Raw genomic sequence first — 55069 nt, forward strand, 5'->3', positions numbered from 1 at the left:
ATGAGGCTCACCGTGGGGATGGACTCCGAGCCGTCACTGGCCTCGCTGCTCAGCAGCACGGCGGAGTCGCCGGAGCTCAGCGGCTCCAGGCTCACCGGGTCCTCCGCCGAGACCTCACCCTGCGTGCGGACCTCCTCGAGGGCCGTCGCCAGATCGGTCTCGGAGGTCGGGACGCTCACCACCGACAGCGCCATCCGGCTCGGTTCCTCGCCGAACGCCTGGGTGGCGAGCAGACCGTTGTCCTCCGGCTGCTCCTGCACCTCCCATCCCTGCGGGACGGAGATGAGCACGGTGCCGATCTCGACGTCGACGTCGTCGGCGGAGGGTTCGGTCGCCTCCAGGGCGCTGGGCGCCGCCTCCGACGACGACGCGGCGGGCGGGTCCTGCTGCGACGAACCGCCGTCGGTCGAGCACCCCGAGAGCGCCAGGGGCAGCAGGAGCAGGCTGGAGAGCACGATGCGACGCATGGCCGTCACTCTACGGCGTCCCTGGTGGCGGACCGGTCGTGACGGCGGCGTCGTCCGCGGACCCCTCGTCCGGCAGCACCGTCAGCTCGACGCGGCGGTTCCGGGCGCGCGCCGCCTCGACCTCTGCGCGGGTGCCCCTCTCCGGTGCCGCCATCTCCGACTCGCCGAGACCGCGCGTCTCGAAGACCCAGTCGTCGTCGAGGCGGGACCGCAGGCCCTCCTCGACGGCCCGCGCTCTCGCCCGCGACAGGGTGAGGTTGTCCTCCTCGTCGCCGCGTCCGTCGGTATGCCCGGTGATGAGCAGTCGGCGGCCCGCCTGGGCCTCCAGCTGGGCGGCCGCGAGGTCCAGCGCCTCGCGCGCCTCGGGACGGATCTTCGCCTCGTCGGTGTCGAAGACGACGGCGGTGTCCAGGGTCACCTGCACCCGGCTGAGCTCGGCACCCGCGTCCTGCGAGCGGGCCAGGAACTGTCGCTCCGCCCCGGCCTGCGGCGCCCCCTGGACCGGCATACGCATCGGCCACCCGTTCCACGGCAGCAGGACGAGGTCGGTGCCTCCGGGGTCGTCCAGCTCGGTATGCAGCCGGACGGCGTCACCCTCGATGCTGGGGAAGGTGCCGCGGGTGCACGACGTGGTGCTGGCGGTGCCCACGAACTCGCCGCTGACGGTGGTGACCGCGCCGAAGCACAGCGGGTCGACGGTGAACTGGTAGGAGCCGTACGGCGCGGCGCCGCCGCCGACCCGGGCGGTGACCTCCACCTCCACCGAGACCGTGCCGCCGGAGCGGCTGACCCCCAGCACGGACAGCCAGTGCCGCGTCCCGAGAGGGCTGCTGTCCGCCGCCGGCACCGGCACGACCGGAACGCTCTGCGCCGTCCCGAAGTCGGGCATCGTGATGGTGACGGTGTCGGCGTCCTCAGGGGCGCTGAGGACGGTCATCACGCTCAGCGGAGGCTGACCGCCGAAGTCGCTCCGCACGACCGAGCACAGACACTTGTCGGCCGCGTCACGGACGGGGAGGTAGGTCGCGGGGTCACCGGCCACGGACAGCGTGAACGGGGCGAACTCGTGTCCCCAGGCCTGGGGCGGGGTGTGTCCCGGCTCCTGCCACTGGCGCGAGTCGGGGGTGCCCTCCAGGCCCGACAGGTCGAGCCGGCCGAGGACCACCACCCGGTCCGCCGCGAGCCGCTGGACACCGTGCAGCTCGAAGGTCACGCCCGAGGACGTCCAGCTCGCGATCGGGGCGGAGAGGTCGGGCAGCTCCCGGGGCGGTGCGGCGGTGGTGGTCGCCACCGGTCGCGGGAGGTCCTCCGACTCCGGCGGGGCCTCGGGCGGGGGGTTGCACCCCGCCAGCAGCACCGACCCCGCGGTCAGCGCCACCACCCGTCGTCTCGGAGACATCCCCGCTCCTTCATGGACCTCGTCGTCCGCTCCGGGATCACTCTACGAAACAGCTGCCCGGCGACTCAGCCGGTGGGTGCCCCGTCCCACCAGCTCGTAGAGCACCGGCACCAGGATCAGCGTCAGCAGGGTCGAGCTGATCAGGCCGCCGATGACGACGATGGCCAGGGGCTGGGAGATGAAGGCGCCCCCACCGGTGATCGCGAAGGCCATCGGCGTCAGCGCCAGGATGGTGGCGAGAGCCGTCATGACGATGGGTCGGAACCGGTGTCGTGCGCCCTCGAGGACGGCCTGGGTGCGCTCGAGCCCGGAGGAGCGGTACTGGTTCACCAGGTCGATGAGCACGATCGCGTTGGTGACGACGATGCCGATGAGCATGAGCAGACCGACCATCGAGGCGATGTCGAGCGGGGTGTCGGTGAGCAGCAGCAGGCCGATCGAGCCGGTCGCCGCGAAGGGCACCGAGACGAGCAGGATGAGTGGCTGCACCAGGGAGTTGAAGGTCGCCACCATGACGAGGTAGACGATCGCGATGGCGGCCACGAGGGCCAGGCCGAGCGCGGCGAAGGCCTCCTCCTGGTCGGCACTCACCCCGCCGAGCGACACCTGGACGCCCTCCGGGGTGTCCAGGTCGTCGATCCGCTGCTGGAGGTCGGCCGTGAGGGCGCCGAGGTCGTCGGCGGTGGACCGCCCGGTGACGGTCGCGGCCCGCAGCCCGTCGACGCGGGTGATGCTCACCGCCTCCTCGACCGCCTCCAATTCGGCGACGTCGCCCAGCACGACGGGGTCGCCGGCGGTGTCGGTGGCGACCTCGAGCTCGCGCAACGCGTCCAGGTCGCCCGCCTCGCCGTCGCGCACGACGACGTCGACCTGGGTGGCGTCGATCTCGACCTGACCGACGGTCGCGCCGTCGGTCGCCGCCTGGACGACCTGACCGAGCTGGGCCTCGGCCAGACCCACCTCCGCGGCCGCGGCCCGGTCCACCTGGACCTGCAGCGCGGGCACCGTCTCGGTGAGGTTGTTGGTGACGTCCAGCGCGCCGGCGTCGGACATCAGCTCGGTCACCTCGTCCGCGGTCGTGCGGAGCTCGTCGATGTCCTGGCCCTGCACCCGCACCTCGAGCCCGGCGGCGGACGGGCCGCCCTGCTGACCGGCCTGCGCGGTGAACGTGGCTCCCTCCGGCAGCTCGACGGCGCTCGTCAGGTCGTCACCGAAGGCCTCGCCGTCCGCGCCCTCCTCGAGCGTCACGGCGAAGGTCGCCGTGTTGGCACCGCTGCCGAGGAAGACCGCCTCGATGCCACCGGGGCTGCCCGCCGTCACCTGGTAGGTCGCGACCCCCTCCTGCTCCGAGAGCCACTGCTCGACCTCGGCGGTCTGCGCGTCGGTGTCGTCCAGGGAGGTGCCGGTCGGCATGGTGAGGGTCGCCTGGAGTGTGTTCTCCCCCGTGCTCCCGATGAAGTCGGTCTTGAGCAGGGTCGCGGCATACCCCGTCCCGCCGAGCAGGAGCACGGCCAGCCCGGCCGTGAGCCACGGGCGGGCGAGCGCGGTCCGCAGCACCGGCAGGTAGGCCCGCTGCAGCCGGTCGGGGGAGTCGTCCTCCTCCGTGGTCGGCGCCTCGGGCTCGTGCCGGCCGCCGCGGGGCCGGCGGCCGAGGAACCAGAAGCCCAGGACCGGGATGATCGTCAGGGCGACGAGGAGCGAGGCGAGCATCGCCAGGGTGACGGTGACCGCGAACGGCCGGAACAGCTCGCCGACCTGGCCGCCGACGAAGCCGAGCGGCAGGAAGACGGCCACCGTGGCGACGGTCGCCGAGGTGATGGCGCCCGCGACCTCCCGCGTGGCGTCGACGACAGCGGTCCGCCGGTCGTCGCCACGGCCGACGTGCCGTTTGATGTTCTCGATGACGACGATGGAGTCGTCGACGACGCGTCCGACCGAGATGGTGAGCGCACCGAGGGTGAGGATGTTGAGGCTGTAGCCCGCCGCCTGCAGGCCGACGAGCGCGATGAGCAGGGACAGCGGGATCGACACCGCGGTGACGAGGGTGAGCCGCACGGACAGCAGGAAGACGAGCACGACGAGGATCGCGAAGCCCAGGCCCAGCAGCCCCTCGGTCGCGAGATCGGCGATCGACTCCTCGATGAAGGGGGCGCCGTCGTAGATGGTGACCAGCTCGCCCCCGGCGAGCGCCGTGCTGATCTCGTCCTGCAGGGCCTCCAGCTCGTGGCTGATCTCGACGGCGTTGCCGTCCGGGGTCTTGGTGATCGCCAGCCCGACGCTGGGCTCGCCGTTGGTCCGGGTGTATGCCGTCGCCGGCTGCTCCTCCAGGCTCACCGAGGCGACGTCCCCGAGTCGGGGGATCTCCACCTCTCCGGCCTGCTCGACGGCCGCCGCCGCCTGCTCCGCGGCCGCGGCGGAGGCTGCGGCCTGGGCCGCGAGCTCGGGGTCCTGGGGTGCGGCAGCCGCGGCGTCGGCGGCCTCGTCCGCCGCCTGCTGTGCCTCGTCCGCCTGGGTCCGGGTCTGCGCCGCGGCCTGCTGCGCCGCGAGGGCCTGCTGGCCGAGCAGCGGCAGGTCCGCGATCTGCTCGGCCGAGGTGAGCCGGGAGCCGACCTGGACCGGCAGCTCGGTCTGGCCGTCGAGCACCGCGCCGCCGGGCAGCACGACCCCGTTGGCCTGCAGGACCTGGGTGACGGTGGACAGGGTCACCCCCTGCTCGTCGGCAGCCTCCTCGTCCAGGTCGACGCTCACGGCGCGGTCGGCGACGCCGGACAGGGTGACCGACCGGACGCCGTCGATGTCCTCGATGTCGGGGATGACGACGCGCTCCAGCCGGTCGACGAGGTCGCGGGCGTCGTCGCCGCCGCTGGCGGCCAGCTGGATGATCGGGAAGTCGTCGATGTTGCCGGCGAAGATCTGCGGCGTCGCGGACTCGGGCAGGTCCGGGAGGCTGAGGACCGCGCGCTGCAGGTCCGTCTGGGCCGTGCCGATCTCGGTGCCGTAGTCCAGCTCGACCAGCACCGTGGAGAACCCGTCGGTGCTGGTCGAGGTCACCTCCACCACGTTGTTCAGCCCCTGGGCCGCGGTCTCCACCTGCTCGGTCACCTGCTCCTCGATGACCGAGGTGCTGGAGCCGGGGGTGGAGGTGGCGACGACGAGGACGGGGAACTGCAGCGACGGGAAGAGCTCGCGGGGCAGCGACCCCGCGGACCACAGGCCGGCCAGGATGCTGAAGACGGTGGCCAGGGCCACGAGCGCCCGGTTGCGGACGCTGAAGAGGGTGAGGCGCGACATAGGATGTCTAGCCTAGGGCGAACCATTACCCTGGGCCGAATCGACGAAGGAGCAGGACCACCCATGACGGCTGTGCACGACGCGGCGCAACGGGACGCCGCCCTGGCGCGCCTCGCGGCGACCGAGGCCGAGCTGCACGCCGTGGCGATCCGCTTCCTCGAGCCGCTCCCGATGCCCGCCGACCTCACCCTGCGCCAGCTGCAGGTGCTGACCCTGGTCCGGCATACCCCCGGCGTGAGCGGTCAGGACCTGGCGACCCTGCTCGGCGTCTCCACCCCCACCACGAGCGGCATCGTCGACCGCGTGGTCGGCAAGGGGTGGGTCGAGCGGGAGCAGGATCCGCTGGACCGGCGGCGCGTCATGCTGCGGCTCACGCCGGACGGGGACCAGCTGCTCGCCGACCTCGAGCGGCCCACCAGGCTGGGCAAGGACCTCGTCCTGGAGCGGCTGTCGGACGGCGAGATCGAGGACCTGGCGAGGCTGATGGAGCGGATGCGCGACGTGGCGCTCGAGATCGCCGCGGAGCTGGACAAGGACTGATCCATCGACTATCGTCGATCATCGATGAATGATGTCGTGATGCTCGACCGCGAGGCCGCGGAGAGGTATGCCGAGTGGTTCCGGACGCTGTCCGACGCCACCAGGGTGCAGCTGCTCGCCTACCTGGCGCAGCAGGTGCAGCCGCTGGCGGTGCGCGACATCGTCGCGGCTTTCCCGGTCGCCCAGTCGACCGTCAGCCACCACCTGGCTGCCCTGGCGGCCGCCGGCTTCCTGCTCGTGACCCGGGCCGGGACGAGCAACAGGTATGCCCTCGATGCCGCCTGCCTGCGGGAGTTCCCCGACGTGGCCGCGCTGGTCGTCCGGGGTGGCGCGTGCTGCCTCGAGGACCTGCCGCCGCACCTGCGCACCCCCTCGGCAGAAGGAGCTGTCTCATGACCGACCACACCGTCCGGGACGCCGTCCGGCGTCGCTACGCCGAGGCCGCGCGCGCGATCGACTCCGGCACCGCGCCGCGTCCGGCCCCCGCGGCGCCCGACCAGGACCCAGCCGGGTGCTGCGGTCCGTCGCCCGACCTGGGCGTGCTGACGCCGCCCGGGGTCTTCGGCACCTCGCTCTACGACGGCGACCCCGACGCCTCCCGCGCAGGCCTCGCCCTGGAGGGCTCGCTGGGCTGCGGCGTGCCCACCGCGGTCGCCGAGCTGCACGAGGGTGAGACAGTGCTGGACCTCGGCTCCGGAGCGGGGGCAGATGTGCTCATCTCGGCCGGTCGCGTCGGGTCGACGGGACGCGCGATCGGGTTGGACATGACTCCGGAGATGGTCGAGCTCGCCCGACGCAACGCCGCCGAGGCCGGGGTGACCAACGTCGAGTTCCACGAGGGATACCTGGAGGACGTCCCGCTGCCGGACGCCAGTGTCGATGTCGTCATCTCCAACTGCGTGATCAACCTGGCGGCCGACAAGGCCGTGGTGCTGCGCGAGGCATACCGCGTCCTGCGGCCCGGCGGCAGGCTCGCGATCAGTGACGTCGTCGCCCACCACCCCTGGCCCGAGGAGCTGCGCGCGGAGGTCGAGCAGTGGACCGGGTGCATCTCCGGGGCGCTCGTCGAGGAGGACTACCGGCGGCTGCTGCGTGAGGCCGGCTTCGAGGACGTCCGGATCGAGACCACCCACGAGGTGCACGCCCTCGCCAGCGCCGCGGTGGTGCGGGCGACGCGACCGACCGGGGACTGAACGGCCGTGTCCAGCGGAGCGCTGCTCGCGATCACGCTGCTGCCGCTCGCCTGGGCGCTCGTGGCGCGCCGGCTCCGCGCCAGCCCGGTGACCGGCCCGCTCGTCATGGCAGCGGCCGGGGTCGCGCTGGGACCGATGGGCCTCGGCGTGCTCGCCCTGGACGTCGGGGCGGGTGAGGTGACGGGGCCGCTGACCGTGGCACTCGTCGTCGTCCTGTTCTCCGACGCCGCCCGGCTGGACGTCTCCACGCTGAGGAGGAGCGGCCGGCTGGCGGCCCGGCTCCTCGTCGTCGGCCTGCCGCTCGGGATCCTGGCCGGGACCCTCGCGGCCCTCGGCGTCATGCCCTCGCTGACCCTGGCCGGTGCACTCGTCCTCGCCGTGGCCGTCGTCCCCACCGATGCCGCCCTCGGGCTGGCGGTGGTGGAGAACGAGCGGGTGCCGGCCGCCATCAGGCAGGGGCTCAACGTCGAGAGCGGGCTCAACGACGGCATCGCCGTGCCGCTCTTCGTCCTCGCCGTCGCCGGCGCGGCGGGCGAGATGTCCACGGCGCCCGAGGCGATCACGACCTTCCTCACGGTCATCGTGGTGGCGGTGGTGGCCGGCGCGGCGGTGGGGACGATCGGCATCCGGCTGATCGAGCTCAGCGACCGTGCGGGGTGGTCCAGCGCGAGCTGGCGGTCGGTCGCGACCGTGCTCCTCGCGCTCAGCGCCTACGCCCTGGCCGACGTGCTCGGGGGCAGCGGCTTCGTCGCAGCCTTCGTCGCCGGGATGGCGCTCGCCGCGACCTGCCGAGGACCGGTGGAGGAGCTGACCCGGGGAAGCGAGGCGGTGGGCCACCTGCTCACCCTGCTCGCCTTCCTCCTCTTCGGGGCAGCGGTGCTCAGCCCTGCACTAGGGCGGATCACCTGGCCGATGCTCGGCTTCGCCGTCCTGGCGCTGACGCTGGCGCGGCTGCTCCCGGTCGCGGTGGCGCTGTCCGGTGCCCGCTACTCGGCTCCGACGGTCCTCTTCGTGGGATGGTTCGGTCCGCGGGGACTGGCCTCGGTCATCTTCGCCGCCGAGCTGGTCGACGGGGCGGACTTCGCGGACGCCGAGATCGTCGCGACGGCGATCATCACGACGGTGGCGCTGAGCATCCTGGCCCACGGGGTCACCGCCGCTCCCTGGGCGGAGCGCTACGCCGACGTCGTCCGCCGCCATCCTCAGGGCGCCCCGGAGCACGAGGAGGTCACCGTGGTGCGGTCCGGGCGCCAGCTCCCCCACCAGAGCTGATCGTGCCGGGAGGGCGAGGCAGCGCTCAGATGCCGTGCGGGCGCTCCGGCGGCGTCGGGAAGGTCGCGCGCACGTGGCCCTCGGCCTCGTCCTGCGCCGTGCCGACCGATCCTGGGGCACTGGTGATCTTGATGACGTGGATCGCAGCCACCACGAAGAGAGCCAGCATCACGCCGGCCGCGATCCAGGACTCGGTCACGGCCCACCAGACCACGACGGCCAGACCGGCCAGGGCGTAGGGAAGAACGGGGAAGGACTTCATCGGCCACCTCCTAGGTTGACCAGCAAGGATACCAAGGCTCGGGCCCGCGCGCAGGGCGAGGACGGCCCGCGCGGCGGCTAACTCGCGTCCGCCCCGAGCCCCAGCCGCGCGAGCAGGTGGCTCACGTCCGGGTCCGCCCCACGGAACTCCCGGTAGGTCTGGAGCGCCTCGCGGGATCCGCCGCGGCCCAGGAGCTCGCGCCGGAAGAGATCCCCGGCGTCCCTCGTCATCCCTCCGGGGTGGTCGTCGTCCCCCTGCTCGCGGAACCACGCCACGGTGTCGGCGTCCATGACCTCGGACCACAGGTAGGAGTAGTAGCCCGCGGAGTAGCCGCCGCCGAAGATGTGGTGGAAGTAGGCGCTGCGGTAGCGCGGCGGGACCAGCGGGAAGGCGACGCCCGCGCGCTCCAGGGCGGCCGCCTCGAAGTCCTCGACCCCGGAGCCGTCCTCCGGCAGCTGCGCCAGCGGGGTCTGGTGCCAGGCCTGGTCCAGGATCATCGCCTTGAGCAGCTCGATCGTGTGGTAGCCGGTCTCGGTGCGGCTCGCGACGAGCTGCTCGATCCACTCGCCCGGGATCGGCTCACCGGTCTGGTGGTGCCGGGCATACCGCTCCAGCAACGCCGGCTCCCAGGCCCAGATCTCGTTGACCTGGCTGGGGAACTCGACGAAGTCGCGCGGCACCGACGTGCCCGAGCGCGAGGGGTAGCGGACGTCGGAGAGCAGCCCGTGCAGGTCGTGCCCGAACTCGTGGAAGAGCGTGATGACGTTGGTCCAGGTCATCAGGCTGGGTGAGCCGGGGGCGGGCGGCGGGACGTTGCAGGTGTTGGTCACGACCGGCAGGTCGCCGAGCAGGTGCGACTGGTCGACGATGCTCGTCATCCACGCCCCGCCCTTCTTCGTCGGACGCGTGTAGGGGTCGATGATGACCACCCCGAGCGCGGAGCCGTCCTCCTCGTGCACCTCGAACACCCGGGCGGCCTCGGTGTAGCCGACCAGGTCGGCACGCTCGTGGAAGGTGATGCCGTAGAGCGCGGTGGCGGCGGCGAAGACACCGTTGTGCAGCACCTGCTCGAACTCGAGGTAGGGCGTGAGCCGGGCGGTGTCGAAGGCGTCGCCGGAGTCCTGAGCGGCGAGGTGCTGCCAGTCCCACCCCGCCAGGGTCGCGTCCGGGTCGAGCGCGTGCAGCCGCTGCGCCAGGGCGTCGGCCTCGCGCTGCGCGAGCTTCACGACGCCAGGGGCCAGGCGGGCGAGCAGGTCGTTGACCGCCGACGTGGTGCGGGCGCACCCGACCTGGTGGACGTAGGACGCGTGGTGCTCGTAGCCGAGCAGGGTGGCGCGCTCGGCGCGGAGGCGGGCGATGCGCACGAGGATGTCGCGGGTGTCGTGCTCTTCCGCGGCGTCGCCGCTGCCGCCGAGACCGCGGTCGACGGAGGCGCGGAAGACCCGCTCGCGCAGACCACGGTGCTCGAGGGAGTCCAGGATCGGCTGGCCGGTCGTGTTGGTCAGGGTGATGAGCCACCCGTCCAGGCCCTTGGCCTGGGCGGCCTCGCGCAGCCCGGCCCGGTCGTCCTCGCCGAGCCCTGCGAGCTCGGCCTCGTCGGTGACGTGCACCGCTGCCGCAGCACGGCCGGTCACCAGCAGCCGGTCGAACTCGGTGGAGAGCGTCGCCAGCTCGGCGTTCAGCTCGCGCAGCCGAGCCTGGCCGGGAGCATCCAGGGTGATCCCGCCGCGCTCGTAGTCGCGCAGCCGCTCGTCGAGCACGAACTCGTCCTGCTCGTCGAGCTCGACCTCCCCGGCGTCGGCGCGGTCCCGCAGCTGCCGGAGCCGGGCATACAGGCTCGGGTCCAGCATGATCGTGTCGCCGTGCGCCGCCAACCGGGGCGCGAACTCGGCCATGATCGCGTCCCGCTCGTCGTTGGTGTCCGCCGACTTGGCCACCCAGAAGGCCGACAGCGTGCGGTTCAGGGTCGCGCCGCTGGTCTCCCAGGCGTGCAGCACGTTCTCCACGGTGGCGGGCTCCGGGTCGTCGGCGAGCGCCCGCAGCGCCTCCAGCTGCTCGGTCATCCCGGCCTCGGCGGCCTCGCGCACGTGCGCGTCCGTGAGGTTCGCGTAGTCCGGGAGGGAGAAGGGCAGCGTGGACGGGGCGAGGAGCGGGTTCGTCATGGCCCTCATCACAGCACAGCGCCGGTATGCCTCCGTGCCCGGCTCACGTCGGTGCCCGTCGCCGGCTCCTCCTGCGGTCCCCGCCGCCCGCTTCCCCGCAGAAGATGTACCTCTGCGGTGATGCATCACGACATCGGTACCACGTCTGCGTAGGAGTCGAGTTCTCAGGCTGTCACCACTCCCGGCAGGACCGTGACCCAACGATCCGTCACACGTGGGGGACGACCGTCCGACGGCGACGCAGGTGCCCCTAGGGTGGCGGGCATGAGCGACGAGGCCACGAAGGACAGCGCAGCGACCGGCGACACGACCGAGGACGGCACGGACCGGCCGGAGCCGCGCGACCAGCTGGTGGAGAGCCGGCACACGATCAGCACGGTCGACGGCGAGCTGAGCTACACGGCTCGCACGGGGCGCATCGTCATCCGCGAGGAGGAGGTCAAGGACGACGTCTTCCAGGGGTGGACCGCACGGGGCGAGCTCGCGGTCACGGCATACACGCTGGACGACGCCGACCCGGCCGTGCGGCCCATCACCTTCGTCTTCAACGGTGGCCCGGGGTCCAGCTCGGTGTGGCTGCACCTGGGCGTCCTCGGCCCGCGGATCGCCGACGCCGGGGACCCCAACGAGCCCACGCCGCCGCCGTACGCGCTGAAGGACAACCCGGAGACGCTGCTGCGGGCCTCGGACCTGGTCTTCATCGACCCGATGTCGACCGGCTGGTCGAGGGCCGTCGAGGGCGGCAAGGCCAAGGACTACCACGGGTGGAAGAAGGACGTGGAGCAGGTCGCCGAGCTGATCCGGCTGTGGTGCACCCGCGAGGACCGCTGGATGAGCCCGAAGTTCCTGGCGGGCGAGTCCTACGGCACCACGCGGGCGGTGTCGGTGGCCGAGCACCTGTTCACGAACTTCGGTATGCAGCTCAACGGGCTGGTGCTCATCTCCAGCGTGCTCGACTTCGGCACCCAGGACTTCCGGTACCTGCGCTTCGACGAGGCGTGCCTGTCCTACGTCCCGACCTACGCGGCGATCGCGCACTACCACGGCAAGCACGAGGGCCGTGAGCTGGCCGAGGTGCTCGGTGAGGCCGAGGAGTTCGCGGCAGGGGCATACCGCTGGGCGCTGGCGCGGGGCAACCGGCTCACCGACGACGAGCGCGCCGACGTCGTGGAGCGGCTGGCGGGGCTCACCGGGCTGTCCGAGGACTACGTCGACCGGTGCGACCTGCGCCCCGAGCACTGGCGCTTCTGCACCGAGCTGCTGCGCGACCGGGGCGAGACCGTGGGGCGGATCGACGGCCGGATCCGCGGGGTGCTGCACTCCGGGATCGCCGAGGGCATGGACGCCGACCCGAGCATCGACGCGATCATGGGTCCCTACGCCGCCGCGATCCACCACTACCTGCGGGCCGAGCTCAACTCCGAGCTGGACCTGCCGTATGCCGTCTTCTCGGACGCGATCGAGCACTGGTCCTACAAGGAGTTCGAGGGCAAGCCGATCAACGTGGTCGACAAGCTGGAGCGGGTGATGCGCGCCAACCCGCACCTGCGGGTCCGGTTCGAGTACGGCTACTACGACCTGGCCACCCCGTATGCCGCGGCCGAGGACACGGTGGCGCACCTGCGGCTGCCGGACGGGGCCATGGACCGGATCGAGCACGCGTGGTTCGAGACCGGGCACATGCCCTACGTCGGCGACTCCTCCCGGGTCGAGGAGGCCGAGGGCATCACCGACTTCGTGCGGCGGGCCGGCTCGGCGCCCTGACCTCCAGCCGGTTCGTCGTCCCTACGATGACCCCCATGCGCGATCCGGACACCGACGTGAGCTCCTTCACGCACCGGCGCGGGGTACACGGCCGGATGGACTGGTGGGCGAAGCCGGTCGGCATGCTCCTCCTGGCCGGTCTGCTCCTCGTGCTGGGCTACGTCCTGTGGACCATCTCCTCCTCCGACGGCTACGCACGCGAGCTCATCTCCGCCGGGGTCGGTGCGGTGATCACCCTCATCACGGCTGCCCTGGTCGCCATGATCGCGCTCCGTGACAGGATCCGCACGCTCCTCGACAAGCAGACCCTTCGACGGTTCGCGGGAGAGACCTGGGACGAGCGCGCGATCCACGTCGGCCAGATGCACATCCCCCAGGTCTGCATCGTGGCGTCGTGCTCGCAGGGGGAGGAGTGGACCGAGAGGACGACCGTCTCCTACGTGCAGACGGAGGCGGTCGCGCCCGACGACCTGGTCAGGGTCGCCAGGGAGGCTCGGCTGCCGGCGCTGCTAGAACAGCGCGAGACCGAGGGATTCGTGCTCACCAACGGCAGTCAGGCGGCGCTGACCCGGGCCACGCTCTCTCTGGTGGGTCAGGGGAGGAACAGGCGCCCGCACTACACCCTCGGGATCGGGACGTCCGAGTACTTCGACTTCGCGACCGTCAACGTCCAGCTGGACGAGCCCTTGCCCACGCCGGATGGCTCGAGCGAGAGCCTGCGGCGCCGATGGGGCCGCTACCCCGGCTCGGTCCTCGACGTCAACGGTCTGCCCGCCGCGGCCACGATCGGCAGCGGGACGGCCGTGGTGACCAAGGACGAGAGACTGATCCTCGGCATCCGCGCCTCGACCTTCGTGGCGCGGAGCAGCCCTGTCGCAGGGCGACGGGGCGTGCACGTCGTCGCCGAGGGCCTGCTGCCCGACGACGTGGATGACACAGGTGCCTTCTGCCCTCGGGTGGGGGCGCTCCGGGGCGTGCGGGAGGAGCTCCACATCGGGCCGCGGGCCGACAACATCGCCGCGGTGACGCGGCTGATCGAGACGGGCTTCTGCTTCGACCAGCTGCGCTGGCAGCCGTACTTCACCTTCGTGGCACGGATCGACCGGACCTGGGACGAGATCCACACCGCCATGTCCAGCGCACGCGACGCGTGGGAGGTGGAGACGCTCATCTCGCTGCCGTTCGACATCGAGCACGCAGGTGTGCGCAGACTGCTGCGCGGCGACCATCCGGACCTGGCGCTGGTCTCCAACCACGCCGGCGCGGCTCTCTGGTTCGCGCTCCTGCACAAGCACGGGTACTCACAGATGCGTGACGAGCTGAGCTGAGGCCGGGACGTCGTCCCGTGGGAGTCGGGACCGTGCCCGAGTCCCACGGGACCGTGTCAGGTGGTGGGGCGGGGGTCGGGGAGCGGCTCGACCTCGTAGGAGGCCTCCGGCAGCTCATCGTCACGCTCGTCCGCCTTGACGGCGGCGACCCCGGCGACGATGAGGGCGCCTCCGAGCAGCTGCACCGGGGCAGGCATCTCACCGAGCAGCAGCCAGGCGAAGAGCACGGCGAACATGACCTCGGCCAGCCCCACGAAGGACGCGACCTTGGCACCCAGCATGCGGGCCGCCATGATCCCGGTGAGGTATGCCCCGGCCGCCGCGATCAGGCCGAGCCAGAGCACCGGCACCCACCACGGCGCGTCGGTGCCGGCGAGCACGACGTCGTCGGTGCTCACCCGCATCGGGAGCAGGCCGACGACCCCGGCGAGCGCCAGGATCCCGGCGCCGAACGCCATACCGATCGAGGCGAAGGCGGTGGGAGGCAGGCCGCTGGAGTCGTTCGAGCCCAGGATGAAGAAGCCGGCGAGGCCTACCGCCGCGACCAGGCCCCAGACGACACCCAACGGGCTCAGCTGCACGTCCCCGAGGACGTCGAGCACGAGCAGCAGGCCGACCAGGGCGAGCGCCACGCCGCCGACCGTGAGGGCGCGAGGGCGCTGGCCGTGACGGGCCCAGAGCCAGCCGACGACCAGGATGGGGCCGAGGTACTCCAGCATGAGCGCGACACCGACCGACAGCCGCTCCACCGCCAGGAAGTAGAAGAGCTGCGCCGTGGCGACCGCCAGCACGCCGAACAGCCCGGTGTGGATCCAGGTCACGGGTCGGCGCAGCAGGTGCCACCGGCCGCGCATCGCGACCGCGGCCGGCCCGGCGAGGATGAGGGCGCCCAGCCCGACGCGGACGGCGACCGCCGCGCCCGAGGACCAGCCGGTCAGCAGCAGGCTCTTGCCGACCGTGCCGGAGGTGCCGAACATCGCTGCCGAGACCATCGCGACGGCCAGCCCGAGCAGCAGGGTGCGCACCCTCGCCGACGGGCGTCGCGTCGGTCGCGGGTCGAGGGTCGTGTGGGTGGTGGTCATGGGCTGGCCCCCTCTCTCGGTTGGCGTCATGGGTGTCATTCGTCGACACTGATGACGATAGGTCCGTCAGCAATCAGGAGTCAAGTTGCTTTTCACTCATGACACCGAGGTGGCGCTGCAGAGTGCGGCCGGACTGGTCAACACCCGCACCGGCGCAGGCAGCGGCAGCGACCACCTGTCGTCCGACCGGGCCGCCCGCGCCCGTGCCGGGGGGGTCGACACGCTGGCCGCCGCAGGTGACCTGGCGGACTTCGCCGCCACCTGGGGCTGGTCCGGCCGGACGCCCCGGGACCGCGCTGCGGTCGAGGCGGTGCGCCAGCTCCGGCCCCGGCTGGCCCAGCTCTGGGACCTCGACGAGGCGGGTGTGGTCACCCTGGTCAACACCATGCTGGCGGAGGAGCGGGCCACGCCGCAGCTGGTGGACCACGACGACTGGGGGTGGCACCTGCACGCGGTGCCGGACGACGCGCCCTACGCCACGCGGATGGCTGTCGAGGCGGCGATGGCCATGGTCGACGTCGTCCGCGCCGACGAGCTGCGCCGGCTCCGACGCTGCGGTGCCGGAGACTGCGACGGCGTCTTCGTCGACCTCTCGCGCAACCGGTCCAAGCGCTTCTGCAGCACGACCTGCGGCAACCGGGTCGCCGCAGCCGCCTATCGTGGACGCCAGACCGGCGGCGACGACTGAAGCCGGGGCCACGGCATACCGGAGGACGACCATGACTCACCACGACGACCTCGCACCCGGGACCCGCGCCGTCGCCCTCGGGCGTCCTGCCCGCGAGCCGGGCGCCCCGGTGAACGTGCCGGTGACCTTCACCTCGACCTACGCCGCCGACGGCGCGGTCGACTACGCCCGCGACGGCAACCCGACGTGGACCGCCCTGGAAGAGGTGCTCGGCTCGCTCGAGGGGGGCGCGGCGCTCGTCTTCGCCTCCGGGATGGGGGCGATCGCGGCGACCATGTCGCTGGTCCCGGTCGGCGGCGTCGTCGTCGCGCCGACGCACGTCTACAACGGCACGACCGGCCAGCTGGCCGACCGCGAGGCCGCCGCTGCGCTCACCCAGCGCCGGGTCGACCCCGAGGACGTCGAGGCGATCGTCGACGCCTGCGAGGGTGCTGACGTGCTGCACCTGGAGTCACCCTCCAACCCGATGATGGAGGTCACCGATGTCGCGGCCGTGGTGCGCGGGCTGGTCGAACGGTATGGCGACGCGCGCCCGGTCGTGGTGTGCGACAACACCTTCGCCACGCCGCTGGCGCAGCAGCCGCTGACCTGGGGGGCGGACGTGGTGGTGCACTCCGCGACGAAGTACCTCGCCGGGCACTCGGACGCACTCTTCGGCGCGCTGGTCGTCTCTGGAGAGCGGCCGGACCTGCTGGAGCGGCTGCACACGCACCGCACGCTCTACGGCGCGATCCCGGGACCCATGGAGACCTTCCTCGTGCTGCGCGGGGTGCGCACGCTGCACCTGCGGCTGGAGCGGGCCGAGGCCAACGCGCGCGAGCTCGTGACGCGGCTGGAGGGGCACGCGGTGGTGGAGCGCGTCCGCTACCCCGGCTTCGGCGGCATGGTGTCGATCGAGGTGGCCGGTGGCGTCGAGGGTGCCGAGGCGGTCTGCGCCGCGACCCGGCTGTGGGTGCACTCGACCAGCCTCGGTGGCGTCGAGAGCCAGATCGAGCGCCGACGCCGGCACGCGCTGGAGGTCGAGACCGTCCCCGAGACGCTGCTGCGCCTGTCGGTCGGCGTCGAGGACGTCGACGACCTCTGGTCCGACCTGTCCCAGGCCCTGGACGCCGCCACCCGCTGACCGCGCGCCCTCAACCCACCGCGCGCCCTCAACCCACCGAGCGTCGCGTGTGGTTGCCCTCAGCCCCACCGAGCGTCGCGTGTGGTTGCCCTCGGTGCCACCGGGCGTCGCGTGTGGTTGCCCTCAGGCGCGGGTGTAGCCGTAGAGGTCGGTCTGCCGCTCGTTGATCCAGATCTCCTTGCCGCCGTCCGGGTCGGCGACCTGGACGGTGCGGCTGTAGGTCTCGTCGATGAGCACGGCCTGGACGCCTGCGTCGGTGAGCAGGTCCAGTGCCTCCTCGACGTCGCCGTCCCACTCGAAGGCGAGCTCCACCCCGGGATCCTCGGCGCGGTGCACGGCCGCCAGGCCGCCACCGTCGCAGCGCAGGTCGGTCCACATGCCGTCGTCCGCCACCATCCGCGGGCGAGCGCCGAGCCCTTCGAGCACTGCGCGGATCATCGACGTGTCCGGGCCGTACCAGATCGGGAGGGTCACCAGTCTGCGATCTGCGACCCCACCCTCGCGCTCCACCGCAGTGGGTGAGTCGAGGGTGAAGATCGTCCCGTCGGGGGCCTCGACCACCCCCGCCTCGCCGTGGTCCGGACGGCCGAGCGTGATGGGCACGCCCGCGGACGACGCGGCGGTCACCGCCTCCGGGATCGGTGTGGTCGTCGAGAAGGCCAGGGTGCTCACCCCGGCGGGCTGGTGCTCGCTCGCGGCGTGGAGCGCGACGCGGCCCGAGCCGAGGGCATACACCAGCCAGCCCGGTCGCTCGTAGATCAGGTGCGCCCCCAGGGTCTGCAGCAGGTGCTGCCAGGCCGGGATGTCGGCGGTGAACCGGATGGGCTGGGTGGTGAGGTCGGTGATCACTTCTGCTCTCCTTCGCTCGAGGTGAGGTATGCCCGCAGCGCCTTCTCCACGAGCGCGGACAGGCTGATCGCCTCGTCGATGCCGCGATGCTTGATCTCGGTGATGAGGTCCTTGGGGAGGTACACGTTGAACTGCGCCTTCTCGGTCATCCTAGGATGCTAGCAATCTAGGACGCAGGGCGCAACCACAGGCGACGCCCGGTGCGGCTGAGGGCAACCACAGGAGACGCCCGGTGGGGCTGAGGGCAACCACAGGCGACGCCCGGTGGGGTGGGGGTCCCTAGGATGAGCGGCATGACCGTCTTCGTCGTGCACTACACCTACTCCGACGACACGGCGGCGCGGGACGAGCACCGTCCGGCGCACCGTGACTTCCTCGGCGGGCTGGCGGCGGAGGGCACCGCCCTGCTCACCGGTCCCTACGCCACCATCGAGGAGGCTCCGGACGCGGCCCTGCTCATCATGCGCGGCACGAGTGCGGCGGACCTCGCCGAGCTGCTGCGCGAGGACCCCTTCCAGCAGCAGGGCCTGGTCGAGCAGGTCGCGATCCGGGAGTGGACCCCGGTCCTCGGCTCCTGGTTCGAAGGCGCGCTCGCGGGCGAGCTCTGAGCGGAGCCGTCCCGCCGACGCGCCCGTCACCCACCGAGGATGCCGAGGTCGTAGGCCCGGGCGACGGCCGCGGCTCGGTCGGCGACGCCGAGCTTGTCGTAGATGTGCCCCAGGTGCGTCTTCACCGTGGCCTCGCTGATGAAGAGGTCCTGGGCGATGAGCCGGTTGGAGCGTCCTCGCGCCACCAGGGTCAGGACCTCGCGCTCGCGGACGCTCACCGTGCCCGACCGGGAGGGTTCCCGGACGTGGGACGCGAGCCGTGCCGACACGGCGGGCGACAGCACGGTCTCACCAGCGGCGGTCGCCCGGACGGCCTCGAAGAGCTGCGTGGAAGGAGTGTCCTTGAGCAGGTAGCCGGTCGCCCCGGCCTCGATCGCCGCGACCGTGTCCGAGTCGGTGTCGAAGGTGGTCAGCACCAGCACCGCGGCGCGCGACCCCTGATCCCGCAGCGCGCGAACGGCGTCGACGCCACCCCCGCCGGGCATCCTGAGATCCATCACCACGACGTCGGGGTCGACGCGCCGCACCATCGTGACCGCCTCGGGACCGCTGGCGGCCTCGCCGACGACGTCGAAGTCGGGCACCGCGGCGAGCATGCTGCGTATGCCGTCGCGCACGACGGGGTGGTCGTCCACGACCACCAGCCTGATGGTCATGCCGCCTCCCGGGCCAGGGCGGGCAGGCGCAGGGAGAAGGCCGTGCCGTCCCCGGGCCGCGACTCCACCTCCAGCTCGCCCGCGAGCCGTTCCGCCCGCTGCCGCATCCCGCGGAGGCCGAAGGAGCTGGTCGGTCTCGGTGCGCCCGGGTCGAAGCCGACGCCGTCGTCCCGGACGTCGAGCACGATCTCCGTGTCGTCGTAGGACAGCGTCACGCCGACACGCTGGGCACGGGCGTGCTTGCCGACGTTGGTCAGGGACTCCTGCGCGATCCGTAGCACGGTCGCCTCGACCTCGGGGTGCAACGGGGTGGCGTCACCGGTGACCACGACGTCCGCCCGCACCTCGCGCTCCCGTGCCCAGGTCGCCACCAGGTCGCGCAGCGCCTCCACCAGCGAGGCACCGTCGAGCCCTCTGGGCGAGAGGTCCAGCATCGAGCGTCGGGCATCGGCCAGGGCGTCTCGAGCCAAGGTCAGCGCCCGCTCCTGCCGCTCACCACCCACCGACGCCTCCAGCTGGGCCACGATGCCCGCCAGGCTCTGGGCGGTCGTGTCGTGGATCTCCCGGGCCAGCCGCTGCCGTTCCTCCAGGGCGCCCGAGCGGCGCGCCTGCGCGAGGAGCTGCTCGTGCAGGCGCTCGTTCTCGGCGATCACGCGCTCGAGCTCGGCATTCACCCGCTCGAGCTCGTCCTTGCGCTGCTCGGTGTGCTGGGCCAACGCGCCGAAGTACCCGACCAGCCCGAGGTTGAGCAGGACGAGCGCGGCGAAGACGATGCCCTGCAGCCGGTCGTCCGGCGGGAAGCCGCCCGACTGCGCACCGGCCAGGGTCACCGCCACCAGGGCCAGCGCGGCATACAGGCGAGGACCCTTCAGCAGCACGAAGACGTCGACGAAACCGACGCAGGCGAAGATCGCGTAAAACGGGTTCAGCCAGCACAGGACGAAGGCCAGGGCGCTGCGGCCCCACCAGCCGACCTGCCCGGTGGGGAGGAGCAGGAGCCACAACGCGGTCACCCCGGTGAGCGCCAGGGTGGCCGGAAGGCCGGCGGCCGCGTCACCGAGGGCCGGTCGGGCCGCGACCGCGACCGCGGTGGCCAGGGCGAGCAGTCCGAAGGGCAGCAGCCGCAGCAGCCGGTCCTCGCTCATGGCAGCCATCCTCCCAGGATCACTCCCACCGGAACAGCTTCACCGAGACGAGGGCGAGCAGCACGCCCCAGCCCGCCGTCACGAGGAGGTCGACGAGGTCAGGGGTCCGCCCCAGCATCGCGTCGCTCAGCATCTCGGCGGCAGCCCCGAGGGGCGTCGCGACGACGATGTCGTGCAGCACCCCCGGCATGGCCTGCACGGGGAGGTAGACACCGGCGGTGAAGATCATCGGGAAGAACACGATCATGCTGAGCGTCTGCACCACCCGCGTGGTCCGGGCGACCGACGTCAGGACGGCACCGATGGAGAAGGTGGTGGCGGTCGCCAGGACCAGACCTACGGCATACCAGAGGACGCTCCCCGGCCACGGGACGCCGTAGACCACCCTGCCGACTGTCAGGGCGAGGACCACCGCCGCGAGGACCGCCGCGGCGTGCAGGCCGACCTGGGCGAGCAGGAGGGAGGCGGGATGCACCGGGGTGGTGCGGAGCCGGCGCAGGATGCCCCGCTCGCGGTAGCCCGCGACCACGGCCGGCATCGAGAACACCGCTGCCGTGGTCATGGCGAACATGATCACGGTCGAGGTGTAGACGTCGACCACGCGGAGCCCGCCCAGGCCGGGCTCGGCCTGGTGGAAGCCCGGGACGGCGCCGAGGATCCCGAGCAGCAGCGGTGGGAAGAGCAGGATCCAGAAGAGCGAGCCGGGCTCTCGCGCGAAGAGTCGCGCCTCGGTGCGCACCACCGTCGAGGTGGTGCTGGGGGTGCTGGCGGTGACGGTGCTCATGCCGGTGCCTCCTCGGGGTCGTGGTCGTCCGCGTGGTCGGTGAGGGAGAGGTAGGCGGTGTCGAGAGTGCCGTCGAGGACACGCAGCCCGTGCGGCACGACGCCCGCCGACGTGAGTGCTCCGAGGACCGCGGTCGGTGCGCCCTCGCCACCCTCGACGACCACCCGGTCCCCGTCGGACCGGACCTGGCTGACGTCGGCGAGCTCCCGGATCGGGACGAGGTCGATCGGTGCGGACGGCACGAACGAGACCACGGTCGCCGACGACGCGCCGCCGATCAGCTCGGCGGGGGACCCGATGGCCCGGACCCGCCCGCGGTCGATGATGGCGATCCGGTCGCTGAGCTCGTGCGCCTCCTCCATCGCATGCGTGACCAGCAGGATGGTCGTGCCCTCGTCACGGATGTCGCGCACCAACGACCAGACGTCGCGGCGTGCCCGTGGGTCGAGACCGGTGCTCAGCTCGTCGAGGACGGCGACCCGCGGCCGACCCACCAGGGCGAGGGCGACGGAGAGCCGCTGCTGCTGCCCGCCGCTGAGATCCCCGAAGTGTCGTCGCAGGTGGGTGGTGAGGTCCAGCCGCTCGGCGAGCTCGCCCCATGGTCGTGGGTCGTCGTAGAAGGAGGTCCACAGCCGCAGCGCCTCCTCCACGGTGATCTTGGGCTGCAGCTGGGTCTGCTGCAGCTGGACGCCGATGATGCGGGTGGCGGCCCCACGATCGGTCCACGGGTCGACCCCGTGCACCCGGACCCGGCCGGAGTCACCGACCCGGAGGCCCGAGACCGACTCCACGGTCGTCGTCTTGCCTGCGCCGTTCGGGCCGAGGATGCCGAAGACCTGGCCCTGGGCCACCTCGAAGCTCACGTCGTCGACGGCGACCGTGGTGCCGTACGTCTTGCGCAGGTTCTCGACCTGCACCGCTGGGATGTCCATGTCTCCACGATCCGCGGCGTCGGGCGTCCGCACATCGGGCGACCGGAGACGATCGGCATCAACCGATCGGTGGATGCCTCGCTACCCCGCCGCGGTGACGAACGTCCCCGCCGTGCCGTCGACGAGCGAGGCGACCTCCTCCAGGCTGCCGATCGCCGCCGCCGCGCCCGCTCCGCCGACCTCGACGAACCGGCATACCGCCTCCACCTTGGGGCCCATCGACCCGGGCGGAAGGTCCAGCGCCCGCAGCCGGGCCGGTGTGGTGCGCCGCACCTCCTGCCGCCGGTCGGTGCCGTAGGCCTCCATCACCGCCGGCACGTCGGTGAGCACGAGCAGCCGCTCGGCGCCCAGGCGGTGCGCCAGGAGTGCGGCGGACAGGTCCTTGTCGATCACCGCCTCGACCCCGCGCAGGTCACCCGTCCCGGTGCGCACCACGGGCACTCCGCCGCCACCGGCGCAGACGACGATCACCGACTCGTCGAGCAGGTGGTCGATGAGCTGGGTCTCGATGATCTCGCGCGGCCGGGGCGAGGGGACCACCCGTCGCCAGTGCTCGCCGTCGGCCTTGACCTGCCACCCGTGCCGCTCCGCGAGCTCGTGGGCGGTCCGCTCGTCGTAGACCTCCCCGACGAACTTCGTGGGATCGGCGAACGCCGGGTCCTCCGCGTCGACGAGCGTCTGGTTGAGGACGGCGGCGAACTGCCGGTAAGGGCGCTCGTTGCCGATCGCCTGCAGGATCCAGTAGCCGATCAGGCCCTGGGTCATCGCGCCCAGCGCGTCGAACGGGTAGGGCTGGCTCAGCCGCGCGTCGTCGGCGCTCTCCATCGCCAGGATCCCGACCTGCGGCCCGTTGCCGTGGGTGATCACCACCTGGTGGTCGTCGGTGAGCGGCGCCAGCGCACGCATCGCCCGGCGGATGTTCGCGACCTGGGCCGCGGCGTCCGGGACCTGACCGCGCTCGAGCAGCGCGTTCCCACCGAGAGCGACGACGATCCTCATGGGCAGACGGTATGCGCTCGCCCCCCTGGTGGGCGGGACGCGCCGCTTCCGCGCGGCACCGGGGACGGCTAAACTTAGGGTGACCTTAGTCGTGTCGAGCAAAGGTGAGAGCCGTGACCGCTCCACTGTCCGAGGCGCTGCGTGCGGCCACCGCGTCGGCACATGCCTCCGCCGAGCGCTCCGCCTTCGTCACCGACCTCGTGGAGGGTCGCGCGTGCGCGGCCGCGTTCACCGCCCTCGCCACCCAGCACCTGCTCGTCTACCGCGCGCTCGAGGACGTGCTGCGCACCCACTACGCCGACCACCCGCTGCTGGCCGCGGTGGACGACCGGCGGCTGGACCGGGTGCCGTCCCTGGTCCACGACCTCGGGGTGCTGGTCGGTCCGGACCACGAGGTGCGACTGGCCGACGGGCGGCTGCCGATCTGCGTGGCCACCACGGCCTACGCGACGACCCTGCGGGAGCGGCATACCCCGGAGATGGTCCTGGCCAACCACTACGTGCGCTACCTCGGGGACCTGTCCGGCGGACAGATCGTCGCCCGGCTGGTGCACCGGCACTACGGCGTGCCCACGGACGGCCTGACCTTCTACACCTTCGCGGGCATCGTCAAGCCCAAGGTCTACAAGGACGACTACCGGGCGCGGCTGGACCGGATCCCGCTCACCGGTGACCAGCGGCAGGCGGTGCTCGAGGCGGCGGTCGAGAGCTTCCGGCTGAACGAGGCGGTCTTCGCCGACCTCAGCGCCGCGCGCCGGCCGTTGCACTCGGCCGCCGGGGTCGGCGGCTGATGCCCCACCTCGACTCCTATCCCTTCGCCGCCGCCTTCCTCTTCCTCTTCGGGGTGGCGATGCTGCGCGGGCAGGCGACCTACGGCATCGCCCGCCTGGTCACCGAGCAGACCCTGCGACACACCCGTCCGGACAGCGGGTGGGCCGCCTCGGTCCACCGCTGGTTGGCCGGTGAGGCGGTCGGTCGCGGGCGGGCTGCGGTGCAGCGGTGGGGCATGGTCGCGGTCGCGGCGTGCTATCTCACCGTGGGCTTCCAGACGCTCGTCCTGGCGGGAGCCGGCGCGATCCGTATGCCCTGGGCCCGCTTCAGCCTGGCGCAGGTGCCTGGCGCCCTGGCGTGGGCCACGATCTACGCGACGATCGGCTTCGCGGTCTGGATGGCGCTGATCGGCGCGGCGGTCAGCGGTCACCCGTTGCTGGTGCTGCTCGTCCTGCTCGTGCTGGTCGCCGCGGTGCTGGGGGCCCGCTCACTCCTGCGGCGTCGCCGCTTCCTGCTCGACGACTCCGAGGATGTGGTCGGCCGGGTAGAGGCCCTGCAGCACCTGGGTGTTGACGAGGAAGGTGGGCGTCGAGGAGACACCGAGTGAGCGGGCCTCCTCGGTGTCGGACCGCACCGCCTCGAGCAGCTCCTCGTCGTCGAGGGCTGCCCTGAACTGCTCTAGGTCCGGCACACCGACCTCCCCGGCGATCGCGATCAGCTCCTCGCGGCCGTAGTCCCCGTGCCCATCGGTCGAGAGCGCGAAGACCGCGTCCTGGAAGGCGGTGAGCCGTCCCTGCTCGGCCGCGGCGCGACCGGCGACGGCGGCCAGCTCCGAGGCCTCGTCGAAGAGGACCAGGTCACGGAACTCGATCCGCAGCGTGCCGTCCTGCACGAGGGGCTCGAGCTCCGGGCGCACCTCCAGCTGGAACCGGGCGCAGTAGGGGCACCGGTAGTCGGCGTACTCGATCATGACGACCGGGGCGTCGACCTCGCCGACCGCCATGGTGTCGTCGGGGTCGCGCCGCTGCAGGTCCAGCAGCAGCTGGGCGATCTCGGGGGAGGGCGTCTGCCCGGACGCGCCGGGCTCGGTGCTCGGCTCCTCCGGGTCGACGGCCGGGGTGCTGCCCTCCGGATCGGGGCTGCTCGGCTGGCCGACGCTCTCCTCGCCCGTCGACGGGGCGGTCACGGTGACCCTCGCCCCGTCGGCGGTGGCCCCCGGGTCCCGCCCGTCCAGCGCCCACCAGGCGATGAAGGCCGTCACCAGGGCGATCACCACGGCGGCGACCGCCCACGCGATCCCGACGGCCGTGCGGTCGGTGGTCCGGTCTCCGGGCGCACTCACCCGGCCAGGGTGGCACACGGCGGTGGCCTGCCGTCCGCGGGGCGCCGACCTGCCGTTCGTCGGGGCGGGCCGGACGGCCCTGAGACCATGGACCGATGCGCGCCTTCATCGCCCTCCTCCCGCCGGCCGAGGTCGGCACGGAGCTGGACCACTTCCTCGATCCGCGGCAGGAGGCGCTCGCGCCTCGCGGGCACTGGCGCTGGACCCGGCCCGAGCACCGGCACCTGACCCTGGCCTTCCTCCCCGAGCTGGAGGAGTGGCGCGAGGAGTCGCTGGTCGAGGCCGGGGAGGAGTGGGCCGCGCGGACCCGTCCCGTGCGGCTCGCCCTCCGTGGGGCCGGGGCCTTCCCCGACCCGGGTGCGGCACGGGTGCTGTGGGCCGGGGTCGAGCAGTCGGACCCGGGGTCGTTGGAGAGCTGGGCGCAGAGCCTGCGGGCGCTGTCGAGCCGGGCGGGTGCCCGCGTCGACGGCACCCGGTTCGCCCCGCACCTCACCCTGGCCCGCGCGGTCGGGCGCCCCCGCGCCGCGGGTCACCTGCTCCAGGCCCTGGACACCGTGCATACCTCGCCGTGGGTGGTGGACGAGATCTGCCTCGTCCGGTCCGAGCTCGGCCAGGGCCCCGGCGGCACCCCGAGGTATGCCGTGCGCCACACCTGGACCGTCCGCTGACCCGGTGAGCCGCTGAGCCGCTGAGCCGCTGAGCCGCTCGATCGCTCGGCTGCTGAGCTGCTCAGCCCTCGCCCCTCCCTGACCGACCGCACGCTTTGTGTCGACCGACCGCACGCTTTGTGTCGACCGGCCGCACGCTCTGCGTCTTGGAACGCAAACTGCGCGGTCGGTGGGCGCAAACTGTGCGGCCTGTGGGAACAAACCGTGCGGTCGGTGGGTGCAAACTGCGCGGCCTGTCGGAGCAAACCGTGCGGTCGGTCGGGTCAGGGGGACTCGGTGACGCTGCCGACGTCGTCCGCGCCGTCCGCGTCCCCGCCCGCGTCGTCGACGTCGCCCGCGTCCCCGTCGCCCGCGTCCTCCTCGATCTCCGGCAGGTCCAGCGGGGGCAGGGTGGTGACCACCGCGTCGTCCGGCGGCGTGACCTCGACGGTCGTCGGGTCCGCCTCGGAGTCGCTGATGATCTGGTCGACAGCCTGCACCGACACGCCGAGGTCCGGCGAGCAGGTCCGGTCGGCCGGCGCCTGCGGCTGGATGGTGCGGCCGTTGATCAGGCTCACGTCGTCGAACTGCGGCCGCCCGGACACCAGGTTGCGATAGCTGTAGCGCGTCAGGCTGCTGATCGAGCAGTCCGCGCCGAAGGTGAGGATGTCGAAGCTGTAGGGATGTCCCTGGAGCTCACCCGCCGTCTCCGGGTCCTCCTCGGCCGCCTCCTGCGCCTGCTCGGTCAGCGGCGGCAGGCGGAACTGGTTGACCAGCCCGCCGCCGGTGAACGACCCGACCTGCAGGTGCTGCCCGGTGAGGTCCGGGGCGTGCATGTGCCCGTTGACGGTGACCGCCTCCGCGCTGACCCGGTCCGCGGCGTACGGCTGGTGGGTGAGCACGATGTCGCTGAGCGGCATCCCCTCGGTCGCCTCCTGGAAGCGCTGCGCGAGCGCGCTCTGGTCGGCGCCGTAGTCGTCGCTGCGCTGGTTGAAGTAGCGGCTGTCGTTGAAGCCGGTGACCGTCACCCCGTTGACGCTGATCTGCTGCAGCTCGCCCTCGGTCGGCTCCACCAGCGCGACGTTGGGCACCTGCGCCATCCGGTCCAGCATGCCCTCGTCGCGGGCGAAGGCCCCGTCGTGGTTGCCGCGGACGTAGATGTAGGGGACGCCGAGGCTCTCGATGCCCTGGTAGATGCCGGTGAGGTCGCCCTCGTCGGCCTGCCCGAAGTTGACGATGTCACCGGCGTCGATGACGGCGTCGATGTCCTGGGTCTGCACGATCTCGCGCATGAGGGGGTACTGGTTGAGCCCGTGGATGTCGCTGACCAGGAGGAACCGGGCCGCTGCCGGTGTGTCCGCGCTCTCCGGGCTGAACTCCTCCCGCATCGCCGAGCTCAGCGCCAGCAGGTTGGTGACGTAGACGGCGCCCTGGTCGGCCTTGCGGTCCAGCCCGGCGAGGATGTCGGTGTTCTGCTCCACCAGCGACAGCAGGCTCGTGGTCCGGAACTCGCCCACCCGGTCCGTGCGATAGGTGAGGTATGCCGCGGTGCCCGGCACCACCATCGCCAGCACCGTCGCCACGGCCGAGGCCAGCACCCCGCGGACGTAGCGGTCTCGCGCGGGGTGCGCGGAGGCATACGCCAGCATCACCAGGACGGTGGTCACCAGCGCCCCCGCCGCGAACTTCCAGGCCAGCTCGGCCACCCCGGCGTCGATCGCCTCGCGCAGCTCCGCCGGCGTGGGCTCCAGGTCCGCCGTGCGCAGCTGCCCCTGCCGGAGCAGATCGGTGACCTCCTCGCGGACCTGCACCTGACCCTCGAGACCGGGGGCGGGCAGCACGGCGCGGCGGAAGGACACCTCCATGTCACCGACGACCGTCGGCAGGCGCACGCTCGAGTCGAGCCGCGGCTCGATGGAGATGTCGGCGGAGAAGTAGCGGGTCTCGGTGTGCACCGGCCACAGCTGGGTCGTCGCGACGCCACCGACGAAGGCGAGCAGCAGCAGCAGGACCACGACGCCGCTGCGTCGCAGCCCGGTGATCACGCTCCCGATGCGCTCACGGCTGCCCATCGGCACGAGCCTAGCGACCGGCACGACGGGCGATGACCGGGGTAACGTCGGCGGGCATGGCAGAGCGTGCGGACGTCGTGGTCGTCGGGGCAGGGCTGGCCGGGTTGGTCGCCACGGCCGAGCTGGTGAGCCGGGGCCGCCGGGTGGTGCTGGTCGACCAGGAGTCCACGGACCACCTGGGCGGCCAGGCGTGGTGGAGCTTCGGCGGGCTCTTCCTCATCGACAGCCCCGAGCAGCGGCGGATGCGGATCCACGACTCGGTCGAGCTCGCCTGGCAGGACTGGCGGGGCAGCGCCGGGTGGGACCGGGTCGGCGACGCCGACGCCCCCGGTGAGGACGACTGGGGCATGCGCTGGGCCCGGGCCTACGTGGAGTGGGCCGCGGGGGAGAAGCGGGCGTGGCTGCGCGAGCGCGGGGTGCGCTTCTTCCCGGTGGTGGGATGGGCCGAGCGGGGCGACGGCACGGCCACGGGTCACGGCAACTCGGTGCCCCGCTTCCACCTGACCTGGGGCACCGGTCCGGGGCTGGTCGAGCCGTTCGAGCGGGTCGTCCGCGACGGCGTGGCCGCCGGCCTGGTCCGGCTGCGCGGCAGGCACCGCGTCACCGGACTGGCCACCACCGACGGCGCGGTGACCGGTGTGCACTGCCAGGTGCTCGCGGACGACCCCGTCGAGCGGGGTATGCCCTCTTCCCGCGAGGTGGTCGGCGAGGCCGAGGTCGAGGCCGGCGCGGTCGTGGTCACCACGGGGGGCATCGGCGCGAACCACGACCTCATCGCCCGGTTCTGGCCCGAGCGGCTCGGCACCCCGCCGCAGGACGTGGTGACCGGCGTCCCCGCCTACGTCGACGGGTCGATGCTCGACCCGGTCCAGGCGGTCGGTGCCCGGCTCGTCAACCGGGACCGGATGTGGCACTACGTGGAGGGCATACCGAACCACTCACCGGTGTGGCCGGGCCACGGCATCCGCATCCTGCCAGGGCCGAGCAGCCTGTGGCTGGACGCCACCGGACGCCGGCTGCCCGCGCCCTTCCTCCCGGGGTTCGACACGCTCGGGACGCTGGCGCACCTGCGGCGCACCGCGCCCGGGCACGACCACAGCTGGTTCGTGGCCAGCCGCACGGTGCTGGGCAAGGAGTACGCGCTGTCCGGCTCGGAGCAGAACCCGGACCTCACCGGTCGGTCGGTGCGACAGGTGCTGGGTCGGGTGACGACGGACGTGCCGGCGCCGGTCCAGGCCTTCGTGGACCACGGCGCCGACGTCGTCGAGGCGGACACCGTGGAGGAGCTGGTCGAGAGGATGAACGGGCTCACCGGTGCCAGGCTGGTCGACGCGGCGCAGCTCCGTGAGGTCGTCGAGGCGAGGGACCGGGAGCTGGCCAACGGCTACGGCAAGGACGTGCAGGTGGCGCTCGTGCGGGCGGCCCGGAGGTCATGGGGGGACAGGCTGATCCGCACCGCGCCGCCGCACCGGTTCCTGGACCCGGAGCACGGCCCGCTCGTCGCGGTCCGGTTGCGGGTGCTGACCCGCAAGACCCTCGGCGGCGTCCAGACCGACCTCGGGTCCAGGGCGTTGGACCGGCACGGAGCGCCGATCCCAGGGTTGTATGCCGCGGGCGAGGTCGCGGGGTTCGGCGGTGGCGGCGTGCACGGCTACCGCTCGCTCGAGGGGACCTTCCTCGGCGGGTGCCTCTTCTCGGGCCGGGCGGCCGGGCGGGCCGCCGCCACCGATGTGGTTGGCTGACGCCCATGGACCTGTCCACCGTGCGCCGCAAGGCCAGCACCGCGGCGCTGCTGGGCTTCCGGGTGACCCCCGGACCGCTGAAGCGGGCGGTGGTGCGCACCGTGGCCCCGAGCTACACGGTCGGCGCGGTCTGCGTGATCGAGCACGAGCGGGAGTTCCTCGTCCTGTGGCAGCCGCACCGGCGCGGCTGGAGCCTGCCGGGCGGTCTGCTGGGCCGCGCGGAGGAGCCGTCCGACGCCGTCCGGCGCGAGGTGGCCGAGGAGGTGGGGCTGGACATCGACCCTGGTGATCCGGTGACGGTGCGGGTCGACCCGGTCGAGCAGGGCGTCGACGTCGTCTTCCGGGTCGTGCTCACCGAGCGGCCGGACCTGGCGCTGGCGACCGAGGCCCGCAAGGCCCGCTGGACCAGCCGGGCCGAGCTGGGACCTGCCGACCGGGACACCAGGGGGATCCTCGACGTGCTCGCGCACGCCGACGCGACATCCCGTCCGGGGCGTCTGCTCGACGTGCGACAGTAGGACGGTGAGACGCACCTCTGCCGTCGTCGCGACGGCGCTCGCCGTCACGCTCACGGCCTGCAGCGGTGGGACGTCGGCGGACCAGGCGGGCGGCACGGGTGGGGAGGTGGCCGCGACCTCGCCACCCGAGGATCCCGCCACGACCACGTCGCCCGAGGGGTCGGCCACGCAGTCGGCTGCCCCGGCCCCCGGCGACGGGGACGACGCCGCCACGACGAGCGAGGCCCCGGTCGAGCTGCCCCGGGGCGGGCGCGAGATCTTCCCCGACTTCCGTCTCGTGGGGTATGTCGGGCACCCGGACTCGGCCGGGATGGGGCGGCTGGGCATCGGTGACCCGGACGAGCGGGCGGACGAGATCGAGACCGAACTCGCCGACTTCGCCGGGGACCGGGAGATGCTGCCCGTGCTGGAGCTGGTGGTCTCCATCGCGCACCCCGTCCCCGGCGCCGACGGGACCTACCGCACCCACGTGCCCGACCAGATGATCGACGACTTCCTGGCGCTGGCCCGGCGGCACGACGCGCTGCTGCTGCTCAACATCCAGACCGGGGCGGTCCCCTTCCCGGAGGAGGTGCCGCAGTTCGAGGAGTGGCTGGTCGAGCCGGATGTCGGTGTGGCCCTCGACCCCGAGTGGGCGGTGCAGCCGGGGCAGGTTCCGGGTCAGGTCTACGGGAGCACGACCGGCGCGGAGCTGGACGAGGTCGCGGCATACCTCGCCGACCTCGTGGACGAGCACGACCTGCCCGAGAAGGCGATGGTCTACCACCAGGTCGCCTCCAGCGTGGTGCGGGAGGAGTCCGGTCTCACCGAGCACGACGGCGTCGTGGCCATCAAGTCGGTGGACGGCATCGGGCACCCGCTGGACAAGGTGGCCACCTACGAGCGGGTCACCGAGTCCACCCCGGAGCACGTGCACGGCGGCTTCAAGCTCTTCCTCGAGGAGGACGTCGAGTTCGGCCCGCTCATGACGCCCGAGGAGGTGGCCGAGCTCGACCCCGAGGTGGAGTACCTCATGGTCGAGTGAGCGCCCGCTGATCGGGACCTGTGCACGGATGAGCAGCCTGTGCCTACGGAGGAACGTGCGCACAGGCTGCATTCCCGCGCACAGGTCGACGGGGGGAGGTATGCCCGGCCCGCTCTGTCAGTCCGTGACCGCCGCGATCGAGGCGTGCGGGCGCGTGTGCGCCTCCTGCCGGTGCTGCACCCGGGAGATGCGCCAGCCTGAGTGGCTCAGCTCGGCCGCCATGGTGACGGCGGACCACGTGTATGCCGTCGTCACGGCGTGGTCGAAGGCCGCACCGTGCGGGCCGTCGAAGAAGCCGAGCAGGACACTGCCGCCCGGAGGCAGGGCCTCGTGCATCTGCGTCAGGGCACCCCCGACCTGACCCGGAGCGAGGTGGATGAGGGAATACCACGCCAGGATGCCGCCGTAGCGGTGCCTGCCGGCCAGATCCTCGACGCCACCGACGTCGAACCTGACCTCGGGGTGCCGCGCCCGCGCCAGGTCGATGAACTCCCGCGTCGGGTCCACGCCCCGGACATCATGCCCCTGCGCCGCGAGGCGGGCGCTCCAGTGGCCGGGGCCGCAGCCGAGGTCCAGGAGGGGGCCGCGGACAGACCTCGCCCAGGTCTCGATCCAGGTGCTGTCAGCGGTCAGGTCGAGGCCGTCGATGAAGGCGGCGTACTCGCCCGCGCGTGCGGCATAGGCCTCGCGCACCCCACTCACTCGGCCACGCTGAGCAGGATCTTGCCGATGTGCTCGCTCGCCTCCATCTCGCGGTGCGCGGCGGCGGCGTCCTCCAGCGGGTGGCGCGACTGGATCAGCGGCCGCACCTGCCCGGCGGCGATCCAGGGCCAGACGTGCTCCCGCACCTGGGCGACGATCTCCGCCTTGCTCGCCAGCGACCGGGAGCGCAGCGAGGTCGCCATCACCTTCGCCCGCTTGACGAGCAGCGCCCCCAGGTCCAGCTCTCCCTTCCGCCCGCCGAGGAGCCCGATGACGACGAGCCGGCCGTCGTGCGCCAGCGCCCGCACGTTGTCGGTGAGGTAGGCGGCCCCCACCACGTCGAGGATCACGTCGGCGCCGGCGCCACCGGTGGCGTCCCGCAGCTCCTCGACGAAGTCCTGCTCGCGGTAGTTGACGAGGATCTCGGCGCCGAGCTCCCGGCAGGCCGCCAGCTTCTGCGCCGATCCGGCGGTCACCGCGACCCGTGCCCCGAGCGCCGTCGCCACCTGGATCGCCATGGTGCCGATGCCGCTGGAGCCACCGTGCAGCAGCACGGTCTCGCCGTCGCGCAGCCCCGCCTCCATGACCAGGTTGCTCCAGACCGTGCAGGCGACCTCCGGGAGCGCGGCCGCGTCCCCGAGCGGTATGCCGTCGGGCACGGGGAGCAGCTGCCCCACCGGGACCGCGACGGTCTCGGCATACCCTCCACCGGCGAGCAGGGCGCAGATCTCGTCGCCCACCGCCCATCCGGCGTCCTGGGTGCCCTCGCCCAGGGCGCTGATCCGCCCGCTGACCTCCAGGCCGGGCAGCTCCGAGGCGCCGGGGGGCGGTGGGTAGGCGCCCTTGCGCTGCTGGACGTCGGCGCGGTTCACCCCCGCGGCGACCACCTCGACGAGGACCTCGCCCGGACCGGCGGTGGGGGCAGGGACGTCGGCAGGGACGAGGGCGTCGGGCTCGCCGGGCTCGGGGATGGTGATGGCTCGCATGCACCTCAGACTAGGGTCCTCGGTTCACCGGGCCGACCGCACGTCGGTCTGGATGACGTCCGTGCCGGTGCAGAGCAGCGAGGCACCCAGGCTGCGGGATGCTGTCGCTCGCAGCGCGATCGACGGGGACCGTCAGTCAGTCGTCGAGGACGAAGGTGACCTCGAGCGCCACCTGGTATGCCGTGACGGCGCCGTTCTCCAGCTCCACCTTCATGTCCTTGACCCAGGCGCCCTTCACATTGCGCAGGGTGTTGTTGGCGCGGTCGATGCCGACGTTGATGGCATCCTCGAAGCTGGTGTCGGAACGGCTGGTGATCTCGGTGACGCGGGCAACGGTGCCGGCCATGGCTCCTCCTGGAGACGGTGGGTGTCGTCGGACGGTGCGATCCTGCCACCGTTGCGCCGGGAGCGCATGTCTGCGCACGGCCCCGCGTCGCCCTGCCGCTAACCGATGAGGATGCCCGCGATGGCCGCGCTCATCAGGTTGGCGAGCGTCGCGGCCAGCACGGCCCGGATGCCGAGCTCGGCGATCTCCCGGCGCCGGTCCTTGACCAGCGATCCGAGGCCGCCGAGCAGGATGCCCAGCGACCCCAGGTTGGCGAAGCCAGTGAGCGCGAAGGTGACGATGGCCGCCGTCTTCGGACTGAACTGCTCGATGCTGGGGGCGAAGTTCGAGAAGGCGACGAACTCGTTGACGATGACTTTCTGGCCGACGAAGCTGCCGGCGCTCGTCGCCTCGCCCCACGGCACGCCGATGACCGTCATGAGCGGGGCGAAGACGTAGCCGAGCAGCTGCTCGAAGGTGAGGTCCGGCTGCCCGAACCAGCCGCCGACCGTCCCGATCAGCAGGTTGACCAGAGCGATCAGGGAGATGAAGGCCAGCAGCATCGCGCCGATGTTGAGCGCGAGCTTGAGGCCGTCGGCCGCACCGGAGGCCGCCGCGTCGATGACGTTGCGGTACTCCATCCCCTCGAGATCGTCCTCGTCGTTGGGTATGCCGTCCGCGTCCTTGTCGCCGTCCGGGTCGGCCGGCTCGTCGCTCACCAGCCGGTCCTGGCGCTCGGCGTCCTCCTCGTCCTCGGGCAGCACCAGCTTGGCCATCATCAACGCCCCGGGGGCAGCCATGAAGGAGGCGGCGATGAGGTACTCCAGCGGCGCCCCCAGCAGCGAGTACCCGACGAGGACCGAGCCCGCCACCGTCGACAGACCGCCGACCATGACGGCGAAGAGTCCCGAGCGGGAGAGTCCGCGCAGGTAGGGCCGGATGACCAAGGGCGCCTCGGTCTGGCCCACGAAGATGTTGGCGGCCGCGTTGACCGACTCCGCCTTGCGGGTGCCGAGCGCAGCCCCCAGGGCCGCACCGAGCCGCTCGACCACGAACTGCAGGATCTTGAAGTGGTAGAGCACGGCGGTCAGGGAGGCGAAGAAGATGATGACCGGGAGCACCTGGAAGGCGAAGACGACGCCGTCCTGCGGCAGCACCGACCCGAAGAGGAAGTCGATGCCGGCGTTCGAGGTGTTGATGACGGCCTGGACCCCCTCGGTGACCGCGCCGAGCGCTCGCTGCCCCCACGACCAGTAGAGGACGATGACGCCGAAGCCCACCTGGATCGCGAGGGCCGCCAGCACGGTGCGCCACCGCACGGCCCGCCGGTTCGTCGAGAGGAGCAGGGCGAGCGCGATGAGCGCCGCCATGCCGCCGATACCCCACAGCACGTCCATCGTGACCTCCCGGTATGCATCGCCGACCAGTGGGGGCGACGGTACCGTGCGGCTGGGTCCGCGTCAGCCCCGGGAGCGGAGGGCGTCCACGACGCGGCCGGTCTGCACGGTTCACTCGGCGCCCATATCGAGAACACCATGTCCTGGGGGCGGGTGGCCGCCCCGGGGCTGGGCAGGCGTTCTTGCAGGTCTTCCGCCGACGGGATGGTCAATTCTGTTCAAGACCCGGGCCCAAGGCTGGACATACCTTCCTCCTGTCCAACAGGCGCTCTCCGGGCGCCCACACTCCATGGAGGTTCGACCGATGGCCAAGCACGACATCCCGGTGGGTCCCGGCGCGACCGACGGCTTCTACGGCAGCTTCGGTGGCAGCTTCTATCCAGAGCGCGCCTCGGCAGCGCTGACCGAACTGGCGGACGCCTACGGTCGGTTGCGCACGTCGACGCCCTTTCTGGAGCAGCTCTCCCGAGTCCGAGCAACCTTTCAAGGCAGGCCTACACCGATCCACCACCTCAGGAGATTGTCGGCTGCGACGGGTGGCGCTCAGATCTACGTCAAGCGAGAAGATCTCAACCACACGGGAGCGCACAAGATCAATCACTGCGTGGGGTTCGCTCTCCTGGCGCGGGAGATGGGGAAGAGCCGGCTCATCGCTGAGACCGGCGCGGGACAGCACGGTGTCGGACTCGCTGCGGCCGCGGCGTACTTCGGCCTGGAGTGTGAGATCCACATCGGTGACACCGACAACGTCAAGGTCGCCCTGAACGTGTCGCAGATGGAACTGCTCGGCGCGCGGGTGGTGTCGACCGGCGCGGGTCAGTCCGCGCTCAAGGAGGCCAGCGACGCTGCGTTCACCTCGTACCTCCGCAACCACGAGACCGCGCTGTACGCGATCGGCTCGGCCATCGGACCGCACCCGTTTCCGATGATCGTCAGGGACTTCCAGTCGGTGATCGGCACGGAGGCACGCGCCCAGTTCACGGCACTCACAGGCGGGCCGCCCGACCACGTCGTGGCCTGTGTCGCGGGCGGTTCCAACGCGCTCGGGATCTTCTCCGCATTCACTGCTGATCTCGACGTGCGTCTCCACGCGGTCGAGCCACTAGGCAGGTCGGCGGCACCCGGCCAGCACGGCGCGACGCTGACCTACGGCCGCCCTGGAAGGATCCACGGCTCGGACACTCTGGTCTTGCAGGACGGCAACGACCAGCCGCTCCCCGTGTCGTCCATCGCTTCAGGCCTCGTCTATCCGGGCGTTGGTCCGGAGATGGCGATGCTGGTCGACACCGGCAGGGTGGGGGTGTCGACGGTGTCCGACGCGGAGGCCCTGGAGATGTTCGTCCGTCTCGCCCGACTGGAGGGCATCATCGCCGCTCTGGAGTCCGTCCACGCCGTCCATCACGCTACGCGGCTCGCTGCGGAGCTTCCGTCGGACCAGAGTGTCCTCGTGAACCTGTCCGGCCGTGGCGACAAGGACGCAGGTGCCGTCCTGGAGCTGGTGTTGCCCGCTCGAGACGACGAGTCGAGAGGTTGACGCATCGGCGTGCCGGGCGAGGCCCTCAGCGGTGCGGGTCTGCCCGGATCCCGCGAGCCAGCACGCCGGGAGGGACCCCGAACACCTTCTTGAACTCGCGGGTGAGGTGCGCCTGGTCTGCGAAGCCTGCCCCGGCGGCGGCATCGGCCAACGTCTGACCGTCGAGCACGAGGGACAGAGCGCTGGAGACGAGTACCTGCCGTGAGTAGCGCTGGGGTGGCATGCCGGCCCGAGCATGGAACTCGCGGATCAGGCGGCTCGTGCCGGTCCGGAGCTCGGTGGCGAGCCGGCTCGGGGAGGTCAGTTCCGTCGGTGACCGGTGGATCCGGTCGAGCGCGTCGACGGTCAGGGGAGGCATGGCGTGCGGCCGCCTCGAGGTCTCGCACAGGGACAGCAGTGCTCGTAGCGCTTGGGTCTTCACCCCCGGGGTGGCCGTCGAGCTCGACATTGCACTCGTCCAGCGCGCGGTTTCACGGCTATGACGGATGACGTCCGTGGTGATCGTCGGGCTCCGGCCCCATGTTCTGGGCCACAGGACCTGGGAGGGGTAGTAGGTCTCGAACAGCGTGCCGCTCTCGAGACTTGAACCGGAGTGGACCTCGTAGGCGTTGACGAAGAACACATCGCCGCTCTGGACGACCAACGCGTGGCGGCGCGTCCGTACCTCGGCTGCCCCGCGCCTGACCACGACGACCGAGGGGAAGGCGTGAACGTGGGGATCGAAGCGCAGCGCGGAACCACGGGCGTGAAGGAACTCCGAGCGGCGGTAGGAGAAGTCCAGGTCGGCCACCGTGGTCATGAGGAGGATTCTGCCAGCGCGTCCCGTCATGACCTGCGTCCACGGGCGTCGGGACACCGCACCCCTGTGATCCGGACGTGAAGGAGCTCGCTCAGGCCTGCACGGGGCGGGTCATGTCGCGATCGCTACCGCCGGAGATCACGCTCAGCAGATCAGCCAGGGTCTCCTGCTGTCGCGGCGTCAAGCACCCAAGGGCCTCGTGCGGGAAGGAGAACGCCTCGGTGACCTCACGGTGAAGCATGGCGCCCGCCGATGTGATGTGAACGGTCTTCGACCGACGATCAAGGTGTCCGACGCGCCGGGTGACCAACCCCTTGGTCTCGAGCCGGTTGACGAGCTGAGTGACATTCGACGCGTCGCACAGGAGGTCCGTGGCGAGCTGACCCATGGTGCTGGGGCCATCCGAGACCGCCTTGAGGAGACAGGCCTGCGAGGCGCTGAGGCCACACACTCGGGCGGCGCGGTCGTAGGCAGCGTCGTAGGCGTAGACGAAGTCCCACATCGTCTTCGCCACATCACTCACCGAAGCGCTCACGCGAAGCACTGTAGTTGATCCAGTAAACGAACTGTGCTTACCTCGAGGCACATGCTTGATTCACTCAACGATCGTGCCGAGGGCACGGAGGAGGCGACATGCGCAGGGTTCTCGTGACGGGTGTCCGGGCCAAGACCGGGGCACCCTTGGCGGACGTGCTGTCCGCCCGAGGCGACGTCCACGTTCGCGGCGGTACCCGCGACCCTTCCGGCGTGGACCTCGCGAACGTCCAGGCCGTGCCGTTCGGCTGGGATGACCACGACACCTGGGGGAGTGCTCTCAACGGTGTCGACGCTGTCTTCGTGGTGCGTCCTGACCGGGAGGACACTCCCGAGTTGATCTCGCGCTTTCTCCGGTCTTCCGACCCACAGCTCCATGTCGTGCTGCTGTCGGAGGTCGACGGCGGCTACTTCGGCGAGGAGGAGTGGGCTCCGCGCGTTGAGCGAGCAGTGCACGAGAGCGGGCGGACGTGGACGGTCTTGCGCCCGACGTGGTTCATGCAGGTCTTCAGTGACTCCCGCTTCATGCTCGACGACGTCGTGCAGCGTGGTGTCCTGGCCTTCCCCAGCGCGGGACAGTCAGTGTCGTGGATCGACGCGAGGGACATCGCCGCGGTCGCAGAGCGCGCCCTGACCGAGGATGGGCACCAGGGGCGCACGTACGAGCTGTCGGGTCCGGAGGCGTTGTCGCTACCCGAGACCGCTCGACAGCTCGCTGGAGCACTGGATCGGCCGGTGCAGCACGTGGAGATCACCCTGGACGAGGCGTTGGAAGGCACGACGGGCTTCGCACGCCAGAACGACGCGGGCGCACTGGAACGGGTCCGTCTCGGTATGGCCGGCACCGTCACGCAGGACGTGCAGGCCGTGACCGGGCGCCGCGCGAGGACCTTTGCCGAGTTCCTGCACGAGGACGCGGCGTTCAGGCCAGCGTCCGAGTGGCGCCGCGGATGACTCGCACTCCTGCGGGGACCGACGCGAGGAGGGGCAGGGCGATGACCACGCAGCTGAGAGCGGCCACCGTGGCGAGATCGACCACGGGAAGCGTGGCACCCAAGAGACCGAGGCTGACCCCAAGGATCCCCGGGAGGACCGTGACGGCACCGATCACCCATGCCGCGGCCCCTGTGGCGAAGGACTCGAGGACGGTCGTGGACACGAGTTGCCGACGCGTGGCACCGGTGCGGTGAAGCAGGGCGAACTCGCGGCGACGGCCCAGGGTCGTCAGCACGAGTGCATTGGCCGCCCCCAGGGTCACGAAGGCCAGCAGCATGAGCAGCAGCAAGGTCTCCAACCGTTGCTCGGCCATGTCCGGTGTCGTCGACGACCCGACGTAGTCCTCGGTGGTGGTCACCGGCAGGCCCAGGGCGTCGATCGCGGCGGCGAGGCGCGCCGTGCCGGCCGCGTCTCCGGACGTTCCGCCGACGAGCAGCGTCGTCCCCAGTGCCTGCGCCTCGTGGTCCCGGGCGGTGGAGTCACCGATCAGGTACGGGCCTAGGCCGAGCCCACGGTCGAAGACCGCGACGACGGTGAACGAGTGCTGTCCGTCGGGGAGGCGCATCTCGAGGCTGTCGCCGACGAAGGCCCCGGTCTCCAGGGCGGCGTCGGAGCTGACCGCGATCGTGTCCGGCCCGGAGAGCTGGCTGAGCGACCCGGACGAGACCGCAGGATCGAGCAAGGACGCCGGAGCGTCCGGGGAGACGACGCGGAGCCCCACTGTCTCCCAGGCGAGGCCGGCGAGGTCCTCGTCGTCGATGCGGACCTGCGCCGGCGTGCTCGAGAGCGAGGTGGTCTCCCGGACGCCTGGCATCGCAGCAACACGGTTGGCACTCCCCGTCGGCAGGGGGGACCCGCCGCCGACGACGATGTCGGCGCGGAGGGAGGCATCGAGCTGCTGTTGAGTGGCGCGGGCCAGTGCGGCATCCGTGCTCGTCTGGATCACGCCGGTCGACATGACGAGGGCGAGCGGCACGACGACGGCTGCGAGGCGTCGCGAGAACCCTCGTAGGTTGTGGGCGGCCAGCTGCGTCGGCGGGTGGCTGTGGCTTCGTAGCAACGGCGTGAGCCTGTCGACCGACCAGCCCACGAGAGCAGGTCCGGCGAGGGCGGCGGCGCCGACGAGCAGAAGGGCGGACGATGCCGCTGCCGCGCTGCCGATCACTCCGGGCACGACGAGGGGTGTGAAGGCGGCGGCCAGGCCGAGCACCGCGGTGCCGGCCGCGGCGACGCGACGTCGGGTCCCGAGCGGGCCCTCCTCGGCCGCCGAGTCCCGGACGGCTGCGGTCGGGGACTGGCGGAGGGTCTCGCGCGCGGCCAGCCAACCCCCGGCGAGGGCGGTGGGCAGGAGCGCAGCCACGGCGCCGAGGACTGGGAGCGGTGAGAGGACCGGCCCGGTGCCCGGCTCGAGCAGTCCGGCGTTCACGAGGACGGGGGTCAGGGCCCGGGCGAGCGCCAGCCCCGGCAGTGCCCCGAGGGGCACGGCCACCAGGCCGACCTGGAGGGCCTCCTTCGCGATGATGCCCCGCACCTGGGCGCGGGTCGCACCGACGGCCCGGAGGAGGGCGAACTCCTGGCGGCGTTGGCGTAGGGCGAGGGACACGGTCGTGGCCACGACGATGAGGACCACGACGAGCGCCGTGCCCGCGAAGGAGGAGGCGAGCGCGGTGAGCTGGGCTCCGGCGAGCGCCTGGGGCGACAGCGGACTGCCGGAGCCGACGCGCAGTCCGGTCTCCAGGAGGACTCCGGTGATCGTGAGGAGGGTCGCGGCCAGCCCGAGGGCGAGGGCGGTGCCGGCGAGTCCGCCGCGGTGTGCGCGGGCGCCGGCCTTGGCGAGGGTCCACATGGTGCTCACCGGCCGATCGCGAGCAGACGGGTGGTGACCTGCTCGGCAGTGGCTCCGGCCTCGTCGTGGACGACCAGGCCGTCGGCGAGGTACAGCACCCGGTCGGCGGTCGCCGCCACCTGCGCGTCGTGGGTGACGACGACGACCGTCTGCCCGAACCGTCGGGCGGTGGCACGGAGCACGCCGAGGACGTGGGCACCGGTGCGGGAGTCCAGGGCACCGGTCGGCTCGTCGGCGAACACGACCGCAGGACGTGTGACGAGCGCCCGGGCGATCGCCACCCGTTGTGCCTGCCCACCGGAGAGCTCGCCGGGGCGTCGCGCCACGAGGTCCGCGAGCCCGAGGGCATCGACGAGCTGGTCGACCCAGACAGGGTCCGTCTCGCGACCGGCGAGGACGAGGGGAAGGCAGATGTTGTCGAGCACGCCGAGGTGGGGGATGAGGTTGTATGCCTGGAAGACGAAGCCGACGTGCTCCCTGCGGTACCGGGTGAGACCGTCGGCGGACAGGCCCGTCGTGTCCTGGCTGCCGATGACCACCCGCCCGGAGGTCGGGACGTCGAGGCCGGCGGCGACGTTGAGCAAGGTGGACTTGCCCGACCCGGACTGGCCCACGACGGAGGTCATCGAGCCGGAAGGCAGGGTGAGGGTGACTCCCCGCAGGGCAGCCACGGGTTGGGCGCCGCCGGGATAGGTCTTGTGGACGTCAACGAGACGTAGCGCGGTGGAGGTGGAGACGTCGTACGCGGTGGTGGTCATGACAGTGGTCGCTCCTGGTGGGGGTGTCGGTCACCACCGACGCTAGGGAGCGGGGGAGTGTGGGGCGAGCCGCCAAGGATGGAGCCGCGCGGATTCATCCTTTCGGTGGAGGGCCCGGCCCGCCTCCGGTGTCGCCGACCGTGACCACCCCGCTCTGGTAGGCCCACACGACGGCCTGGAGGCGTGAGGTGACACCGAGCTTCGGCATCATCCGGGCCAGGTGGGACTTGACGGTGGAGACCTCCAGGACGAGGGTTCGCGCGATGTCCTCGTTGGACAGGCCCTCGGCGAGGAGCAGGAGGATGTCGGTCTCCCGCGGGGTGAGCACGTCGCTGGCCCGCGACGCGGTCACCGGTTGGGTCCGTCGGCGTTCGACGAGCTCGCCGATGACCCGTCGGGTCAGGCCGTCGGCGATGGTCCCTTGCCCGGCGGCGACGGAGCGAATGGCTGCGATGACCTCGTCCGGCTCCGCGTCCTTGAGGAGGAAGCCGGAGGCGCCCGCCTCGAGCGCCCCGAACAGGTGCTCGTCGGTGTCGAAGGTCGTGAGGACGAGGACGGGGATGCGGGGGGAGGCGTCGGGTCCGGCCAGCTCCCGGGTGGCGGCGATGCCGTCGCGACGCGGCATCCGGATGTCGAGACACGCGACGTGTGGACGCTCGGTCCGCGCCCGCTCCACCGCCTCGACGCCGTCGGCGGCGGTCGCCACGACGTCGATGTCAGGCTCCGAGGACAGCAGCGCGGAGAGACCGGCGCGCACCAGGGGCTCGTCATCAGCCACCAGGACGCGGATCATCCCTGGGTCTCCGCATCCTCATGTCCGGGCGGGTCGCCTGGCAGGGAGAGGTTCACGCACCACCCACCGTCGTCGGTCGGGCCGTAGGACAGGCGTGCTCCGGTGAGACTGGCACGCTCTCGCATTCCCACGAGACCGTAGCCCGTGCCCGGCGGTGTCGGGTCGTCGGCTGGCGCCCGGTGGTTGACCACCCGGATGCGGGTCGTGTGGGCATCCCGCGTGTCGAGTATGACCTCGCACCGGGCGCCGGGAGCGTGCCTGGCGGCGTTGACCAGCGACTCCTGGACGGTGCGGTAGGCGCCGAACTGGGCCAGGGGGCCCACCCGGCCGTCGAGGACATCGCCGGATCCGGGACCGAGAACGGTGAGCTCGACGTCGGTGCCCGCGCGCCGGGCGTGGTCCACGAGAGCAGGGAGGGAGGAGAGGGTCTCGGGGGCGGTTGTGCCCGCCGGTCCGTTGTCCTCGCGCAGGAGGGTCACGAGGCTGCGGAGGTCGCGCAGCATCGCCTTGCTCTGGTGGCGCACCTGCTCGACGGCCCGCTTCGCGCCCTCCGGGTCGGTGTCGATCTGGCGACCCAGAGCACCGGTCATGACCGTGATCCCGGACAGGTGGTGCGCGGCGATGTCGTGCAGCTCTCGTGCCGTCGCGGTCCGTTCCCGCGCGACCGCGACCTGAACCAGGGCGTCGTGCTCGCGCACGACGGCCTGGGCCTGCGCGGCGCGGGCGGTGACGACATCGCGGCGGGCGGTGACGAACGCGGCCATCGCGAAGGGAAGGCCCACCGTCCCGACTCCCTGGACCACCGACGAGCCCAGGACCGCAGCGACGCTGCCGTCGTCGCTCCGTTGCACGAGCAGCTGTCCGGCACCGACGAGGATCGCCGCGAGAGCTGCCGCCCGGAGCGCTCGGGTCACCCCTTCGTGCAGGACGGCGCTGAACGCAGCGACGATGACCGCCACGGAGGTGATCCCCGTGGCCCCGTCCATCCCGGCGAGTGCCGCCACCGGGGCGCAGGCTGCGACGAGCACCAGGACCGACCGGGGGCCTCGTCGCCGCCACAGCAGGGCGAGGGACTGGACCGATCCCAGCGTGAGACCCACCCACCAGGCGGCATCCGCGACCTCCGGGAGCCGCGTGGTGAACGTGGGGTCGCTCGCCGCGATGAGCGGGAGGGAGAACAGCAGCGCCACGGTCACGCCCCACGAACCTGCGGCGATCAGGGCGTCGACCGCGCGGACCGGGTGGCTGGTCATCCCGGGGCACCGCCGACCGGCGGGCCGGCCCCCGGCATACACCGCCACCAGAGTGTCGTCATGGTCCAGAGGTTAGGGGACGCGGCCGGAGCGGCGGGGTGCCGCTGAGAACGTCGGCACCCCGCCCGTCAGGCGCCGTGCCCGATGCGCGGCCCAGGTTCGGCTCGGAAACCACGCGTCGAGGACGCCACCGCCCGCGCGTTCAGCCAAGGGGCGATCCCGCCACAGGCTCCAGCAAGAGGTCCTCCACGCCGAGGATCGCGTCGACATCGAAGCCCTCCATGTCGGCTGCCAGCTCCGGGCTAGCCACGTAGGCATCGAGGAAGGCGTCGGGACGGACACCTTCCTCGAACGACAGAAGCGCGATCAGGCGATGCTGACCGTCTGCGTGCTGGGTCCAGAAGCCGTGGACGGTGGCACCGAACTTGGGCATGCTGGCGATGTGACGCGGCCAATGAACCGTCGCGTACTGGTGAAGTGCCTCGGCGGTGCTGAGGGTGTAGGTCTTGAGCTGGTACATGGTGCGCTCCGTTCGAGTGTGTGGAGTGACGAGAAGGAGTTCGCGCGGAAGAGGCGCGGACCCAAGGGAAGGGGCCGGTTGGCCGTCGCACCAGTGGCTGCGTGGCGTCGCCGTGCGGTGGACCGAGGCACCACCAAGGCGCGCTGAAGGCGTCTTGGTGGTGCTCTCGGACTACCGCGATGCTCGGTTCAGCGCGGTGCAGTCGTGAGTCACGCGCCGACCTCGGCGGTCCTGGCGGACTCGATCGCGGCCTCGAAGTCGGGAGCCGCGCCGAGCTGCGAGAACCAGACGTTGGCCGAGTTGTAGCACTTGAAGGCCTCGATCTTGCCGTCCCGCAGGTACCAGAAGTCGGCCGTCGGCACGTTGATCCGATGGCCAGTGGGGGCGATCTCCCCGGCTGGCGTCGGGAAGGCCCCGAGGTGGGTGCCCTGGATGAGCAGCTCAACGGCAACGACGTCGTCGCCCACGCTGTGCATGCTCAGCACCTCTCGGTGGATGTCAGGGAAGGCACTGGTCAGGCCGGTCAGGGCCATGGGGATGTCGTCACGGCCGACCGTCACCGAGTTGGGCATGTCGTTGAACGTGCCGTCCTCCGTGAAGAGGGCGGCGAAGCCCTCCTTGTCGAGACCGATTCCCTCCGCCGTGCGGTATGCCTCGCGGACGATCTCTTCGTTGCTCGTCACTGTGTGTACTCCTTGTAGGTGGTGTGGTCCCGACGAGATGCTGGGCGCTCTCCCCGGTGGGAGGCGGCCGTTGGGCCCAGCCCACCTCCCGGTGTCGGTGACTCGCTGAGGGGGTCCTGTCCGACGTGCACGGGAGTCACGGTAGCACGTTATGGACCGAATCGTCCACAATGGTGATCTCGCCATGCCCTGGTCGCGGGCAGGGATCACCTGGACGCCTGCTACCCGGTCTCAGCTTCTCCCGACCGAGTACTCCCCGTTCCAGCGTCGTGCGCGGTACGCGGCAGCAGGCGGATGGTGGTTTCCGCAGCGTCATCCAACCACTCTGCGTCGACACCGCCCTTGCCCAGCGCTTCCATCCCTCGAAGGACCGAGAGGACGAAGCGAGCCAGAGCCCCGGCGTCTGCGGTTGCGTCCAGCTCACCTTCACGCTGGGCCGCTTCGATGTCAGCGGTCAGGAGGTCAGCGAGTCCTTCGAACGTCCGGCGAGCCTGCTCCGCGACGTCGTGATCGTGCTCGGACAGCTCCGCCGCAGCCTTGGCCAACAGGCATCCGTGGTGGGCATGATCCGCACCGATACCCTGCGCCGCACTGCGGATGTGCGCGCAGAGACGGGCGAAGGCCCCGTCGTCCGGCCCGGCCAGACCGACCGATGCAGCGTCGGTGACCTCGGCGCAGTAGCCACCGAGCACTCGCAGGTACAGGTCCCGCTTGCCACCGAACGCTCCGTAGAGGCTCCCCTTGCCGAGACCGGTCGCCGTGGCGATCGCGTCCATGCTGGTTCCGGCGTAGCCCCGCGACCAGAAGAGCCCGGCCACGGTGGCCACGGTTGCTTCCTCGTCAAAGGACCGTGGTCTTCCCATTCCTTGAGGATAGCCGTACTTGACGGCTCGGTCCATATCCGTTCGGAGCCATCGAGGCCGTCCGGCCTCGGGCCGCGGGGCGGTGTGGCGGCGGCCACGCCGAGCGCCCGCTATCTCGCAGAACCGGAACCGGTGCCGGGCGACCAGCCGTCGTCGTCCCGGATGGCGCGCATGATGCGCCGGCTGATCTCTCGGAGCTGACGCGCCTGGGGCCGGGTGAGGGGTTCGAGGACCAGCCGGTTGACGGTCCGCACATGCCCGGGGGTGGCCTGCTGAACCTTGGCTCGGCCGGCACTGGTCAGGCTGGCCAGGGTGTACCGCCCGTCGGCGGCGTCCGGCGCCCGTCGCACCCACTGCCTCTTCTCGAGTCGAGCCACGGCCCGAGACAGGCGGGAGAGCGAGCTGTTCGCAAAGCCTGCCAGGACACTCATGCGCAGCGTGCCGTCGGGGGCGTCGGCCAGGGCGAAGAGGATGCCGTACTCGAAGTGCGTGAGCTCCGCGTCGCGGAGCAGCTGTGCATCCAGGGCCGGTGGCAGCCACTCCAGCACGGTGGCCAGTGCCGCCCAGGTCTCCAGGTCCTCACCGGTGAAGGCGGTATCGCGCGGCTCCGACATGGTACGCAGGGTACGGGAGACGCGCCCTGTCGCAAGCAATCTCAGTTGACCCGTCAAGTCAATCCACCTAAGGTTGACTTGACTGAGCAAGTCATATACCGAGGGGTGTGCCTCGGCCGAGGAACGGAGGACCATGGACCTGCAGCTGACGGGGAAGCGCGCATTCGTGAGTGGATCGACGCAGGGGATCGGCTATGCCATCGCTCGTGCCCTGGCGGGTGAGGGGGTCGACGTGGTGCTCAACGGACGGGACCCAGACCGGGTCGACGAGGCGGTGGAGCGGCTGGGTGCCGAGGTGCGGAGCGCCGCGGTCTCCGGGATGGCCGCTGACTTCGCGGATCCCGCGCAGGTCCACCGGCTCGTGGACGCCGTGGGCGACGTCGACATCCTGGTCAACAACGTCGGGCACTTCGAGCTGAAGGCGTTCGGTGACATCTCGGATGAGGACTGGCGGCACTATCTCGAGGTCAACCTCATGAGCGGGGTCCGGTTGTCGCGAGGCATCCTGCCGAAGCTGCTCGCTGGGGGATGGGGTCGGATCCTCTTCATCGGGAGCGAGTCGGGCGTCAACGTCCCGGCCGACATGGTGCACTACGGGGTGAGCAAGGCCGCGATGCTCGCGCTCGGCAACGGGCTCGCCAAGCTGACGCGAGGAAGCGACGTCACCGTCAACACCATCCTCGGTGGGCCGACCTTCTCGGACGGCGTCGCGCGCACCGTGGACCACATCGCCGGAGCCCAGGGTGTCGACGCCGGCGACCTCAAGGCGGCGATCGCCGCGGGCAACCAGACCTCCCTGCTCCAGCGGTTCATCGACCCCACCGAGATCGCCAACCTGGCGCTCTACCTCGCAAGCCCGAAGTCATCGGCAACCAACGGCGCAACCCTCAGAGCGGATGGTGGCGTCCTGACCGCCATGCTCTAGGGCCCACTCGATGGAGCGCTGGCACCCCCCCGGACCCCAGAAGAACACACAGCGGACCTACAAAACGTAGGTCCGCTGTCCGGGATGTCCTGAGACATCACATGGTCGGGGTGACAGGATTTGAACCTGCGACCTCTTCGTCCCGAACGAAGCGCGCTACCAAGCTGCGCCACACCCCGTGGCTCGTGCTCCGGCCCCTCGGGGGCCGAACGCAGCGTCCGCAAGGATAGCCCACGCCGACCACCGCGACTAAATCCGTGGGGGACCGTCGGAGGCGGCCCATAGGTTGGTGCCATGGACGACGACGTCAGGGGATTCTTGCGCACCTTCGCCGAGGCGGTGGACCTCGCCCACCGCTCCATGGGGGCGGATCAGGGTGAGCCGCTCGCGGACCGGCTCACGGCATACCTCGGCACGCCGGTCGCAGAGGTGGCCGTGGTGACCGAGGAGGTGATGAACCACCGGTATGCCGACTACGACGTCGCGCTCGCCGAGGTCGCCGGGCGGGACCCGGAGGCGTCCGAGGTGGGCGTCGGCGGGGGCGACATGCGTCACCACGTGTCCCTCGGGGACCTGGTGGGCGGGGCGCACGGCCGCGGCTGCGTCGGTCAGGTGGACTACGTCTCCGTCGCGGTCGGCCCGCACGAGTACCGGCGGGCGATCGCGCTCGGGATGCGTCTGTTCCGGTACGCCGACCATCCCGTCGTCGTCATGCAGCGCAAGAGCAACCGGCAGTACGGCCGCGACACGGGCACCCTCGAGGTCATCTGCGCCGACGAGGACACCCGGGCCGCACTGCTGGACGAGCTGCGCGAGGTGGCGCTGGAGCACAGCGTGCTGCGCGGCCAGGTCATCGCCTTCGAGTCCTCTGGCTACGGTCACGAGTCGCAAGGCGTGACCTTCGTGCCCCGGCCCGGGGTCACCGAGGACCAGGTCATCCTGCCGCCGGGGTCGCTGGCCCGGGTCGCGGAGCACGTGAGCGGGATCGCCGAGCACGCCGAGACCCTGCGTCGGCACGGCCAGCACCTGAAGCGCGGCCTGCTGCTCTACGGACCGCCGGGCACCGGCAAGACGCACACGGTCCGGCACCTCATCTCGCGCAACCCGACCCACACCGTGGTGCTCCTCTCCGGAGAGTCGCTGCGGTACATCTCGCTGGCCGCCTCTCTCGCCCGGGCCCTCCAGCCCGCGGTGGTCGTGCTGGAGGACTGCGACCTGGTGGCCGAGGACCGCGGGATGGGCCCGGGCGGTCGACCGCTGCTCTTCGAGGTGCTCGACGCGATGGACGGCCTCGACAGCGACGCCGACGTGACCTTCCTGCTCACCACCAACCGGGCCCAGGCGCTGGAGCGCGCCCTGGTGCAGCGCCCCGGCCGGGTCGACCTGGCGGTGGAGATCCCGCTCCCCGACGAGCCGGGGCGCCGCCGGCTGCTGGAGCTCTACCAGGCCGGGCTGGCCTTCGGCGACGAGGCCCTCACCGACGCCGCCGGCCGGACCGAGGGGATGACGGCGTCGTTCATGAAGGAGCTGGTGCGCCGCGCGGTCCTCGCCGCCGCGGTGTCCGGTGAGGAGCCCGGCGACGAGCACCTGCGCAGCGCCCTCGACGGGCTGCTGGCGAGTCAGGAGGAGCTGACCCGGGTGCTGCTCGGCAACGCCAGGCCCGAGACGGAGGACGCGCCCGCGTCCCCCGGGGTGACGGGATGGGAGGAGGGTGGCGGCTGCGGCGACCCCTACGCCTGAGCGGCCCCTCCCGCTGACAGCGTCAGCAGGGTGGCCTCGGGGCGGCAGCAGAAGCGGAAGGGGGTGTAGGGGTTGCCGCCCAGTCCGGCGGAGACGTGCAGCCAGGCGGCGTCCGGCGGCGCCTGCACCGACGGTGCGCTCCCGGCGCCGGGCCACCACCGCGACAGGCCGGACGCGCGCGTGGTGTCGAGGTCGCAGTTGGTGACGAGTGCGCCGTACCCCGGCACGCGCAGCTGGCCGCCGTGGGTATGCCCGGCGATGAGCAGCCGTGCGCCGTCGGCGGTCATCGCGTCCAGCACCCGTTGATAGGGGGCGTGCGTGACGCCGATGGTCAGGTCGGCATCCGACGCCGCCGGCGCGGCGACGCGGGCGTAGTCGTCCAGGCCGAGGTGGGCGTCGTCGGTCCCCACCAGCTCCAGGTCCGCACCGGCGACGGGCAGGCGGACCCGCCGGTGGGTGAGGTCCTCCCAGCCGCGCCCGGTGAGCCCGTCGACGAGGTCCTGCGTCGGCAGCACCTGAGGGGTGAGGTCGGCGCCCTTGCGGTGGCTGTCGTTGAAGTAGCGCAGCGGGTTCTTCAGGGTCGGCGGGTAGTAGTCGTTGGAGCCCAGCACGAAGACGCCCGGCCGGTCCAGCAGTGGCCCGTAGCTGTCCAGGGCCGCCGGGACGGCGTCCATTGCCGCCAGATGGTCACCCGTGTGCACCACCAGGTCCGGCTCCAGGGTGGCCAGCCCCCGCACCCAGTCACGCTTGCGGGTCTGTCGCGGCACCAGGTGCAGGTCGGACAGGTGCAGCACGCGCACGTCCGGCGCTCCGGCCGGCAGGCACGGCACCCGGACCCGCCGCAGCGCGAACCATCGCGGCTCCACCCAGGTCGCGTACGCCGCTGCCCCGGCGCCGAGGACCGCCGCCGCAGCCGCTGTCCCGGCGAGCGGGCGCCATACCGAGGTCAACCGGTCAGCCCGCCAGCGCCTGCTTGACGGCTGCCGCGACCCGTCCGCCCTCGGCGCGACCCGCCACCCGGGGCGTGAGGACCTTCATCACCTGACCCATGCCGCGCATGTCGGTCGTGCCCGTCTCGGCGACCGCCGCCCGGGCCATCTCGGCGAGCTCGTCGTCACCGAGCTGGGCCGGCAGGTAGGTCTCGAGGACCGCCAGCTCGTCCTCCTCCTGCGCAGCGAGCTCAGGACGTCCGGCGCCGGAGTAGGCCTCCGCGGCCTCGCGGCGCTTCTTGGCCTCCTTGGCGATGACCTTGAGCACCTCGTCGTCGGTGAGGTCGCGGTGCTCCTTGCCGGAGACCTCCTCGGTGGTCACGGCGGTCAGCGCCATCCGCAGCGTGCCGGCGCGGACCTTGTCCTGGGCCCGCATCGCCGCGGTGAGGTCCTGCTGGAGGGTGGCCTTGAGGCCGGTCGACTCACTCATGCCGCCAGTGTCTCACCCGGCCGGGCCGGTGGCCCTTCCGTGCCGTCCGGGTCAGTCGTCACCCGGGGGGTCGTTGCCCGGCGGGTCCTCCGGCGGCTCCGGGGCAGGGGCCGGCTCCTCGGTGGGCTCCGGCTCCTCGGGCTCCGCGTCCTCGGTGGGCTCGGGCTCCTCGGTGGGATCCGGCTGCGACGGGGGCGCGGACTGGCGTGGTCGCGACGGGGCGGGCTGCTGCCGCTGGGCCGGCGGCGGCGGAGGTGCCACCCCGGTGGACACGTGCAGCGTCACCGGGTTCGAGGTCACCACCGACGAGCCCACGCCCGGGGTGGTGTAGAGGACGGTCCCTTCCGGCTGGCCGGAGGCGACGCGCACGACGCCGCCGGTCAGACCCGCGTCCGCGAGCCGGTCCTGGGCCTGGCCGACGCCCATGCCCACGACGCTGGGGATGGTCACCCGCTTGCCGTTGAGGATCTCGTTCGACGGGTCGTCCCAGTCCTGGACGTCCATGCCCTGGGAGGCGAGATCCATGATCTCCTTCCACGTCGGCGCGGCCACGGAGGACCCGAAGAGCGGCCCCTCGACGTAGCGGTCGCCCACCTGGATGTCGCGCAGGTCGCCGTCGTAGGTCGTGCCACCAGGCACGTTGCCGACGAAGACGGCCGTGGACAGCTGCGGGGTGAACCCGGCGAACCAGGTGCTCGTGGAGTCGTTGTTCGTGCCGGTCTTGCCGCCGGCCGGCCGGCCGCCGTCGAGGATGGCCCGGAAGCCCGAGCCGGACTCGTCCACCACACCCTGGAGCAGCTCGACCGCCCCGAGGGCGACGTCCTCGGGGATCACCCGGTCGCACCCGGGCAGGTCCAGCGGGAGCTCCTCGCCGTTGGCGTCAGTCACCTTGGTCACCGGGACCGGCGGGCAGTAGACGCCGCCGGAGGCGAAGGTGGCGTACGACGTCGCCACGGTCAGCGGGCTGGCCGTGTCGGCGCCCAGCACCAGCGACGGGGCCAGCGTGGTCTCGGCGTTGCCGGGGTCCAACCCGTAGGCCTGCCCGCCCGCGGCGTGCAGCCCCATCTCGGTCATCGTCTCGGCGATGTCGCAGGTGCCGACCTGGGAGGCGAGCGTGGCGAAGGCGGTGTTCACCGACAGGGCGGCGGCGGTGCGCAGCTCGATCGTGCGCTCGTGGTTCTCGTCGTTCGCGTTGCGGACGGTCCAGTGGTCCTCACCGATGGTGCAGCCGTCCTGGAAGTCGTCGCGGAAGAAGACGCCGGCCGGGAAGACCTCGTCGGCGGGCGGGTAGGAGGTGGTCGGGTTCTCCGGGTCCTCCAGCCACACGTTCCCGTAGGTGCTGTCCTCCGGCGGCCGGACCGTGAGGCTCGCCTCGACCGGCACCCCCTTCTCCATCGCCTCGACCAGGGTGTAGGCCTTCGCGATCGAGCCGATCGCCATACCGCCGGGGCCGCCGTAGGCGTTGTCGACGTTCCAGTTGACCGAGGTCTTCCGGACCTTGTCCCGGCTCTCCTCGAAGGAGTACTCGCTGGACTGGTTGAAGGCGAGGATCTTGCCGGTGCCCGGCTCGACCACCGTGGCGGCGGAGCCGAGGAAGTAGTCGTTGCCCCTCGGGGTGGCCTCGAGCAGGATGTCCTTGATCTCCCGGGACAGCTCGACGTCCAGGGTGGTCTCGATGGTCAGGCCGTTGGTCGTGATGTTCTCCAGCCGCTCGTCCCGGGTCTTGCCCAGGGCCGGCTGCTCGAGCAGCCATGCCGTGACGTAGTCGCAGAAGTAGGGGTTGCGCGACTTGAGGCAGGAGCGCTGGCTGTCGGTGACCTCCAGCATGTCCTTGACGTCGAGCGCGGTGGCCTCGTCCAGCTCCTTCTGGGTGATCATGCCCTGGTCGTGCATGTTGCCCAGCACCAGGTCACGACGGTTCTGGGCCAGCTCGGGGTCGGCGACCGGGTTGGTCGTGCTGGGGGCGCGCACCACCCCAGCCAGCAGCGCCGACTGGGAGATGGTCAGCTCGGAGGCGTTGACGTTGAAGTAGTGGCGCGCTGCGGCCTCGACGCCGAAGACGCGGTCGCCGTAGAAGGCGAGGTTGAGGTAGCCGACGAGGATCTCGTCCTTGGTCAGCCGCTCCTCGAGCGTGATCGCATACTTCAGCTCGCGCAGCTTGCGGACGTAGCCCTCCATGCCGGAACGGGCCTGGGTCTGGGCGTAGGCCTCGCTGTCGCCCTCATCCAGCGCCTGCTCCTGGAGCGCCAGCTTGATGTACTGCTGGGTGAGGGTGGACCCGCCCTGGGTGGTGTCGGTGGTGGTGTTCTGCACCACGGCCCGGGCCAGCGCCTCGACGTCCGCGCCCCCGTGCTGGAAGAAGCGCGCGTCCTCGATGGCGACCTGCGCGTCCTTCATGTGCTGACTGATCTCGTCGCTGTCGACGATGATCCGGTTCTGCTGGGCGGGTGTGGCCAGCACCGTCCCGTCGGCGGCCAGGATGCGTGACTGCTGCGCCAGCGGGTTCTGCTCCAGGTCGCCGGGCAGCTCCTCGAACATGCCGACGCTCTCCCGGGCAGCCAGGCCGCTGGCGCCCACGACCGGGGCGAGCAGGCCGGCGCCGATGATGCCCATGAGGACGGAGACGGCGAGGAAGACCCCGAGCAGGGAGGTCACCCGTGCGACAGTGAGAGCAGAGCGCATATCAGATACGGTACGGGAGTTTTCTGAGAGGTCCGGACAGGTCGCCCGCCCGGCCGTGCCGGGGGCGCCGGTACCCTCGCCGTATGACTGCACATCAGTGGGAGTACGCAACGGTTCCGCTCATGATCCACGCCACCAAGCAGATCCTGGACCAGTGGGGCGAGGACGGCTGGGAGCTGGTGCAGGTGGTCGCCGGCCCGGGCGACGGCACCAACCTGGTGGCCTACCTCAAGCGCCCGAAGAACGCCTGAGGGTGCCGTCGTGACCACAGCCGCAGAACCCGCCGGCGGGGCCGTCGAGGCCCGGCTCGCCGAGCTGGGCCACCGGGTCCCCGAGGTCGCCGCGCCCGTCGCCGCCTACGTCCCGGCGATCCGGCACGGCGACCTGGTCTTCAGCTCCGGCCAGGTCCCCTTCGTCGACGGCGCGCTCGAGCAGACGGGCAAGGTGGGCGAGGGCCCCGGCCTGGTGTCGCCCGAGGATGCCACCCGTCTGGCCGGGGTATGCGCGCTCAACGCCATCGCGGCGATCAGGTCGGTCGTCGGCGACCTCGACCGGGTGGTCCGGGTGGTCAAGGTCGTCGGCTTCGTGGCCAGCGACCCGGCCTTCGTCGGTCAGCCGGGCGTCATCAACGGCGCCTCGGAGCTGCTCGGCCACGCCTTCGGCGACGCGGGTGTGCACGCGCGGTCCGCGGTCGGTGTCGCCGTGCTGCCGCTCGACGTGCCGGTCGAGGTGGAGATCACCGTCGCCGTCCGGGACTGACCGATGACGGACGGTCGCGGCACGCGGGGGGACGCGGCATACCGTGACTTCGCCGTGCCCGAGGTCGTCGCCGACCAGGCGCGTGCCTGGTTGGCGCTGGAGGAGGACGAGCGCCCGGTCGTCCAGCCCCGTCGGTCGGCGACCGTCATGCTGCTGCGCGAGGTGCCGGCGCTCCAGGTCTTCGTGCTGCGTCGTGCCGGCAGCATGGCCTTCGCCGCCGGCATGCTGGCCTTCCCCGGCGGTGGTGTCGACGAGCGGGACGCCGACCAGGACGTGCCCTGGGCCGGCCCGTCCCCCGGCCAGTGGGCCGACCGGCTCGGCACCGACGTCGACGGCGCCCGGGAGCTGGTGACCGCCGCGGCCCGTGAGGTCTTCGAGGAGTGCGGGGTGCTGCTGGCCGGGCCCGATCCGGACCGGGTGGTCTCCGACCTGCGGGACGAGCGCTGGCGGCGGGAGCGCGAGAGGCTGCTGGACCGCTCGCAGAGCTTCGCCGAGATGTTGGGTCGCCACCGGCTGGTGCTGCGGACCGACCTGCTGGCCGTGCGCGGGCACTGGATCACGCCCGAGTGCGAGCCCCGGCGCTACGACACCAGGTTCTTCGCCGCACGCATGCCGCAGGGTCAGGAGGCCGACGACGCCAGCACCGAGGCGGACGTCGCCGACTGGCGCTCACCCGGCGAGGTCCTGGAGGGGCGACGTGCCGGTCGCGACGTGCTGCTCCCGCCGACCCAGGTCATGGTCGAGGAGCTGGACACCATCACCGACCTCGACGGCTGGCTGCGGGAGCCGGTCCAGGTGCGTCCGGTGCTGCCGGTCCCCGTCGACGACGGCGGCACCCTCACCATGCGCATACCGCGGTAGGTCGCTGCTGCCCTGGCGACACGCCCCCACCGCGGTGCCGCCACCCACCGCGGTGGGAAGGCGTCGCCCTGGCGACAGGTAGCCACCGCGGTGAGAGGCTGGACCGCATGAGCACCGCTGCCGACGCCGCCTGGACGGGCGGGCCCTGGGGTGAGCGCGCCCACGCGGTCCTGTGCCCGAACCCCTCGCCGATGACCCTGGAGGGCACCAACACCTGGGTCCTGCTCGAGCCGGGCAGCACCGAGGCGGTGGTGGTCGACCCGGGCCCGCTGCACGAGGAGCACCTGCAGGGGGTGCTCGACCACGTCGCCGAGCGGGGAGCGCGCGTCGCGCTCACCCTGCTGACCCACGGGCACGCCGACCACGCGGAGTCCGCCGACCGCTGGGCGGAGCTCACCGCCGCGCCGGTGCGCCGCGCCGGCCGCGGGCACGACGACCTCGCCGCCGGGGACGAGGTGGGCGTCGGCGGTCTGGAGCTGCTCGTCGTCCCGACCCCCGGGCATACCGCCGACTCGGTGTCCTTCCTGCTCCCGGCCGAGCAGCTGCTGCTGACCGGAGACACCATCCTCGGGCGCGGCACCACGGTCGTCGCCTATCCCGACGGCGACCTCACCTCCTACCTCGAGTCGCTGGAGCGGCTGCGCGAGCTCACCGGCAGCGGCCGCGCCACGACCATCGCCCCCGGGCACGGGCCGGTCGTGCCGGACGCGGCAGCCGTCGTCGAGCACTACCTGGCGCACCGGCACCAGCGGTTGGACCAGGTGCGCGAGGTCCTCCCGCAGCTGCGCGGCGTCGATCCGGACCCCGGCACGGATCTCGCGGACAGAGTGGTGGAGGTGGTGTATGCCGAGACCCCGCGGTCGGTGTGGCCGGCGGCGCGGTCCTCGGTCCTGGCGCAGCTCGACTACCTCGGCGAGCTCGCGGACTGACCCGGTGTGCTACCGGGCGCGGCGGCGCAACCGGTCGACGTCGATCAGGGTGACGGCCTTGGCCCCCAGGGTGACCCAGCCTCGCTGGGCGAAGTCGGCGAGCGCCTTGTTGACCGTCTCGCGGCTGGCTCCGACCAGCTGGGCGAGCTCCTCCTGGGTGAGGTCGTGCGCGACCAGCAGGCCGGACTCGGAGCGCTTCCCGAAGCGGTCGGAGAGGTCGAGCAGCGCCTTCGCCACCCGGCCGGGCACGTCGGTGAAGACCAGGTCGGAGAGTCCTTCGTTGGTCTTGCGCAACCGGTGCGCCAGCCCGGCGAGCATCTGCATCGCCACCTCGGGGTGCTGCTCGAGGAAGGAGCGCAGCGCGTCGTTGCCCAGCGAGATGAACTCGGTGTCCGACACGACGTGCGCGGTGGTGAGCCGCGGGCCGGGGTCGAACAGGCTCAGCTCGCCGAACATCTCGCCGGGTCCCAGCACCGACAGCAGGCTCTCGC

Annotated in this window: 56 protein-coding genes and 1 tRNA gene (2 of these 57 cut by a window edge); 23 read left to right on the forward strand and 34 right to left on the reverse strand. The window is 71.9% G+C overall.

Going from position 1 to position 55069, the window contains the following annotated elements; all coding sequences use genetic code 11:
• The 3 genes in view from FXF60_RS12595 to FXF60_RS12605 are tightly spaced (at most 42 nt apart) and all read right to left on the reverse strand, a layout consistent with a single transcriptional unit that may run on beyond the window.
• Window positions 1-467 carry the 5' portion of a hypothetical protein gene (locus tag FXF60_RS12595; protein ID WP_151526325.1) on the reverse strand. Its footprint begins 94 nt before the window's first position, so 467 of the gene's 561 nt are visible here — the first part of the coding sequence; it begins with the start codon at window positions 465-467; its stop codon lies beyond the left edge, outside the window.
• Between the two features lie 10 nt (window positions 468-477).
• On the reverse strand, window positions 478-1866 hold the full coding sequence (locus tag FXF60_RS12600; protein ID WP_151526326.1) for an OmpA family protein: 1389 nt from the start codon (window positions 1864-1866) through the stop codon (window positions 478-480).
• 42 nt (window positions 1867-1908) lie between these two features.
• Window positions 1909-5157, reverse strand: coding sequence for an efflux RND transporter permease subunit (locus FXF60_RS12605; RefSeq protein WP_151526327.1), 3249 nt, complete (start codon window positions 5155-5157; stop codon window positions 1909-1911).
• Between the two features lie 63 nt (window positions 5158-5220).
• On the opposite strand from FXF60_RS12605, the gene FXF60_RS12610 reads away from it, so the two are divergent.
• The 4 genes from FXF60_RS12610 to FXF60_RS12625 are packed head-to-tail and all read left to right on the forward strand — an operon-like array spanning window position 5221 to window position 8162.
• On the forward strand, window positions 5221-5697 hold the full coding sequence (locus FXF60_RS12610) for a MarR family winged helix-turn-helix transcriptional regulator (RefSeq protein ID WP_192796733.1): 477 nt from the start codon (window positions 5221-5223) through the stop codon (window positions 5695-5697).
• Between the two features lie 24 nt (window positions 5698-5721).
• On the forward strand, window positions 5722-6093 hold the full coding sequence (locus FXF60_RS12615; RefSeq protein WP_151526329.1) for an ArsR/SmtB family transcription factor: 372 nt from the start codon (window positions 5722-5724) through the stop codon (window positions 6091-6093).
• Window positions 6090-6890, forward strand: coding sequence for an arsenite methyltransferase (arsM, locus tag FXF60_RS12620; protein ID WP_151526330.1), 801 nt, complete (start codon window positions 6090-6092; stop codon window positions 6888-6890). The genes FXF60_RS12615 and arsM overlap by 4 nt, the downstream gene beginning before the upstream one ends.
• Window positions 6891-6896: 6 nt before the next feature.
• Complete coding sequence (locus FXF60_RS12625; RefSeq protein ID WP_151526331.1) at window positions 6897-8162, forward strand: cation:proton antiporter; 1266 nt, start codon at window positions 6897-6899, stop codon at window positions 8160-8162.
• A 25-nt stretch (window positions 8163-8187) separates the two neighbouring features.
• Here the strand turns inward: FXF60_RS12625 and FXF60_RS12630 are convergent, their stop codons facing one another.
• Entirely contained in the window at window positions 8188-8424 is a 237-nt protein-coding gene (locus tag FXF60_RS12630; protein WP_151526332.1) for a hypothetical protein, read from the reverse strand.
• Between the two features lie 77 nt (window positions 8425-8501).
• Window positions 8502-10586: a M3 family metallopeptidase gene (locus FXF60_RS12635; protein ID WP_151526333.1), complete on the reverse strand. Its 2085-nt coding sequence runs from the start codon at window positions 10584-10586 to the stop codon at window positions 8502-8504.
• 264 nt (window positions 10587-10850) lie between these two features.
• Between FXF60_RS12635 and FXF60_RS12640 the strand changes: the two genes are divergently transcribed.
• A complete protein-coding gene (locus tag FXF60_RS12640; protein ID WP_151526334.1) occupies window positions 10851-12350 on the forward strand; it encodes a S10 family peptidase in 1500 nt (499 codons plus the stop codon).
• Between the two features lie 35 nt (window positions 12351-12385).
• Entirely contained in the window at window positions 12386-13678 is a 1293-nt protein-coding gene (locus tag FXF60_RS12645) for a hypothetical protein (RefSeq protein WP_151526335.1), read from the forward strand.
• A gap of 56 nt (window positions 13679-13734) precedes the next feature.
• Here FXF60_RS12645 and FXF60_RS12650 read toward each other — a convergent pair whose 3' ends face one another.
• Complete coding sequence (locus tag FXF60_RS12650; RefSeq protein ID WP_151526336.1) at window positions 13735-14760, reverse strand: EamA family transporter; 1026 nt, start codon at window positions 14758-14760, stop codon at window positions 13735-13737.
• 85 nt (window positions 14761-14845) lie between these two features.
• Here FXF60_RS12650 and FXF60_RS12655 point away from each other — a divergent pair, with 85 nt between their 5' ends.
• Window positions 14846-15448 carry a CGNR zinc finger domain-containing protein gene (locus FXF60_RS12655; RefSeq protein ID WP_151526337.1) on the forward strand — a complete coding sequence of 201 codons (603 nt, stop codon included), beginning with the start codon at window positions 14846-14848 and terminating at the stop codon, window positions 15446-15448.
• Window positions 15449-15479: 31 nt separating this feature from the next.
• Complete coding sequence (locus FXF60_RS12660; protein ID WP_151526338.1) at window positions 15480-16571, forward strand: trans-sulfuration enzyme family protein; 1092 nt, start codon at window positions 15480-15482, stop codon at window positions 16569-16571.
• 123 nt (window positions 16572-16694) lie between these two features.
• On the opposite strand, the gene FXF60_RS12665 is transcribed toward FXF60_RS12660, so the two are convergent.
• Both FXF60_RS12665 and FXF60_RS12670 read right to left on the reverse strand, forming a co-directional pair.
• Entirely contained in the window at window positions 16695-17420 is a 726-nt protein-coding gene (locus tag FXF60_RS12665; protein ID WP_151526339.1) for a hypothetical protein, read from the reverse strand.
• Window positions 17417-17569, reverse strand: coding sequence for a ribbon-helix-helix domain-containing protein (locus FXF60_RS12670; protein ID WP_151526340.1), 153 nt, complete (start codon window positions 17567-17569; stop codon window positions 17417-17419). Before FXF60_RS12670 ends, FXF60_RS12665 begins: the two co-directional genes overlap by 4 nt.
• A gap of 144 nt (window positions 17570-17713) precedes the next feature.
• Between FXF60_RS12670 and FXF60_RS12675 the strand changes: the two genes are divergently transcribed.
• A complete protein-coding gene (locus FXF60_RS12675; RefSeq protein ID WP_151526341.1) occupies window positions 17714-18028 on the forward strand; it encodes a YciI family protein in 315 nt (104 codons plus the stop codon).
• Window positions 18029-18054: 26 nt separating this feature from the next.
• On the opposite strand, the gene FXF60_RS12680 is transcribed toward FXF60_RS12675, so the two are convergent.
• From FXF60_RS12680 to FXF60_RS12700, 5 genes are all read right to left on the reverse strand, one after another.
• Window positions 18055-18684 carry a response regulator gene (locus FXF60_RS12680; RefSeq protein ID WP_151526342.1) on the reverse strand — a complete coding sequence of 210 codons (630 nt, stop codon included), beginning with the start codon at window positions 18682-18684 and terminating at the stop codon, window positions 18055-18057.
• Window positions 18681-19829 (reverse strand): sensor histidine kinase, encoded by a 1149-nt coding sequence (locus tag FXF60_RS12685; protein ID WP_202879631.1) that lies wholly within the window; start codon window positions 19827-19829, stop codon window positions 18681-18683. Before FXF60_RS12685 ends, FXF60_RS12680 begins: the two co-directional genes overlap by 4 nt.
• A 19-nt stretch (window positions 19830-19848) precedes the next feature.
• Window positions 19849-20613: an ABC transporter permease gene (locus FXF60_RS12690; protein ID WP_151526344.1), complete on the reverse strand. Its 765-nt coding sequence runs from the start codon at window positions 20611-20613 to the stop codon at window positions 19849-19851.
• The gene (locus FXF60_RS12695; protein ID WP_151526345.1) at window positions 20610-21545 is read right to left on the reverse strand and encodes an ABC transporter ATP-binding protein; all 936 of its coding nucleotides are present in this window, start codon (window positions 21543-21545) and stop codon (window positions 20610-20612) included. Before FXF60_RS12695 ends, FXF60_RS12690 begins: the two co-directional genes overlap by 4 nt.
• Before the next feature lie 81 nt (window positions 21546-21626).
• A complete protein-coding gene (locus FXF60_RS12700; protein ID WP_151526346.1) occupies window positions 21627-22544 on the reverse strand; it encodes a carbamate kinase in 918 nt (305 codons plus the stop codon).
• Window positions 22545-22657: 113 nt separating this feature from the next.
• Here FXF60_RS12700 and FXF60_RS12705 point away from each other — a divergent pair, with 113 nt between their 5' ends.
• Window positions 22658-23335, forward strand: a complete 678-nt coding sequence (locus tag FXF60_RS12705) for a biliverdin-producing heme oxygenase (RefSeq protein WP_238335847.1) — start codon at window positions 22658-22660, stop codon at window positions 23333-23335.
• Entirely contained in the window at window positions 23335-23922 is a 588-nt protein-coding gene (locus FXF60_RS12710) for a DedA family protein (protein WP_151526348.1), read from the forward strand. Before FXF60_RS12705 ends, FXF60_RS12710 begins: the two co-directional genes overlap by 1 nt.
• On the opposite strand, the gene FXF60_RS12715 is transcribed toward FXF60_RS12710, so the two are convergent.
• Entirely contained in the window at window positions 23803-24657 is an 855-nt protein-coding gene (locus FXF60_RS12715) for a DsbA family protein (protein WP_151526349.1), read from the reverse strand. The genes FXF60_RS12710 and FXF60_RS12715 overlap by 120 nt on opposite strands.
• 95 nt (window positions 24658-24752) lie before the next feature.
• On the opposite strand from FXF60_RS12715, the gene thpR reads away from it, so the two are divergent.
• Complete coding sequence (thpR, locus tag FXF60_RS12720; RefSeq protein WP_151526350.1) at window positions 24753-25325, forward strand: RNA 2',3'-cyclic phosphodiesterase; 573 nt, start codon at window positions 24753-24755, stop codon at window positions 25323-25325.
• A gap of 263 nt (window positions 25326-25588) precedes the next feature.
• Here the strand turns inward: thpR and FXF60_RS12725 are convergent, their stop codons facing one another.
• Complete coding sequence (locus FXF60_RS12725; protein ID WP_151526351.1) at window positions 25589-27376, reverse strand: metallophosphoesterase family protein; 1788 nt, start codon at window positions 27374-27376, stop codon at window positions 25589-25591.
• Between the two features lie 56 nt (window positions 27377-27432).
• On the opposite strand from FXF60_RS12725, the gene FXF60_RS12730 reads away from it, so the two are divergent.
• Genes FXF60_RS12730 through FXF60_RS12740 form a run of 3 tightly spaced genes read left to right on the forward strand, consistent with a single transcriptional unit; the run spans window position 27433 to window position 30660 of the window.
• Window positions 27433-29118 carry an FAD-binding dehydrogenase gene (locus FXF60_RS12730; RefSeq protein WP_151526352.1) on the forward strand — a complete coding sequence of 562 codons (1686 nt, stop codon included), beginning with the start codon at window positions 27433-27435 and terminating at the stop codon, window positions 29116-29118.
• A 5-nt stretch (window positions 29119-29123) separates the two neighbouring features.
• Window positions 29124-29636: an NUDIX hydrolase gene (locus FXF60_RS12735; RefSeq protein ID WP_151526353.1), complete on the forward strand. Its 513-nt coding sequence runs from the start codon at window positions 29124-29126 to the stop codon at window positions 29634-29636.
• Window positions 29637-29640: 4 nt separating this feature from the next.
• Complete coding sequence (locus FXF60_RS12740; RefSeq protein WP_202879632.1) at window positions 29641-30660, forward strand: hypothetical protein; 1020 nt, start codon at window positions 29641-29643, stop codon at window positions 30658-30660.
• A 117-nt stretch (window positions 30661-30777) separates the two neighbouring features.
• On the opposite strand, the gene FXF60_RS12745 is transcribed toward FXF60_RS12740, so the two are convergent.
• From FXF60_RS12745 to FXF60_RS12760, 4 genes are all read right to left on the reverse strand, one after another.
• Window positions 30778-31362, reverse strand: coding sequence for a class I SAM-dependent methyltransferase (locus FXF60_RS12745; protein ID WP_151526354.1), 585 nt, complete (start codon window positions 31360-31362; stop codon window positions 30778-30780).
• On the reverse strand, window positions 31359-32348 hold the full coding sequence (locus FXF60_RS12750) for an NAD(P)H-quinone oxidoreductase (RefSeq protein WP_151526355.1): 990 nt from the start codon (window positions 32346-32348) through the stop codon (window positions 31359-31361). Before FXF60_RS12750 ends, FXF60_RS12745 begins: the two co-directional genes overlap by 4 nt.
• 136 nt (window positions 32349-32484) lie before the next feature.
• Window positions 32485-32694, reverse strand: a complete 210-nt coding sequence (locus FXF60_RS12755) for a dodecin family protein (protein WP_151526356.1) — start codon at window positions 32692-32694, stop codon at window positions 32485-32487.
• A gap of 98 nt (window positions 32695-32792) precedes the next feature.
• A complete protein-coding gene (locus tag FXF60_RS12760; RefSeq protein WP_151526357.1) occupies window positions 32793-34070 on the reverse strand; it encodes a NupC/NupG family nucleoside CNT transporter in 1278 nt (425 codons plus the stop codon).
• 304 nt (window positions 34071-34374) lie between these two features.
• On the opposite strand from FXF60_RS12760, the gene trpB reads away from it, so the two are divergent.
• The gene (trpB, locus tag FXF60_RS12765; RefSeq protein WP_151526358.1) at window positions 34375-35604 is read left to right on the forward strand and encodes a tryptophan synthase subunit beta; all 1230 of its coding nucleotides are present in this window, start codon (window positions 34375-34377) and stop codon (window positions 35602-35604) included.
• Window positions 35605-35629: 25 nt separating this feature from the next.
• Here trpB and FXF60_RS12770 read toward each other — a convergent pair whose 3' ends face one another.
• Window positions 35630-36403: a helix-turn-helix domain-containing protein gene (locus FXF60_RS12770; RefSeq protein ID WP_192796734.1), complete on the reverse strand. Its 774-nt coding sequence runs from the start codon at window positions 36401-36403 to the stop codon at window positions 35630-35632.
• A 91-nt stretch (window positions 36404-36494) separates the two neighbouring features.
• Window positions 36495-36938: a MarR family winged helix-turn-helix transcriptional regulator gene (locus tag FXF60_RS12775; protein ID WP_151526360.1), complete on the reverse strand. Its 444-nt coding sequence runs from the start codon at window positions 36936-36938 to the stop codon at window positions 36495-36497.
• Between the two features lie 98 nt (window positions 36939-37036).
• On the opposite strand from FXF60_RS12775, the gene FXF60_RS12780 reads away from it, so the two are divergent.
• A complete protein-coding gene (locus FXF60_RS12780; protein WP_151526361.1) occupies window positions 37037-37891 on the forward strand; it encodes a Rossmann-fold NAD(P)-binding domain-containing protein in 855 nt (284 codons plus the stop codon).
• On the opposite strand, the gene FXF60_RS12785 is transcribed toward FXF60_RS12780, so the two are convergent.
• The 8 genes from FXF60_RS12785 to FXF60_RS12820 form a co-directional block, all read right to left on the reverse strand.
• A complete protein-coding gene (locus FXF60_RS12785; RefSeq protein WP_238335850.1) occupies window positions 37860-39779 on the reverse strand; it encodes an FtsX-like permease family protein in 1920 nt (639 codons plus the stop codon). The genes FXF60_RS12780 and FXF60_RS12785 overlap by 32 nt on opposite strands.
• Before the next feature lie 5 nt (window positions 39780-39784).
• The gene (locus tag FXF60_RS12790; protein WP_151526363.1) at window positions 39785-40537 is read right to left on the reverse strand and encodes an ABC transporter ATP-binding protein; all 753 of its coding nucleotides are present in this window, start codon (window positions 40535-40537) and stop codon (window positions 39785-39787) included.
• A 94-nt stretch (window positions 40538-40631) separates the two neighbouring features.
• Entirely contained in the window at window positions 40632-41330 is a 699-nt protein-coding gene (locus FXF60_RS12795; RefSeq protein ID WP_151526364.1) for a response regulator, read from the reverse strand.
• Window positions 41327-42583 carry a sensor histidine kinase gene (locus FXF60_RS12800; RefSeq protein ID WP_151526365.1) on the reverse strand — a complete coding sequence of 419 codons (1257 nt, stop codon included), beginning with the start codon at window positions 42581-42583 and terminating at the stop codon, window positions 41327-41329. Before FXF60_RS12800 ends, FXF60_RS12795 begins: the two co-directional genes overlap by 4 nt.
• Before the next feature lie 202 nt (window positions 42584-42785).
• A complete protein-coding gene (locus FXF60_RS12805; RefSeq protein ID WP_151526366.1) occupies window positions 42786-43103 on the reverse strand; it encodes an NIPSNAP family protein in 318 nt (105 codons plus the stop codon).
• A gap of 209 nt (window positions 43104-43312) precedes the next feature.
• Window positions 43313-43786, reverse strand: a complete 474-nt coding sequence (locus FXF60_RS12810; RefSeq protein WP_151526367.1) for an ester cyclase — start codon at window positions 43784-43786, stop codon at window positions 43313-43315.
• Window positions 43787-44007: 221 nt separating this feature from the next.
• On the reverse strand, window positions 44008-44613 hold the full coding sequence (locus FXF60_RS12815; protein ID WP_202879633.1) for a TetR/AcrR family transcriptional regulator: 606 nt from the start codon (window positions 44611-44613) through the stop codon (window positions 44008-44010).
• A gap of 146 nt (window positions 44614-44759) precedes the next feature.
• Window positions 44760-45263, reverse strand: coding sequence for a MarR family winged helix-turn-helix transcriptional regulator (locus FXF60_RS12820; RefSeq protein WP_151526369.1), 504 nt, complete (start codon window positions 45261-45263; stop codon window positions 44760-44762).
• Between the two features lie 166 nt (window positions 45264-45429).
• Here FXF60_RS12820 and FXF60_RS12825 point away from each other — a divergent pair, with 166 nt between their 5' ends.
• The gene (locus tag FXF60_RS12825; protein ID WP_238335848.1) at window positions 45430-46188 is read left to right on the forward strand and encodes an SDR family NAD(P)-dependent oxidoreductase; all 759 of its coding nucleotides are present in this window, start codon (window positions 45430-45432) and stop codon (window positions 46186-46188) included.
• 102 nt (window positions 46189-46290) lie between these two features.
• Here the strand turns inward: FXF60_RS12825 and FXF60_RS12830 are convergent.
• A tRNA-Pro gene (locus FXF60_RS12830) sits at window positions 46291-46367 on the reverse strand.
• Between the two features lie 115 nt (window positions 46368-46482).
• On the opposite strand from FXF60_RS12830, the gene FXF60_RS12835 reads away from it, so the two are divergent.
• Complete coding sequence (locus FXF60_RS12835) at window positions 46483-47928, forward strand: AAA family ATPase (protein ID WP_151526371.1); 1446 nt, start codon at window positions 46483-46485, stop codon at window positions 47926-47928.
• On the opposite strand, the gene FXF60_RS12840 is transcribed toward FXF60_RS12835, so the two are convergent.
• From FXF60_RS12840 to FXF60_RS12850, 3 genes are read right to left on the reverse strand one after another with little or no spacing between them, the layout of a single operon-like run.
• A complete protein-coding gene (locus FXF60_RS12840; protein ID WP_151526372.1) occupies window positions 47919-48878 on the reverse strand; it encodes a metallophosphoesterase in 960 nt (319 codons plus the stop codon). The genes FXF60_RS12835 and FXF60_RS12840 overlap by 10 nt on opposite strands.
• 4 nt (window positions 48879-48882) lie before the next feature.
• Window positions 48883-49347 (reverse strand): GatB/YqeY domain-containing protein, encoded by a 465-nt coding sequence (locus FXF60_RS12845; RefSeq protein WP_151526373.1) that lies wholly within the window; start codon window positions 49345-49347, stop codon window positions 48883-48885.
• 51 nt (window positions 49348-49398) lie between these two features.
• Window positions 49399-52002 (reverse strand): penicillin-binding protein, encoded by a 2604-nt coding sequence (locus FXF60_RS12850; protein ID WP_192796735.1) that lies wholly within the window; start codon window positions 52000-52002, stop codon window positions 49399-49401.
• A 110-nt stretch (window positions 52003-52112) separates the two neighbouring features.
• On the opposite strand from FXF60_RS12850, the gene sp36 reads away from it, so the two are divergent.
• The 4 genes from sp36 to FXF60_RS12870 all read left to right on the forward strand — a co-directional run bounded on the left by sp36 (window position 52113) and on the right by FXF60_RS12870 (window position 54578).
• Entirely contained in the window at window positions 52113-52280 is a 168-nt protein-coding gene (gene sp36 / locus FXF60_RS12855) for a Sp36 family protein (RefSeq protein WP_151526375.1), read from the forward strand.
• 10 nt (window positions 52281-52290) lie between these two features.
• Window positions 52291-52788: a RidA family protein gene (locus FXF60_RS12860; RefSeq protein ID WP_151526376.1), complete on the forward strand. Its 498-nt coding sequence runs from the start codon at window positions 52291-52293 to the stop codon at window positions 52786-52788.
• A gap of 3 nt (window positions 52789-52791) precedes the next feature.
• Window positions 52792-53649 carry an NUDIX hydrolase gene (locus FXF60_RS12865; RefSeq protein WP_192796736.1) on the forward strand — a complete coding sequence of 286 codons (858 nt, stop codon included), beginning with the start codon at window positions 52792-52794 and terminating at the stop codon, window positions 53647-53649.
• A gap of 107 nt (window positions 53650-53756) precedes the next feature.
• A complete protein-coding gene (locus FXF60_RS12870; RefSeq protein ID WP_151526377.1) occupies window positions 53757-54578 on the forward strand; it encodes an MBL fold metallo-hydrolase in 822 nt (273 codons plus the stop codon).
• Between the two features lie 9 nt (window positions 54579-54587).
• Here the strand turns inward: FXF60_RS12870 and FXF60_RS12875 are convergent, their stop codons facing one another.
• Window positions 54588-55069 carry the 3' portion of a Crp/Fnr family transcriptional regulator gene (locus FXF60_RS12875; protein WP_151526378.1) on the reverse strand. The gene runs 196 nt beyond the window's last position, so only the last 482 of its 678 coding nucleotides appear in the window; the start codon falls outside the window, past its right edge — the gene reads right to left on this strand; its stop codon occupies window positions 54588-54590.

The organism is Serinicoccus kebangsaanensis, from assembly GCF_008919445.1.
GTDB lineage: Bacteria > Actinomycetota > Actinomycetes > Actinomycetales > Dermatophilaceae > Ornithinicoccus > Ornithinicoccus kebangsaanensis.

Excerpts from the sequence above, each read along its gene's own strand:
- FXF60_RS12785 (WP_238335850.1), bottom strand. The coding sequence starts at position 39,779 with ATGTGGACCCTCGCCAAGGCCGGCGCCCGCGCACACCGCGGCGGACTC.
- FXF60_RS12760 (WP_151526357.1), bottom strand. The coding sequence starts at position 34,070 with ATGGACGTGCTGTGGGGTATCGGCGGCATGGCGGCGCTCATCGCGCTC.
- FXF60_RS12750 (WP_151526355.1), bottom strand. The coding sequence starts at position 32,348 with ATGCGAGCCATCACCATCCCCGAGCCCGGCGAGCCCGACGCCCTCGTC.
- thpR (WP_151526350.1), top strand. The coding sequence starts at position 24,753 with ATGCGCGCCTTCATCGCCCTCCTCCCGCCGGCCGAGGTCGGCACGGAG.
- FXF60_RS12790 (WP_151526363.1), bottom strand. The coding sequence starts at position 40,537 with ATGACCACCACCGCGTACGACGTCTCCACCTCCACCGCGCTACGTCTC.
- FXF60_RS12865 (WP_192796736.1), top strand. The coding sequence starts at position 52,792 with ATGACGGACGGTCGCGGCACGCGGGGGGACGCGGCATACCGTGACTTC.
- FXF60_RS12670 (WP_151526340.1), bottom strand. The coding sequence starts at position 17,569 with ATGACCGAGAAGGCGCAGTTCAACGTGTACCTCCCCAAGGACCTCATC.
- sp36 (WP_151526375.1), top strand. The coding sequence starts at position 52,113 with ATGACTGCACATCAGTGGGAGTACGCAACGGTTCCGCTCATGATCCAC.
- FXF60_RS12725 (WP_151526351.1), bottom strand. The coding sequence starts at position 27,376 with ATGGGCAGCCGTGAGCGCATCGGGAGCGTGATCACCGGGCTGCGACGC.
- trpB (WP_151526358.1), top strand. The coding sequence starts at position 34,375 with ATGGCCAAGCACGACATCCCGGTGGGTCCCGGCGCGACCGACGGCTTC.
- FXF60_RS12780 (WP_151526361.1), top strand. The coding sequence starts at position 37,037 with ATGCGCAGGGTTCTCGTGACGGGTGTCCGGGCCAAGACCGGGGCACCC.
- FXF60_RS12675 (WP_151526341.1), top strand. The coding sequence starts at position 17,714 with ATGACCGTCTTCGTCGTGCACTACACCTACTCCGACGACACGGCGGCG.
- FXF60_RS12870 (WP_151526377.1), top strand. The coding sequence starts at position 53,757 with ATGAGCACCGCTGCCGACGCCGCCTGGACGGGCGGGCCCTGGGGTGAG.
- FXF60_RS12805 (WP_151526366.1), bottom strand. The coding sequence starts at position 43,103 with ATGTACCAGCTCAAGACCTACACCCTCAGCACCGCCGAGGCACTTCAC.
- FXF60_RS12610 (WP_192796733.1), top strand. The coding sequence starts at position 5,221 with ATGACGGCTGTGCACGACGCGGCGCAACGGGACGCCGCCCTGGCGCGC.
- arsM (WP_151526330.1), top strand. The coding sequence starts at position 6,090 with ATGACCGACCACACCGTCCGGGACGCCGTCCGGCGTCGCTACGCCGAG.
- FXF60_RS12835 (WP_151526371.1), top strand. The coding sequence starts at position 46,483 with ATGGACGACGACGTCAGGGGATTCTTGCGCACCTTCGCCGAGGCGGTG.
- FXF60_RS12710 (WP_151526348.1), top strand. The coding sequence starts at position 23,335 with ATGCCCCACCTCGACTCCTATCCCTTCGCCGCCGCCTTCCTCTTCCTC.
- FXF60_RS12605 (WP_151526327.1), bottom strand. The coding sequence starts at position 5,157 with ATGTCGCGCCTCACCCTCTTCAGCGTCCGCAACCGGGCGCTCGTGGCC.
- FXF60_RS12600 (WP_151526326.1), bottom strand. The coding sequence starts at position 1,866 with ATGTCTCCGAGACGACGGGTGGTGGCGCTGACCGCGGGGTCGGTGCTG.
- FXF60_RS12680 (WP_151526342.1), bottom strand. The coding sequence starts at position 18,684 with ATGACCATCAGGCTGGTGGTCGTGGACGACCACCCCGTCGTGCGCGAC.
- FXF60_RS12660 (WP_151526338.1), top strand. The coding sequence starts at position 15,480 with ATGACTCACCACGACGACCTCGCACCCGGGACCCGCGCCGTCGCCCTC.
- FXF60_RS12700 (WP_151526346.1), bottom strand. The coding sequence starts at position 22,544 with ATGAGGATCGTCGTCGCTCTCGGTGGGAACGCGCTGCTCGAGCGCGGT.
- FXF60_RS12640 (WP_151526334.1), top strand. The coding sequence starts at position 10,851 with ATGAGCGACGAGGCCACGAAGGACAGCGCAGCGACCGGCGACACGACC.
- FXF60_RS12845 (WP_151526373.1), bottom strand. The coding sequence starts at position 49,347 with ATGAGTGAGTCGACCGGCCTCAAGGCCACCCTCCAGCAGGACCTCACC.
- FXF60_RS12770 (WP_192796734.1), bottom strand. The coding sequence starts at position 36,403 with ATGACCACGGTGGCCGACCTGGACTTCTCCTACCGCCGCTCGGAGTTC.
- FXF60_RS12645 (WP_151526335.1), top strand. The coding sequence starts at position 12,386 with ATGCGCGATCCGGACACCGACGTGAGCTCCTTCACGCACCGGCGCGGG.
- FXF60_RS12800 (WP_151526365.1), bottom strand. The coding sequence starts at position 42,583 with ATGACCAGCCACCCGGTCCGCGCGGTCGACGCCCTGATCGCCGCAGGT.
- FXF60_RS12695 (WP_151526345.1), bottom strand. The coding sequence starts at position 21,545 with ATGGACATCCCAGCGGTGCAGGTCGAGAACCTGCGCAAGACGTACGGC.
- FXF60_RS12635 (WP_151526333.1), bottom strand. The coding sequence starts at position 10,586 with ATGACGAACCCGCTCCTCGCCCCGTCCACGCTGCCCTTCTCCCTCCCG.
- FXF60_RS12650 (WP_151526336.1), bottom strand. The coding sequence starts at position 14,760 with ATGACCACCACCCACACGACCCTCGACCCGCGACCGACGCGACGCCCG.
- FXF60_RS12735 (WP_151526353.1), top strand. The coding sequence starts at position 29,124 with ATGGACCTGTCCACCGTGCGCCGCAAGGCCAGCACCGCGGCGCTGCTG.
- FXF60_RS12685 (WP_202879631.1), bottom strand. The coding sequence starts at position 19,829 with ATGAGCGAGGACCGGCTGCTGCGGCTGCTGCCCTTCGGACTGCTCGCC.
- FXF60_RS12755 (WP_151526356.1), bottom strand. The coding sequence starts at position 32,694 with ATGGCCGGCACCGTTGCCCGCGTCACCGAGATCACCAGCCGTTCCGAC.
- FXF60_RS12795 (WP_151526364.1), bottom strand. The coding sequence starts at position 41,330 with ATGATCCGCGTCCTGGTGGCTGATGACGAGCCCCTGGTGCGCGCCGGT.
- FXF60_RS12730 (WP_151526352.1), top strand. The coding sequence starts at position 27,433 with ATGGCAGAGCGTGCGGACGTCGTGGTCGTCGGGGCAGGGCTGGCCGGG.
- FXF60_RS12820 (WP_151526369.1), bottom strand. The coding sequence starts at position 45,263 with ATGTCGGAGCCGCGCGATACCGCCTTCACCGGTGAGGACCTGGAGACC.
- FXF60_RS12630 (WP_151526332.1), bottom strand. The coding sequence starts at position 8,424 with ATGAAGTCCTTCCCCGTTCTTCCCTACGCCCTGGCCGGTCTGGCCGTC.
- FXF60_RS12690 (WP_151526344.1), bottom strand. The coding sequence starts at position 20,613 with ATGAGCACCGTCACCGCCAGCACCCCCAGCACCACCTCGACGGTGGTG.
- FXF60_RS12615 (WP_151526329.1), top strand. The coding sequence starts at position 5,722 with ATGAATGATGTCGTGATGCTCGACCGCGAGGCCGCGGAGAGGTATGCC.